We start from the raw sequence: 57497 nt of genomic DNA on the forward strand, positions 1-57497 counted from the left end.
GCGCGCGGCGTGGCGCTGGTCGCCGCGCCGGCGGCGCTTCACCTGTCCGACTATGCCGCGCTGTTGCGGGTGGCCGGTGGCCCGTCATCGGCGCTGGCGGCCTGGACGCCGATCCTCGCGATGGTCGGCGGGGGCGCAGCCTTGCTGTTGCTAGGCCTCGCCTGGCAGCGGCGGGACGGGCGGCTGGCGAGTGGGGTCGCAGCGCTCCTGATCCTGCCGCCCCTGGTCGGATTTACGCTCGGCTTCCTGATCCTGCATGCGATCCCGCAGACGGTCGATCGCCGCGACCGGCTGGGCTATCCCGACACGCCAACCTATCTGCGGGCCGTCGCCCCTGTGTTCGGTGCCGCCGTCGTGCTGGCGGCGATGGTGGCGGCGCTGCTGCTGCACTTCGAACCGAGCGGCGTGCGCGGCCTGTTCGCCGGCATTGCCGCACTGGCCGTCCCCCACCTGCTGGTGACGCCGTGGTTCGAAGGCGGCCGGGTTCGGCGTCCGGCGCTGGCAAGCCAGATCGGCTGACTTGGCCCCCTCCCTGCTCGCCATCGTTGCTACATCCTCCGCCTGAGGGGCGACGAACGGACGGGATACGACGCGAACGGGACGTAAGGCGGGCGCCGTGCTCGTCCTTTCAGAAGACGGCGCCGCCGTCGCTTGATTTAGAACAGCTTATCAGTGCGCCGCTTGAGCCGGGCGATTAACCTTTGTAAAAGCACGCTGCTGCTTTTTTGGTGAGGACAGCGGGTTCCACCCATGAGGGAGCCACGGGTGCCTGATTATCCTCTGAACCGATTCAAGGACATCGCCGCCCTCACGCCCGGCGAAATTGAGATGCTGCAGACGCTTGGCGATCCGCCGGTGCGCGTGCGCCGCTATGGGACGATCCGGCGCGAGGGCGAAGCGGTCAAGGGCATCTATCTGATGGTCGAGGGCTGGGCCGGCGCGTCGATCCTGCTGCCATCGGGCCTGCGCCAGATCGCCAAGCTGCACCTGCCCGGCGACATGCTCGGGACGCCCAGCATGTCGCTGACCCATGCCGCCGACACGTTGGTCGCGCTGACCGACTGCACCGTCGCCTTCGTCCCGATGGCGCGGTTGCGCACCCTGTTCGAAACGTCGCCGCGGCTGATGGCGCCGTTCCTGGCGGCGGTGCAATATGAACGCGTCGCGCTGATGGATATCATCGCGCTGATGGGCCGGACGTCGGCGCGCGAACGCTATGCGACGTTCCTGGTCGACGTCCACGACCGGCTGACGCGCGCCGGCCTGGCCCAGCCCGACCGGTTCGAGCTGCCGCTGACGCAGGAACAGATCGGCGACCTGCTGGGCCTGACCACCGTCCACACCAACCGGACGGTGCGCATGCTGGAACGCGAAGGCGTGATCGCGCGCCAGGGGTCGCTGCTGATCCTGCGCGATCCGACCGCCATCCGCCGCATGTCGCCGCTGCCCAAGCGCGCACCGGCGTTCGAACTCGACTGGTTTCCCTCGACGAAGGGGTGATCGCGGGTCCTCCCGCGTCGATCGCGGGAGGATGTCGGGATCAGCGCGTGATGTTGTACTTCAGCTGCTCATCGGTCAGCTGGAAACCGACCAGAGCCTCGAACGTCGCCTTGGCGACGGCGGTGCGCACCGCCGGATCGGACAGCGGATCGATCGCCGCATCGTCCTCGCCCGCCTTGCGTTCGCGGGTGATCTGGCGGCGGACGTCCTCCGGCAACGTCGCGGCGGCGCGGGTGACATAGGCGGTGCCCGTGCCGGTCGTCTGCGCCCGCGCCTGCCCGGCGGCGAAGCGCAGTGTCGCCTGGCCGACGCGCTTGGCGATGACGACGGTGCCGCCCTGCAGCACGGTGGTGAAGTACGGCAGCGTCACGTCGCGCGCGCCATCGGTGTTGGTCCGCCGACCGATCACGTCGAAGGTGATCTGGCTGACGATCGGATCGCCGCTGTCGGTGCAGGTCGCGCGGACGTTGGTGATCGCCGCGGTCACGTCGATCGCATCCTGGGTGCGATCGGTCGGCGACGTGAACAACGTGATATCGCCGGTCCCCGCCGGTACCGCGACGGTCGGGCAGGCGGTGCGCACGGCGCTGATGCCGCCCGATGCGTCGATCTCACCGCGCCGCGAACAGGCGGTGGTGCCGAGAAGAGCGAGGGTCGTGAGGACGACGAGGCTGCGGGACATCAACGCGGGGGAACCTTTCGAAACGCTGTCCCCGCGCTACCAAGCGGCTTCCGCGCACGCAAGCACACGCGTACTTCCGCGCGGGCAGGCAATCGCGTAGAGCCACGCTTGTGATGACCGATGCTCCCAAGCCCGTCCTCGACCTCCTCATCGCCGCGCCGCGCGGATTCTGTGCCGGGGTCGACCGTGCCATTCAGATCGTCGAGCTGGCGATCGAGCGTTACGGCGCGCCGGTCTATGTCCGGCACGAGATCGTCCACAACAAATTCGTCGTCGACACGCTGAAGGCCAAGGGCGCCGTCTTCGTCGAGACGCTGGACGACGTGCCCGATGGCGTGCCGGTCGTCTTTTCCGCGCACGGCGTGCCCAAGGCGGTGCCGGCCAAGGCGGAGTCGCGGGGCTTGAGCTACCTCGATGCCACCTGCCCGCTGGTCAGCAAGGTCCACCGCCAGGCCGAACGCCTGGTCGCCGCCGGCCGCCACATCCTGTTCGTCGGTCACGCCGGCCACCCCGAGGTCATCGGCACCTTCGGCCAGGTGCCCGAAGGCAACATGACGCTGATCGAGACGGAAGAGGATGCGGAAGGCTTCATGCCTGCCGATCCGGACAATCTCGCCTTCCTGACGCAGACCACGCTGTCGGTCGACGATACCGCCGCGATCATGACCATCCTTCAGCGCCGTTTCCCCGCGATCGTCGCGCCCAAGGCGGACGACATCTGCTACGCGACCTCCAACCGCCAGGCCGCGGTCAAGGCGATCGCCGGCCAGTGCGACCTGATGCTGGTCATCGGCGCGCCCAATTCGTCGAACTCGCTGCGGCTGGTCGAAGTGGCGAAGCGCGAAGGCGTTTCGGCGCACCTGATCCAGCGCGCCGCCGATCTCGACTGGGCCTGGCTCGACGGCGTCGGCACGCTGGGGCTGACCGCTGGCGCGTCGGCCCCGGAAGTGCTGATCCGCGAACTCGTGACGCTGCTCGAAACCCGCTACGAGGTCCACGAGCGCGAGGAGGAGACGACCCGTGAGTCGATCGCCTTCAAGCTGCCCAAGGAATTGCAGGCGGCCTGACCTGTCGTTCGTCATCCCCGCGGAGGGGGCTCCACAAAATATTACTTTGTGGGGTGCCCCGAAGGCGGGGATCAATTCCGGCTGAACGCAGTGAGACTCACCTCCACCAGCGACTATGGATTCCCGCCTTCACGGGAATGACGAAGGACAGGGTATGGCCGTCTACACGCACGTCTCCGCCGAAACGCTGTCGGCCTTCCTCGCCCGCTATGACGTCGGCGACCTCGTCTCGGCCAAGGGCATTGCCGAGGGGGTCGAGAATTCCAACTACCTCGTCGACACGACCCGCGACCGCTTCATCCTGACGCTCTACGAAAAGCGCGTCGCGGCCGCCGACCTGCCCTATTTCCTGGCCCTGCTCGACCATCTCGCGGCCAAGGGCCTGCCCGTCCCGCCCGCGATCCAGGACCGCTCGGGGACTGCGATCCAGCAGCTGGAGGGCCGCGCCGCCTGCCTGATCCGCTTCCTGACCGGCGTCTCCGTATCGCACCCGACGCCCGAACAGGCCCATGCCGCCGGCGCCGCGATGGCGCGGATGCACGTCGCGCTGGAGGACTTCACCGAAACCCGCGCGAACTCGATGGGTATCGCCGAATGGCGCCCGCTGCTGACACGCTGCGGCGACAGCCTCGACACGATCCAGCCGGGTCTGTTCGCGCGGATCGACGCCGCGCTGGCCGATATCGAGGCGAACTGGCCCCGCCATCTGCCGACCGGCGCGATCCATGCCGACCTGTTCCCCGACAACGTGCTGATGCTGGGCGAACGGGTCACCGGCCTGATCGACTTCTACTTCGCCGCGACCGACATCCGCGCCTATGACCTCGCCATCATGCATTCGGCCTGGGCCTTCGACGGCGAAGGCCATCCGGCCGACCCGGCGATCGGCGACGCGCTCTACGCCGGCTACGAAAGCGTCCGCCCGCTGTCGGCGGAAGAACGCGCCGCCCTGCCCCTGCTCGCCCGCGGCGCCTGTATCCGCTTCTTCCTCAGCCGCGCCTGGGACTGGCTGAATACGCCTGCCGACGCGCTGGTGACGCGGAAAGATCCGCTCGCCTATCTCCGCCGCCTGGAATGGTACGAAGCGTAAGGGTCTATACTCAATCAGGACGGGGTCGTGACGGAGCCGATTTTGGTTCAGGGCAAGAAGCGAGGAGCGGAGCGATGCTATTGCATCGTGACCCCAGGGGACTTTGGCTCGCGACGCAGCCCTGGGCCAAAATCGGCCCGCCGCATAGCGGTCGCCCTCAGGAACGCGCTGGACTGCGTCGCTTGCTTGCAGGTAGCGCCGCTACCTGCTGCGCTGCACTCCTTGCCAGCGCGTTCCTGAGGGCGATCACGATCCCCGTCCTGATTGAGTATAGACCCTGGACATGACCACCGAACTCCCCTTCGTCGAAATCGCCACCGACGGCGCGTGCAAGGGCAACCCCGGCCCCGGCGGCTGGGGCGCGCTGCTGCGGTTCGGTGCGAAGGAAAAGGAAATGTCGGGCAGCGAAAACCCGACGACCAACAACCGTATGGAATTGATGGCGGCGATCCGCGCGCTGTCGGCGTTGAAGCAGCCGTGCCGCGTGAAGCTGTCGACCGACAGCCGCTACGTCATGGATGGCCTCACCAAATGGATCCACGGCTGGCGCAGGAACGGCTGGAAGACCGCCGACCGCAAGCCGGTGAAGAACGCCGAACTGTGGCAGGCGCTGCTCGCCGCGGCCGAACCGCACCGGATCGAATGGGTCTGGGTCAAGGGCCATGCCGGCCACCCCGACAACGAACGCGTCGACAAACTCGCGAGCGACGCGGCGAAGGCGTAACTGTCGTGCTCCCGCGCAGGCGGGAGCCCGGGGTTACCTGGCGCGTCGCTTGCGGCCCTAGGCTCCCGCCTGCGCGGGAGCACGGGGGATGTGAACCACCTGCGTCGCCAGCCGTTCGGCCTCGCCGGCATCGTGCGTGACCATCACGATCGGCAGGTCGCCGGCGTCGCGCAGCCGCAGGATGACGCCCTCGATCTCCGTGCGCCGCGCGGCATCCAGGAACGACAGCGGCTCGTCGAGCAGCAACGCCCGCGGGCCGCTGAGCAGTGCGCGCCCGATCGCCACCCGCCGCGCCTCGCCGCCCGACAGCGTCCGCGGCCAGCGGTCGAGCAGATGCGCGAGCCCCAGGAAATCGCACGTCTCCGCCAGGGCGCTCTCATCCCCCGCACCGTACAACAGGTTCGCCCGCACCCGCTTGTGCGGGAACAGCCGTGCGTCCTGAAAGACATAGCCGATCCCGCGCCGTTCGGGCGGCAGGCTCACGCGGGCGGCGCTATCGAACAGCGTGCTCCCCCCGATCCGCACATGGCCGCGCGTCGGTGCCCGCAGCCCGGCGATCATGTTCAGCACGCTGGTCTTGCCCGCGCCTGAGGGGCCGAACAGCACGGTGAGCCCGGCGTCGGCGGTGAAGGCGCACGCCACGTCCGTTTCGCCCACGCGGCCCGCGACATCGACCTCAAAGCGCATGTTGCCCCCGCCCTGCGCGCCGCACGAGCACCTCGGACGCGACAAGCGCGGCGAGCGACAGCGCGACCGACACCCCCGCCAGCCGCCACACCGCGCCTTCGCTGCCCGGCACCTGCAGCGCGGCGTAGATGGCGAGCGGCAGCGTCTCGGTTTCCCCCGGCACGTTGGACACGAAGGTGATCGTCGCGCCGAACTCGCCCAGCGCGCGTGCGAAGCCCAGGATCGCGGCGGCGAGGATGCCCGGCAGGCTCAAGGGGAGCGTGATGCTGGCGAACACGCGGGCTCGCCCCGCCCCCAGCGTCCGCGCGGCATTCTCCAGCCGCCGGTCCACGCCCTCGATCGACAAGCGCATCGCCCGCACCATCAGCGGCAGCGCCATCACCGCACTCGCGATCGCCGCCCCGGTCCAGCGGAACAGCACCGCGTCGCTGAACGCGCCGAGCGGGCCGTCCGCAGCAAAGGCAAGCAGCAGCAGCCAACCGGTCACCACCGGCGGCACGACGAGGGGCAGATGGACCAGCCCGTCGAGCAGCAGCTTGCCAGGAAAGGATAGCCGCGCCAGCACCCAGGCAAGCGCAAAGGCGATCGGCAGCGACGCGACGACCGCGACGAGCGCGACCTTCAGCGACAGAAGGATGATGGCGGTCACAAAAATCCTCCCCGGCACGGGGAGGGGGACCATGCGAAGCATGGTGGAGGGGGGGCTCCGCGAGGGCAGACCTTGCGGCTCGCCCCCTCCACCAGCTTCGCTGGTCCCCCTCCCCATTCTGGGGAGGATCTGACAGCCCTCACCGCACCGAAAACCCGTAGCCCGCAAACACCGCGCGGCCAGCCCGCGACAGCAGGAACGCCCGGAACCCCGCGGCATCCGGGTGCCGCGACCGCGCCAGCACCGCCAGCGGATAGCGGATCGGCGGATGGCTTGCCGCCGGAAATACCGCGACGACCGCCGCGCCCTTCGCCGCGCGTGCGTCGGTCGCATAGACCACGCCCAGCGGCGCCGCCCCGCGTTCGACCAGCGCCAGCGCGGCACGGACGTTTTCCGCGCGTGCCACGCGCCCCTTCACCGCCGGCCAGTCGCCCAGCCGCTCGAGCGCCGCCTGCCCGTACTTGCCCGCCGGCACCGACGCGGGATCGGCCATCGCGAGCCGCCCCCGCCCCAGCACCGCGGCCAGATTGCCCCCACGCCCCAGCCGCACCGGCACAGGTCGGCGGGCGACGAGCACCAGCCGGTTGCCGAGGAAATCCGTCCGCGTACCGGCGCGCAGCAGCCGCCTGGCCGCCAGCGCGTCCATCCAATCCTCGTCCGCCGACACGAACAGGTCCGCGGGCGCCCCCGCCATCGCCTGTCGAGCCAGCGCCGACGAGCCTGCGAACGACACCACCGGCCGGGGATGCCCCAGCCGTGCCCAGCGGTCGGCGGCAGCGGTCATCGATTCCTGGAGGCTGGCCGCGGCCAGCACCATCGGCCCTTGCGGCGGTGGCGGGCTTGCGCCAACACCGGCCATGGCGATGAGGGCAAGAATGGCGAGGCGCAGGACGATCGGCATGTCGCGACCAGCCTATATCGTGCGCACCCTGCGGCGCCACCCCACGGGGGCGTTCGTACGATGACCGCCCGCCCGCTCACGCCGGGCGAGGCCGCACTGGCCGCCTCGGTCTTCGGTGACGCGATCGATTACGCCGCGGCATCGATCAGCCTGTCCAAATGGGCGTTCTTCCAGCCTCGGGCGACCGTGATGGCGCCGCGCGGCTGTATCCATTTCCATCCCAAGGGCACGCTCTACCGCGACGATTTCGCGACCGCGCCCGCCGACCTGCAGGGACTGTTCATCCACGAGATGACCCACATCTGGCAGCACCAGCGCGGGATCTTCCTGCCGCTCGCGCGCCATCCCTTCTGCCGTTATTCCTACGCGCTGAAACCCGGCTGGCAGTTGCAGCGTTATGGCATTGAACAACAAGCGGAAATCGTCCGCCATGCCTTTCTCCTCCGCCGCAATCGCATCGTCCCCGGCGCGCCCGAGCTCGCGTGCTACGAAACCATCCTGCCCTTCGTCGGCCGGGCGACGGCGACGGCCTGACGCCGCACCCGCGGGCGCGCGGGCATGACCAGCACGCTCTTCATCGGCACCTATGCCGACGCGCGGGGCGAGGGCCTCGCCGCGCTCATCCGCGATCCTTACCAGCCCGGCTGGGTCGCCGGCGTCGCCAATCCGCAGGTCGCCAACGCCTCGTTCGGCGTCGCGGCGATGGGGAGCGGCACCTTCTATTTCGTCGACGAGCGTGCGAACCGAGTCTCTGCCTGGGGCACGCGCCCCGCCTGGCATGCGCTGGGCACGATCCCGAGCGGGGGCGAGGCGCCGTGCCACCTCGCACTGTCGGGTGACGAGCGCCGTCTCGCCATCGCCAATTACGAAAGCGGCGAGGTCCGGCTGGTCGCCCTCGGCGAAGACGGGGCGTTCGGCGAGGTCCTGACCACCTACCGTCGCGATGGTCATGGCCCCAATTTCGAACGTCAGCGCGGTCCGCACGCGCATTGGGTCGGTTTCTCCGCCGATGGCCGCTGGCTCTGGTCGACCGATCTCGGCGCCGACCGCATCCTTGCGCTGCCTCTGGTCGGCGATCCGGCCGCGGCGACCCCGCGGGTCGCGTGGCAAGCGCCCCCCAGCAGCGGCCCGCGGCATCTGCTGCTCCATCCGCGCCTGCCGATCGCCTATTGCCTCACCGAACTCGCCTCGACCCTGGTGACGCTCGACATCAGGGATGGCGACTTCGACGCCCGCGCGACCATCTCGACGCTGCCCAGCGACCATGACGGGGAAAGCCTGGGCGGCGCCATCGCGATCAATGCCGATGCGACCCGCCTGTGGGTCACCAACCGCGGTCACGACAGCATCGCCACCTTCGCGCTGGACGGCGACGGCACGGCGCGGGCGCTCGGCCATGTTCCCAGCGGCGGATCGTCGCCGCGCCATCTGCTCGCGCTCGACGACGCGCTGATCTGCGCGCACGAAGACGATGGCGGCGTCACGATCTTCGCGCTGAAGGAAGGGATGCCGCAGAGCGATCCACAGCGGATCGCCCTGCCCGGCGCCGTCTTCGCCATCCCCGGCAACGCGGCCTGACCGCTCGACCGTCCCGCGAAAGAGAACCCCCCAAGACATGGCCTTGCGGGGGGCCCTTAAGGCAGTAATGACCGATCGGACCGGCTTACTCCTCCGCCTTCTTCGCGCGTTCGCTGCGCATGAATTCCGCCGCGATGGGCGCGAAATCCGGGTCCTCGACCTCGACCAACGGATCCTCCTCGCCGGTCATCGGAATGTCGTCGGGCAGCGGCGTGTGCAGCGCTTCCGGCTTTTGTCGATCGTCGCCCATCCTACTCACCCTGGGTCGGCGCGTTGGGGTTGTCGCCGGTCTTGTCCTCGCCCAGCTGGCCGGCGCCGTGATAGTCGATCTCGGTCTGGCCGCCGTGACCCATGAACTTGTCCGGCCCGTCGGGGCTGCCGTCCTTGCCGGTATGCGGGTTGGGATAGGCGCCGCCCTGGGATTCCCCCTTCTGATCGCCGCCCCGGCGCGAGGCGACTTCGCCGTTGTCGTCGGGCGGGCTTGCGCGCGTCCCCGCGCCATCGGCCTGCATCTTTTCCGTCATGTCCGTTTCTCCTGTCGTTCGATCAACGAAGCGGGCGCGGGGGAAGTTGCGGCCTTGCCCGCCTGGGCGCGTTTCAGCCGGCGGCGCACATGCGCATCGCGCAGCAGCGCGCCCGGCAGATCGGTCGCCGCGCGAAGCCCCGCCACGCTGGAGATGTTGCGGATCGTGCGTCGCGTTTCGTTCAGCACCTGCCCGACCATCTCGCGCCGCTCGATCTCGCCATGTTCGGCGACCAGCGACAGCCGGTGGATCGCGTAGAGGCCGATGAGGCCCGCCACTAGGAAGTAGAAATCCCACCGGTGCAGCACGATCGGCAGGGCAAAGACGCCGCTGGGGCTCGACCAGCGCGCGACCAGCTCGAACTGGCGCGCGGCGAAGAAATCGGCGAGCAACCCGCCCAGGATCGGCGCGCATCCGGCCGCCACTGCGGTCACGATCGCATTCGCCGCGACATAGGCGGTGGCCGATCCCTTCGGCGACAGTTTCAGCGCAATGTTGGTCGCGGTCAGTGTTACCCCGGCGATCGAGGCGCCCATTACGATATGCAGCGCGATCAGCCACAGCTTGACCACGTCGCGGCTGTCGAACTGCGACGCTCCGATCATCGCGATGATCGCCAGGATATAGGTGGGCGCGCACACCGCCAGCACCGATTTGTTGGCGAAGCGGTCGCTCAGCGTTCCCCACAGGCGCAGCGCGGCGATGTTGGCGATCTGGCTGACGACGCTCAACACCATCACGAAGCTGACGTTGAAGCCGAGCTGGCGGACGATGAACACGGTGAAGAAGGGCGTCGCGAAATTGATCGCGAACTGCCAGCTGGCGACGAAGGCCAGCAGCCGACGGAAATTGAGGTCGCCGAGCGGCTGGCGCAGCAGCTCGCCCAGGCGAAGGCGCTCGGCCGCCGGCGCCATCATCGGCTCGGGAATCGCTGCCACGACGCGGGCGCTCATCAGGCCGGTGACACACCCTGCGGCGAACATGCCGGCGAAGACCAGGTTACGCTGGAACGATCCGCGCGGCGTCAGGTCGAGCGCCAGCGCCGCCGCCAGTCCCAGCACCAGGCTGATCGCGGTCAGCCATACCGTGCGCCGCGCGAACACAGCTCCCAGCCGATCCTCGGGCGCCAGGTCGCGCATCCACGCGTTCCACGCACAGCCCCCGACCGCCGCCAGCGCGCAGAAGATGACCTGGACCAGCAGGAACAGCCAGAGCGCAGCGGTGCCCGAGAAAAACGCGAGCACCGCCATCACCGCCAGCATCGTCCGCCCGAGGATCGACGTGACGACGCAGATTCGCTTGCGCATCCGCCGCTTCTCGACCAGCACGATCGCCGGCAGCTGGAGCAACTGGGCGAGGAAGGGAATGCTCGCCAGCACCCCGACCAACAGGTTGGACGCGCCGAGGTGCAGCGCAAAGGCGGTCAGGATGACGCCCGCCGTCAGCGCCGCGGCGCCGCCCGAAAACGCCGCCTCGATCACCAGCAGCCGCAAGCCGCGCTCGCGTTCGGCTTCGGTTACAACGACTTGCGGGGACAGCGACACCATTCCCGGCCGAACGAGCGGGCGTTCGGCGGGGTTGCCGGCGAACGCCCTGCCCTAAGTTAGGCGCGCCGTGGACCATGTATCGGTTGTGGGGATCGGCGTCGCGGCAAAGGTCGCGAAGGTCCGCCTGCCCCGGTACGCCGAGCCCGCGCGGTCACCGACGCTTGTTGAAGAATCCGTCCAGAAACGCCGTCGCGGCCTTGCCCACCGCATCGGCAATCGCTCCCGGATCGACGCCGGGCGTACCCATGCCGTCGGGCGGCGGCGTGGGCGCGCTGGGCGGGACCGGCGGGACCGGCGGTTCGGGTGGCACGGGCGGCATCGGCGGCACGGGTGGCACCGGGGGTACGGGCGGGACCGGCCCTTCGCCCTGCGCCGGCCGCGGCGTCGACCGCGTCGCCAGTGCACTCGCCGCGATCGCCAGTCCCGCGGCCAGCATCCGCCGTCCTTCGGGAGTCTGCGCCTTGGCGATCAGCTTCTCGGCAGGCTTGCGCACCGCCTTGGACAGCTTCACGCCCGCGATCTTCTTCGGAATCTTTCCCTTCTTCGCCATCGCATCACCTCAAAGTGTATCGCGAATATAATACACTTGAGCGCGCTGCCAAGGGGGCGCGTCAGACGCCGAAGATCGAAAAGCCGGCGGCCGCCTCTGCCGTCACGCGGTCGTGTATTTCCATCGCCGGGTCGGCGATCCCGGTGATCGTCGTCGTCCGCAGCACGCCGTCGCTGCCGATGAAGCCGATGGTGACATTGCCCTCGGTGCCACCGAAGACATAGCGATCGGCGGCGCCCTGCAGCACGAGCGTGTCGCCGCGTGCAAAGCCCGTGACCGTCCCGCTTCCCACCGCGTCACCGCCGTGGGTGAAGCGGAAATCGCCGGCCAGCGCGCTTTGCGTGCCGCTCAGCGCAAGCGTCGTCTGCGGACCGGCTGCATCGACGGTCGCCGCGGTGGTCCCGATCGTCTGCGTTCCCAGCTTGACCGTGCCGGCCGCGCTGTCGAACGTCAGGACACGTTCGGCATCGTCGAACTTGACCGTCAGTTTCCCCAGTCCGACCGGGATCGTGACCTGTTCGGTCGCGCTGGTCAGGACGAGCGAACTGCCGAAGCGCGCTGCGGTATAGGTCGCCGCATCCCCCGGCAGCAGCACCGTGTCGCCGCCGGCATTGAACGAGCCATCCAGCAGCACCTTCGACCCCGGCAGGATCCGCACCGTTTCACGGCTGCTGTAATCGACCGTCGCGCCTTGAAAGGGATCGGCGGCCTGGCGCACGCCGAACACCGTCAGGTTGCCCGCCGCGGTCACCGTCGCCTGCGACGCTGCCACCAGGATCGACGGCAGCGACGGGTCGGCCGTGCCGGTGACCGTGGCGGCGGACGCCTCGGCCATCAGCGGGCTCGGGCTGGTGGTGACCAGCTGCCCGCCAACGCGCACAGTGCCATTGACGACGTCGGCCGTCAGCGCGCGGACACCGTCGGCGAAGACGATGTCGGTCGCCTTCGGCCCCACCGGAATGCCGATCGCGGTGTCGCCGTCGTTCAGGAATATGGTCGATCCGCTGCGGGTCACGGTATAGCTGCTTGCCGTCCCGCTCAGCCGGATGCGGTCACCACCGGCGTTGAACGACGGGTCGAACACCACTTGCCCCGGCATGTCGAGCACGGTCACATCCTGCAGGCCGGCGCGGGTGCCGAACACGGTGGCACTGCCCGACACGGTCGCCGCGCCGCTGTCGGGCACGATCAGCTGATAGCGTTCGGTCCGGTCGATCGCGCGCGTCGTGAAATCATAGTCGGTCAGCCCGCCGAAGCGGACGCCGCCCACCGTCAGCGCGCCATCGGCGATCGTCAGGCTGTAGCTCTGCCCCGCCTGCAGCATCGCGGCCGGATCGATCGTCAGCACGTTGCCGACCATCGTCACGCGGGCATCGCCGGCGCGATAGCTCTCGCTGAAGCCGTTCGGACCGGTCAGCGTGATGACGCCGCTGGCGTGCGCGACGGGCCCCGAAAAGATCAGGCGGATGTTGCCGATCGGCGACACGCCGGTCGCCCCGTCGAGCGGCAGGGTGCTGACCCGGATTCCCGAATAGCCGATGACGCGGGCGTTCGCGGCATCCAGCGACAGGTTGAACACGCCCGACAGAGTGATCTGCCCGCCGGCATAGGTCAGCGTCGTCCCGGCCCCGGTCGACGTCGCGTTGGTGAAGACACGGTTGCCGAGATCGAACCAGTCCTCGGTCGCCGAGAAATCCCGGACCTCGTCGGTATCGTTGGCGGTCTCGCGAAACACGAACGTATCGCTGCCGGCGCCACCGATCAGGATATCGTTGCCCGCCCCGCCCTCCAGCGTGTCGTTGCCTTCCAGGCCGGACAGCGTGTCGTTCCCGGCCAGGCCCTTCAGCACATTGGCGACCGCATTGCCCGTGATCTGGTCCGCCGCCGATCCGCCGGTCGCATTCTCGATCACGCTCGACAGCGCGATGCCCAGATTGTCGGTGCGGGTATACAGGTCCGCGGTCGTCAGCGTGCTGCGGATGAAGCTGGCATATTGCGGGAACAGCGCCGTCCAGTCCGCGATCTGCGCTTCGCGCGAATAGAAGCCGATCGTCGAATAGGCACCCGGCGCCAGGTCGACGATGTTCGGCCGGGTGAAGTTCGACAGATCGAGCGTGTCGCTGCCGCCCGCGTCGTAGATCGCGCACAGCGACGGGTCCGCCTGGTCGAAGGTGTAGACCGTGTCGCCCGCGCGCGTCTTCGTGTCCGCGCCGTAGATCGACTGGACCGCGGATATGTCGATGACCATCGGCGTGACCGCGACCGCACCGGTAATCGACGCTCTCAGCGAACCGCCCGCCTGGCGAAAGGTGACGATGTCGGTGCCCGCCCCGAAGGTGTAGGACATCACCGTATAGCGCGTGTTCTCGTACGGCGCCGGGATCGCCGGCGTGTCGAAACTGTGCTCCAGCCCCAGCGAATGGCCCAGTTCGTGGATCAGCAGCTCGAAATTATAGCTTCCGACGTCGAAGCTTTCGGTCCGGAACGCCGCATTGAGCCACACGTCGCCGGACTTGCCGCCCGGCGTGGTCGGCACGCCCTGATAGGCATAGCCGCCGGTGTCGGCGTCCATCTCGTAACTGGTGAAGGCGACGCGGATCTCGCCCCGCCCGAGGCCGTCGTCGGCCACTTCGGTGAAGTCGGGCGCGATCAGCTCGTCCCATGTCGCGATCGCCGCCTTGAACGCCGCGGCCTGCGCCGGCGTGACGATGCTGTAGGTCGCATAGGGCTCGGTCCCGGCGGCATAGCCCGGCCACAGGCTGGATGCGGTCGGAATGGAAAAGGTGAACTGCCCATTCCCCAACCGCAACGTCGCCCGCGTCAACGCAGCCGCGATCTCCGCCGCCGTCAGTGTGACCTTCGCCATGCCCGAAACCTTACCCGCCGCCCAGACGCACACCCTGCACTGATCGAGGTTAGCACAAGGTGAACGATCTGAAAATGTTGGACTATCTTGCGCCCGCCGCCCTGATATCCGAAGCAATTGCCGCGGGTTACCTTGCAGCCTTTGCTACCGGATCCCATCTCGCGCGTTGGCGGGCGCGGGGCGCTTGCTCCCAGCGAACAAATCTGGAACAGAACGCAGCCCATGAGCCTGACCCACATCTCCGTCCGCGGCGCGCGCGAGCACAACCTCAAGGACGTCAGCGTCGACATTCCGCGCGATACGTTGACGGTGATCACCGGCCTGTCGGGCTCGGGCAAGTCCAGCCTCGCCTTCGACACCATCTATGCCGAGGGGCAGCGCCGCTACGTCGAGTCGCTTTCGGCCTATGCCCGCCAGTTCCTCGAGCTGATGCAGAAGCCCGACGTCGACCATATCGAGGGGCTGTCGCCGGCCATCTCGATCGAGCAGAAGACGACGTCGCGCAACCCGCGCTCGACGGTCGCGACGGTGACCGAGATCTACGATTACATGCGCCTGCTGTGGGCGCGGGTCGGCGTGCCCTATTCGCCGGTGACGGGTGAGCCGATCAGCGCGCAGACGGTCAGCCAGATGGTCGACCGCGTCCTGGCGCTGCCCGAGGGCACCCGCCTCTACCTGCTCGCGCCGGTCGTCCGTGGCCGCAAGGGCGAGTATCGCAAGGAACTCGCCGAGTGGCAGAAGGCGGGGTTCAGCCGCGTGCGCATCGACGGCGAGCTCTACGCGATCGACGAAGCCCCCGCGCTCGACAAGAAGTACAAGCACGACATCGAGGTCGTCGTCGACCGCATCGTCGTGAACCCCGATCAGGCGACGCGTTTGGCCGAAAGCTTCGAAACCGCGCTCAAGCTGGCGGAAGGGTTGGCCTATGTCGACCTGGTCGACGGCGTCGTCCCGGGCCGCGAGAATGACGCGGCGAACGCCGGCGCGATGAAGAACGCCGGCGTCCCCGCCAACCGCATCGTCTTCTCCGAGAAGTTCGCCTGCCCGGTCAGCGGCTTCACCATCCCCGAGATCGAGCCGCGCCTCTTCTCGTTCAACGCCCCCCAGGGCGCCTGTCCGGCGTGCGATGGTCTGGGCGAGAAGCTGGTGTTCGACGAAGACCTCGTCGTCCCCAACCACTCGCTCAGCATCAAGAAGGGCGCGGTCGTGCCCTGGGCGAAGTCCAACCCGCCCTCGCCCTATTACATGCAGGTGCTGGGCAGCCTCGCGAAGGCGTTCGACTTCAGCCTCGACACCGCCTGGGCCGACCTGACCGCCGAGCAGCAGGCCGTCATCCTCCACGGCACCCGCGGCAAGCCCGTCACCCTTACCTTCATCGACGGCCGCAAGTCGTACGATGTGAAGAAGCCGTTCGAGGGCGTCATCGGCAACCTCACCCGCCGCATGCTCTCGACCGAGAGCGCGTGGATGCGCGAGGAGCTGTCGAAGTATCAGTCGAGCCGCCCGTGCGAGACCTGCCACGGCGCGCGCCTGAAGCCCGAGGCGCTGGCGGTGAAGATCGCCGGCGAGGACATCAGCCACGCCACCCGCCTGTCGGTCGTCGACGCACTTGCCTGGTTCACCGCGATGCCCGGCACGCTGAACCCCCAGCAGTCGGCCATCGCCGAGCGCATCCTGAAGGAAATCCTCGAGCGGCTGGGCTTCCTCAACAACGTCGGGCTCGACTATCTCAACCTCGACCGCACGTCGGGCACGCTGTCGGGCGGCGAGAGCCAGCGCATCCGCCTCGCGTCGCAAATCGGCTCCGGCCTGTCGGGCGTGCTCTACGTCCTCGACGAACCCTCGATCGGCCTGCACCAGCGCGACAACGACATGCTGCTCGCGACGCTGCGGCGCCTGCGCGACCTCGGCAACACCGTGATCGTCGTCGAACATGACGAAGACGCGATCCGCATGGCCGATTACGTGATCGACATGGGGCCGGGCGCGGGCGTCCACGGCGGCGAGATCGTCGCGCAGGGCACGCTCAAGCAGCTGCTGAAATCCAAGACCAGCGTCACCGCCGATTACCTGAACGGCACCCGCGAAGTCCCCCTGCCGGCGAAGCGCCGCAAGGGCAACGGCAAGAAACTGACCGTCCAGAACGCGACCGCCAATAATCTGAAGGGCGTCACCGCGTCGCTGCCCTTGGGAACCTTCACCTGCATCACCGGCGTCAGCGGGTCGGGCAAGTCGAGCTTCACCATCGACACGCTCTACGCCGCCGCCGCGCGCGAGCTGAACGGCGCGCGGATCCTGAGCGGCAAGCACGACAAGATCACCGGCTTGCAGCATCTCGACAAGGTCATCGACATCGACCAGTCGCCGATCGGCCGCACGCCCCGGTCGAACCCGGCGACCTACACCGGCGCCTTCACCCAGATCCGCGACTGGTTCGCCGGACTGCCAGAAGCGCAGGCGCGCGGCTACAAGCCCGGCCGCTTCAGCTTCAACGTCAAGGGCGGCCGGTGCGAAGCATGCCAGGGCGACGGCGTGCTCAAGATCGAGATGCACTTCCTCCCCGACGTCTACGTCACCTGCGACGTCTGCCACGGCGCCCGCTACAACCGCGAGACGCTGGAGGTGAAGTTCAAGGGGATGAGCATTGCCGACGTGCTCGACATGACGGTCGAGGACGCGGTCGAATTCTTCAAGGCCGTGCCCCCCATCCGTGACAAGATGGCGATGCTCGCCGAAGTGGGCCTGGGCTATGTCAAGGTCGGCCAGCAGGCGACGACCCTGTCGGGCGGCGAGGCGCAGCGCGTGAAGCTCGCCAAGGAACTCTCCCGCCGCGCCACCGGCAACACGCTCTACATCCTCGACGAGCCGACCACGGGGTTGCATTTCGAGGACGTCCGCAAGCTACTCGAAGTCCTCCACGCGCTGGTCGAGCAGGGGAATACGGTCGTGGTGATCGAGCATAACCTCGACGTCATCAAGACCGCGGACTGGATCCTCGACCTGGGGCCGGAGGGCGGCGTGAAGGGCGGGGAGATTGTGGCGGAGGGGACGCCGGAGACGGTGGTGCAGGAGCCGCGGAGTTTTACGGGGCGGTATCTGGCGCCATTGTTGAAGGGGAGCGCGGGGGCCGAAGGGCACGCGGTGGCGGCGGAGTGAGCCCTTGGCGGCCTGAGTTCGAAGCCGCGCTTCGCCTGTTCGCGAAACTCAGCGAAGCCATGCGTGAACGCGGCTTGCCCCGGCCGATCTTGGTAGGTGGCGCGGCAGCAGAATACTACTCCGGTAGTGCAGTAAGCACCGGCGATTTTGATATCTGCTCGCCGATACAGGGCGCGGTCGAAGACGAACTTCTACGACTCGGATTCAAACGACCAGCTAGTCTCGGACATACAGCGCTCGGCTGGGTACATCCCGATTTGACATTGGGGTTCGAGATCGTTGGTGACACCCCGCTAGACGGGAATGTCGCATACGATCGCATCGTTCTCGTAGAAAATGTAGCGCACAACGCATCGTTTGCGATTATCCCCGTTGAAGATCTGATTGCCGATCGTATGGGCCAATATGCTTCTGGTACGGCACAAGACCGGTTGGACCAGGCACGCATCTTGTTTCGGCTTAACCCTGACATCGATTTGGAGTATCTCGAACGTCGGGTTCGTGAAGAGAGTTCAGGCGATCATGGCATCGAAGACGTCCGAGACTGATAACGAGCCGTGGTCCGGCCGACGCGTCGATTTCAGCGAATTCGCGGCTAAGCTTGCGAAGCGCCGTCAGGATCTCGGATATCCTGAACTTCCGCGAAATAGTGGAATGCGCCGAACTGCGAGCAAGCTGTCATTGCTGGGGGCGATCGCGGAAGTAGGTGGAAAATGGTGAACTTTCTAAGCCTTGCGTGCGAAATCTGAAGTTGGAACGGGAAGATTATGTCGTCCTACTGGGAGCAGGAGCGTCTGTAGAAGCCGGACTGCTGACTAGTGCAAATCTGACCCAAGCTATATACAATAGCTTTAATGAAAGACAGCGACTCGATCGCTTCGCCCTATTGCTAGCCTATGTAATTTCTAAACTGCAAGTTAGGAATGCCAAACGAGGCACATCGCCGTATGCCCCAATCGAAGTCGAAGAGCTTTTTGACGCGCTAAATTTACTCTATCGGCGCGATTCTATTTTGATATCCGAGTTTGTAGAAAGATGGGACAGTGCTATAGATTCTTACTACACTCGGTTCGATGGAAGTGAGATTCGCAGCAATTTCAATAATATCCTCAATAAAACACTCGCACGTGCTAATCGTCGATCTGCATTCGATGCCGGGACAGCAGATTTCGAAAGACTTGCGGCATCACTACAGCCTAGAAGTTTCTTCACAAACGATGCTCGTCACATACCAGACCCACTTCAACCGTTTTTCGTTTCGCTGATAAAGTTTCTTCAGGTAGACCAATCCAGACTTGATTATCTCTATCCTCTCGTCAGAGACAAGCGGGCAAGCCTGATAGCGACTTTAAATTATGATCTTTCTATAGAAAAAGCTTGTGAATTAAATGGCCTAAAATATGACTATGGCCTTGATCGATGGGCACAACAAAAGCGTGTTGATTGGCGGCAACGCTCCGACGACAAAAGACTTTTGAAAATGCATGGCTCTATCAACTGGACAGGCTCATTTGAAGATCCAAAAATAAGATACGATGAAATCAAGCCATATGAAAAGAGGATAATGATATTTGGTGGTGTAGATAATAAGCTATCTGCAGATGGACCCTTTCTTCAGTTTTTATACAGACTCGAAAGAACTATCCTTCGCACAAATGCCCTTCTTGTGGTAGGATACTCCTTTCGCGATGCACACATCAATGCTCTCATTAATCGATGGCGGTTAACCCGTCGGAACTCAAAACTTGCTGTGATCGATCCAAGTCCGCCACCTCTTTGGCAATTGGGGTTTGCAGACGGACCTATTAAACGACAGGTTGGAGAGAGAGAAACAACGCATACGGCATCAGTGCGTATTATTCAGTCGCCTGCTGGGGAGGGGATTCAGCGCTTTATCAACGAGCCGGATCTTTTTGACCGCCCGCCGACAGTCACTCACTAATAACGACATAGCAGGGCTTATACCGCCGCGGCAAAGCCGCGTCGTCGGTCGTCGCTGTAGCGACGCCGGCCGGTTCGGCGCCCCGTGCGCTCGCGCGCAGCTTCGCTGCGCTCTCGCGGCGCCGAAAATAGGAACTTTCCTAGTTGGAAATCTTCGTATAACTGGTCTCCCCTCTTGAACAGGAGGGACTCATGCCACACCCGACCCACGACCGGCCGACCGCCGCCACCCGCCCCCACGCGCGGGAGGGCCGGGCATGACCATGATGACCCCCATCGAGGGCATCACCGCCCCGCGCATCGCGCCCTCCGCTGACGTCGCCGCCGCCTACGCCGGCACCTTCCCCGCCACCCGCGCCACCGCGCGCGAGCGCGACACGGCCACGGACGACGACGATCATCTCGCCGACCGCCCGCTCGACCCGCACGATCTGGAGGAGGATTTCGCCCGCGCCGCCGCGACCGAGGGGCCGGTGTTCGCCACCGCGCGCCGGTCCGACGGCTGGACGCCCGACCGGCAGCGCGGCTTCCTCGATTATCTGGCGCAGGGGTGCACCGTCTCGGACGCGGCGACGCTCGTCGGCATGTCGGCGACGTCCGCCTACGCCTTTCGCAAGCGCGCCGCGGGTGCGGCCTTTGCGGTCGGGTGGAGCGCCGCGCAGCTGCTCCAGCGCAATCGCCTGGCCGACGACCTGATGGGCCGCGCGCTGAAGGGCAATGTCGATCTGGTCATCAATGCGAAGGGTGAGACGGTCGAGCGCCACCGCCACGACAATCGCCTGGCGCTCGCCCTGCTGACCCGGCTCGACAAGATCGCGGCGGCCGACCTGCCCGACCGCACCGGCGACGCGCGCGCGGCGCGGCTCGCGGCACAGGACTGGGACCGCTATCTCGACCTGATCGGCCGCGACGCGTCGCCGGCACAGGCCGGGCTGTTCCTGTCGCTGCGCTCGACCCAGGGCGAGGCGGCCGCGATCGCCCCGATCGTCGCGCTCGCCCGCGCCGACCTCTACCGCCGCACCGGCGCCGGCCACGCGGGCGAAGTCGACGTCCACGACCTCGACCCCGCGCAGCGCCACACCTGGTCCGCCGCGGACTGGGCGCGCGCCGAGGCCGGGGGGCTGGTGTCGCTCGCCGCGCCGCCCGCCGAACCGGCCGCGTGGGAGGATGCCGGCACGTCTCAACTTTCTCAACTTCGACAGGAACGGACGGTGTGGTGGGCCGACCACGCCGACGACTGGCGCACCGCCTTTCCCCCGCCTGCGGACTTCTACGGCGAGGAGGATGGCGAATATGGCGGTGACTATTACAGCCGCGAACTGAGCGACGACGAACGCGACGCGATCGAGACGGTGCGCGCCCGCGAAATCGAGGCCAAGCGCGTACCCGAGGAGGCGCGGCGGGTGCGGTTCTTCGCCGATCTGCTGGCGGGGAATGTGGGGGTGGATGCCACGGCGGCCGCCAGCGAACCGTGCTCTGGCGAAGGCCGGAGCCCTGGCGAGTGGGAGGTCGACGCGGCCACCGCTCCGGCCTGCGCCGGAGCACAAGAAGGGTGCGGAGGACGCGGACGGCCCGATCCCCGTTCGTGCTGAGCTAGCCAGGCGCCCATCAAAGTCCTACTTTGATGGGACCTCGGCCGAAGCACCGCCCTTGTCTTCGGGCCGCGAGGACGAAGCGGGCGGAGAGGCTATGCCGGTCTCTCCATCCGTTCGTGCTGAGCTCGTCGAAACACTGCCCTCGTCTTCGGGCCGCGCAGGGGATGCGAGCGGAGGGGCGGTCCCGCTCCCCCAAACCGTCCGTGCTGGGCCAGCCGGGCGCCCAGCAAAGTACCACTTCGATGGGACCCTGGCCGAAGCACCGTCCTTCGTGCCGCGGGCGGTAGAGTCAGAAGAAGAGCGGCCCTTCGACAGGCTCAGGGCGAACGGGTGTGAGGCGGGCGGCGTGGGTCCCACCGGCCCCGACGCGGGAGTAAATCCCGCGTCGTCGGACGGCGCTTCAGCGCCGCCGGCCGAACGTGCCTCAAGCGCAGGCGTAGCGGGCACTACGCCCTGGCCGGCACGTCCCACCGGCCCCGACGCGAGAGTAAATCCCGCGTCGTCGGACAGCGCTTCAGCGCCGCCGGCCGAACGTGCCTCAAGCGCAGGCGTAGCGGGCGCTACGCTTTGGCCGGCACGTACTACCGGACCCGCCGCGGAAGTAAATCCCGCGTCGTCGGACGGCGCTGTGGCGCCGCCGGCCGAACGTGCCTCAAGCGCAGGCGTAGCGGGCGCTACGCCCTGGCCGGCACGTACCACCGGCCCCGACGCGGAAGTAAATCCCGCGTCGTCGGACGGCGCTGTGGCGCCGCCGGCCGTAACCGGCGCCCGAGGCCGCGTCCGTAGCTTCGCTACGGACTTGCGCGCCGGTTAGTACACCCGCTTCTTCGGTTCGATGTACGCCACGTCGTCGGTCAGCGTGTAATCATGCACCGGCCGGTAATCGATGTTCACCGAACCGCCCTTGCCGCCCCAGCCGTCGAACGTCGCAATCGTATGCTTCATCCAGTTGGCGTCGTCGCGCTCGGGGAAGTCCTCGTGCATGTGCGCGCCGCGGCTTTCCTTGCGGTTTTCGGCGCAGCGGATCGTCACGACGGCCTGGCCGATCAGATTGTCGAGCTCCAGCGTCTCAATGAGGTCGGTGTTCCAGATCAGCGACCGGTCGGTGATGCCGATGTCGGTCATGCCCTGGTAGACCTGGTCCATGTGGGCGACGCCCTCGGCCAGCAGCTTGCTGTCGCGGAACACCGCGGCGTGGCGCTGCATCGTCTTCTGCATGTCGGCGCGGATCGTCGCGGTCGGCGTGCCGCCGGTGGCATTGCGGAAGTGGTCGAGCCGGGCGAGCGCCATGTCCTCCGAGCCCTTGGGCAGCGGATTGTGCGGCGTGTTCGGCTTGATCATCTCCTTCAGCCTGAGGCCCGTGGCACGGCCGAAGACGACGAGGTCGATGAGCGAGTTGGAGCCCAGACGGTTGGCGCCGTGCACCGAAACGCACGCCGCTTCGCCGACCGCGAACAGGCCGGGCACGACGCTGTCGGGGTCGCCGTCCTTGTTGCGGACGACTTCGCCGTGATAGTTACAGGGGATGCCGCCCATGTTGTAGTGGACGGTCGGCACGACGGGCAGCGGCTTGCGGGTCAGGTCGACGCCGGCGAAGACCTTGCCGGTCTCGGTGATGCCGGGCAGCCGCTCGGCCAGCACCTTGGGGTCGATATGGTCGAGGTGAAGGAAGATATGATCCTTCTCCTTGCCCACGCCGCGGCCCTCGCGGATTTCCATGGCCATCGAGCGCGACACGACGTCGCGGCTGGCGAGGTCCTTGGCCGAGGGAGCGTAGCGCTCCATGAACCGCTCGCCTTCGGAGTTGGTCAGATACCCGCCCTCGCCGCGCGCACCCTCGGTGATGAGGACGCCGGCGCCGTAGATGCCGGTCGGGTGGAACTGGACGAACTCCATGTCCTGCAGCGGCAGGCCGGCGCGCAGCACCATGGCGTTGCCGTCGCCGGTGCAGGTGTGGGCGCTGGTCGCCGACTGGTACACACGCCCGCCGCCGCCGGTCGCCAGCACAACGGCATGGGCGCGGAAGCGGTGGATGCTGCCGTCTTCCATGCACATGGCGATGACGCCGCGGCAGGCGCCGTCCTCCATGATCAGGTCGAGCGCGAAATATTCGATGAAGAAGTCGGCGTCATACTTCAGGCTCTGCTGGTAGAGCGCGTGGAGCATGGCGTGGCCGGTACGGTCGGCCGCGGCGCAGGTGCGCTGCACGGGCGGGCCGGCGCCCATGTTCTGCATGTGCCCGCCGAACGGCCGCTGGTAGATCGTCCCGTTCTCGTTGCGGCTGAAGGGCACGCCGGCGTGCTCCAGCTCGTACACCGCCTGCGGCGCGTTGCGGACCATATATTCGATCGCGTCCTGGTCGCCGAGCCAGTCGGAGCCCTTGACGGTGTCGTACATGTGCCACGACCAATGGTCCGGCGTGTTGTTGCCAAGAGAAGCGGCGATGCCGCCCTGCGCCGCCACGGTGTGGCTGCGGGTCGGGAACACCTTGGTGATGCAGGCGGTCTTCAGCCCCGCTTCGGCCGCGCCCATCGTGGCGCGCAGGCCCGAACCGCCCGCGCCGACGACGACGGCGTCGTAGCTATGGTCGATGATCTTGTAGCTGTCGGCCATCAGTCGATGCTTCCGGTGAAGGCGATCTTGAGGATCGAGAAAATGGCGGTCGCCGCAGCGCCCACCGTGAAGAGGTTGAGCAGGATCAGCCCGGCGACGCGGCTGGCGTCATGCTGATAATCCTCGATCACCACCTGCAGCCCGAGGCGGAAGTGGTAGAAGACCGAGGTCACGAGCAGGACCAAGGGAATCGCGGTCCACGGCGTCGACAGCCACTTGGTCACATCGGCCAGCGCATAACCCGGCAGGCGGGCGATGCTGATGAAGAACCACAGCATCAGCAGCAGGTTGGTGCCCGCCGTCAGCCGCTGGTGCCACCAGTGATGCGTGCCTTCCTTGGCACTGCCCAGGCCACGAACGCGGCCGATCGAGGTTCCGTTACCCATGTCTCAGCGCCCCAGAACGATATAGGCCCAGAAGGCCGCGGTCGCGACGACCGAGAAGGCGAGCGTGGCCAGTGCCGACTGCTTGTTGCCGCGCAGTTCGAAATTCGCGCCCAGATCCATGAACAGGTGGCGGATGCCGTTGGCCATGTGCTGGAAGAACGCCCAGGTGAGGCCAACGCCCAGCACCCAGCCGACGATGTTCAGCCGACCGTCGGCCAGCGTGAACACGTCGCGGAACGTGGCATAGGCGTCTTCGCCGGCCGCCGCGGCGGCGAGCCACCAGACGAACAGGATCGTGCCGACCGTCGCCATGCCGCTGCCGGTCGCGCGGTGCAGGATCGAGACGAGCATGTGCGGACCCCAGGTATAGATCTGGAGATGCGGGGCCCGGGGGCGGGCGGGTTTGGACACGGTGGCCAAGGATTACGTCCTTCACGTCGCGAAAACGGATTGCCGCACCCCTTGGCGCGGGTGAACGCGGGATGCAAGCGCCTGAACCGTTCCTGTCACGCGGATCAAGCCCCGGTTCAAATGCGTCGGGCCATTTCGGAATCAAGGGAGCGGGGCATTTGTGACAGGAGATGTTCTGATGCGTACCAAGATCATCATGGCCACGCTGGCCGCTGCGGCAACGCTCGCCACCGTACCTGCCGCGACGGCGCAGGATCGCTGGGACTGGGCAGGCGGCCGGCCGGGAACACGCGACTATGCGCTTGCGGGACCGGGTGTCCGCCTGCTGCTGCCGGAACTACGCACTTCGCTACGCGGTCGGGCCTGGGTCGCTCGCAACTTCGACCGCAACCGCGACGGGCTGATCGGCCCGGGCGAGGCACAGCGTGCGAACGAGGTGTTCACCGAGATCGCCGGCGACGGCCGCGGCCGGTTCGACTGGGATGCCCGCGACGCCGGCTGGCGCCGCGCAGGGCCTGCGGTCGGTGCCGGCTGGGACCGCGGCGCGATGCGCGGCTATGGCTTCCGTCAGACCCCGCGCGGCGCGATGATGCGACTTCAGGACGAAGTGCTGTTCGCCACCGACAGCGCGACGCTGCGCCCCGGCGCAGTCGACACGCTGCGCGCACTCGCCGGGTACCTCCGCGCCAATCCCGGCGTCCGCGTCGCCATCGAGGGCCATACCGATTCGCGCGGCACCGATGCGCATAACGACGCTCTGTCGCTGCGCCGCGCCGACGCCGTCCGCATGGCGTTCGACCGGATGGGCGTGACTCGCGCCCGTTTCTCGGTGAAGGGCTTCGGCGAGCGCCAGCCCGTCGCCAGCAACGCGACCGCGGCAGGCATGCGCCAGAACCGCCGGGTGGAGATCACGCTGCTCGGCCGCCGCGCCAACGAGTTCTGAGCGCACGATCGCAGGGCGCCCGGCCGCGATGCCGGGCGCCCATTTCGCTTCCGTTCCGCGAGGCGACTGCCTATATGCTGGGTATGAACGACACGCCTGAAAACACCCCCAACAGCAACGATTACGGCGCCTCCTCGATCAAGGTGCTCAAGGGTCTGGACGCCGTGCGCAAGCGGCCGGGCATGTATATCGGCGATACCGACGACGGGTCGGGCCTGCACCACATGGTGTTCGAAGTCAGCGACAACGCGATCGACGAGGCGCTGGCGGGCCACTGCGACCGCATCGTCATCCAGCTGAACGCCGACGGATCGGTCAGCGTCGAGGACAATGGCCGCGGCATCCCGACCGGTATTCACCCGGAGGAAGGCGTGTCGGCGGCCGAGGTCATCATGACCCAGCTCCACGCCGGGGGTAAGTTCGAGAATACGTCGGACGACAATGCGTACAAGGTGTCGGGCGGCCTCCACGGCGTCGGCGTGTCGGTGGTGAACGCACTCAGCGAATTCCTCGACCTGACGATCTGGCGCGACGGGCAGGAGCATTACATGCGCTTCGCCCATGGCGACGCCGTTGCCCCGCTGAAGGTCGTGGGGCCAGCGCCGGAAGGCAAGAAGGGCACCAAGGTCACCTTCCTCGCCAGCCCGCAGACGTTCAAGATCACCGAATATGATTTCGACAAGCTCGAGCACCGCTACCGCGAGCTCGCCTTTTTGAATTCGGGCGTCCGCCTGTTCCTGCGCGACGCGCGGCACGAAGAGCCGAAGGAAGTCGAGCTGTTCTACGAAGGCGGCATCGCCGCGTTCGTGAAGTGGCTAGATCGCAACAAGACCCCGCTGATGCCCGATCCGGTCGCGATCGCGGGCACCCGCGACGAGGTCACCATCGACGTCGCGCTGGAGTGGAACGACAGCTACTACGAGAACGTCCTGGCGTTCACCAACAACATCCCCCAGCGCGACGGCGGCACGCATATCGCGGCGTTCCGCGCGGCGCTGACGCGCACCATCAACAACTATGCCGACAAGTCGGGGCTGTTGAAGAAGGAAAAGGTCACCCTGACCGGTGACGACATGCGCGAAGGCCTGACCGCCATCGTCAGCGTGAAGCTGCCAGATCCGAAGTTCTCGTCGCAGACCAAGGACAAGCTCGTTTCCTCCGAAGTCCGCCAGCCGCTCGAAAGCCTGATGGCCGACAAGATGGCCGAATGGCTGGAGGAGAACCCGCAGACCGCCCGCGCCATCATTCAGAAGGTGATCGACGCCGCCGCCGCGCGTGAAGCCGCGAAGAAAGCGCGCGAGCTGACCCGGCGCAAGGGCGTGATGGACATCGCCTCCCTCCCCGGCAAGCTCGCCGACTGCCAGGAACGCGATCCCGCCAAGTCCGAACTGTTCCTGGTCGAGGGCGACTCGGCCGGCGGTTCGGCCAAGCAGGGCCGCGACCGGCATTATCAGGCGATCCTGCCCCTGCGCGGCAAGATCCTGAACGTCGAGCGCGCGCGGTTCGACCGCATGCTCTCCAGCCGCGAGATCGGCACGCTCATCCAGGCGATGGGCACCGGCATCGGTCGCGACGACTTCAACCTGGAAAAGCTGCGCTACCACAAGGTCGTCATCATGACCGACGCCGACGTGGACGGCGCGCACATCCGCACGCTGTTGCTGACCTTCTTCTATCGCCAGATGCCCGAGATCATCCAGGCCGGGCACCTCTATATCGCGCAGCCGCCGCTGTATAAGGCGGCGAAGGGCCGGTCGGAGGTGTACCTCAAGGACGATGCGGCGCTCGACCAATATCTGGTCGATGCCGGCGTCGGTCTGATGGTGCTGGAGACGGCGGGCGGCACGCGGTCGGGCGACGATCTGCGCAGCCTGGTCGACCATGCGCGCCGCATGCGCACGCTGATGCGCTTCGTGCCGCGTCGCTACGACGCGAACATCGTCGAAGCGCTGGCGCTGGCCGGCGCGCTCGACCCCGAAGCGTCGCGCGAACAGCGGGCCGAACGGCTCGCCGCGGTCAGCCAGCGGCTCGACCAGACCGACAGCGACGCACGCTGGACCGCCCAGATGTCGGAGGAAGGCGGCTATCACTTCCAACGTATCTGGCGCGGGGTGACCGACCACCACATCATCGAGGTGGCGTTCCTGGGCTCGGCGGAAGGGCGCAAGCTCCATGCGCTGGCGGCCGAGGCGGCGGACAATTACACCACGCTTGCCAAGCTGGTACCGCTGAAGGGCACCACCACGACCGATGATGCGGGCGAGGACGAGGACGCGCCCGTCGCCGCCGCCAAGGGCGAGACTCTGGTGGCCCCCTCGCAGTTGCTCGACGCTGTGTTGTCGGCCGGTCGCAAGGGCCTGAGCATCCAGCGCTACAAGGGATTGGGCGAGATGAACGCCGAACAGCTGTGGGAAACCACGCTCGACCCGGCCAACCGCTCGATGCTGCAGGTGGAGATCGACCAGGCCGACGTGGCCGACGAAATCTTCACGCGCCTGATGGGCGATGTCGTCGAGCCGCGGCGCGAATTCATTCAGGAAAACGCGCTGACGGTAGCGAACCTGGACGTGTGATCGATCGCCCGCGCTCCGGTGGGGTGCGGGCAATGATCCGTCGCGGGGGGAACGGACGACGGCCTGCCGCTTGCTTTGTTGGAATTGATTTGCTCTCGTCACTTCCGGTCGCAAGGCCGTCGCTCTTTGACGCCGTGAACCCCTGTCGCGCCCTCGCCCGGATAGGCGAAAGTGACAAAAGTGACAAAAGTGACAAAAGTGACGAAGGCTGACGAATTGACCGCGGTATCGTAACTTTTGCCGCACCGGCGCCACCGTCGTCGCGGCGGCGCCGACCCGAACCGTTACACCATCCGCGCTTTCACCACGCGCTCCAGCACCGCCAGCGGCATCCCGCCCAGCAGCAGGACCGAATGGAACTGTCGCGGGTCCCACCGGGCGCCCGCCTTCGCCTTGGCCGCGTCGCGCAACTCGACCCATTTGGTGTGGCCGATCTTGTAGCTGGTCGCCTGCCCCGGCCAGACGACATAGCGGTCGATCTCGTTCTGGCTGCGGTTGCGCGCAATGCCGGTCGTCGCCATCAGATAATCGGTCGCCTTCTCCCGGCTCCAGCGCTTGGCGTGCAGCCCGGAGTCGACGACCAGACGTGTCGCGCGGAACAGCAGGGACTGAAGATAGCCGACCTGCCCCAGCGGATCGCCGTCGAACATCCCCATCTCATCGGCCAGCTGCTCCGAATAGAGCGCCCAGCCTTCGCTGTAGCCGCTGAACCCGCTGCGCCGGCGAATGAGCGGGATGTCGTTGCTCTCCAGCGCCGTCATCACCTGCAGGTGATGCCCCGGCACCGCCTCATGATGGCTGAGCGTCGCCAGACCGAACTTCGGTCGGTCGAACGTGTCCTTCAGGTTGATGAAATAGACGCCCGGCCGCGACCCATCGAGCGTGGCGGCCTGATAATAGCCGCCAGGCGCGCCTGCCTCGATCGCGGGCGGCACGCGCCGCGCGACGACCTGCGCCTTCGGAACGTAGCTGAATTGCTCGGGCAGGCGCTTGGCCATCGCCGCGATCTGCGTGTCGAGCAGCGCGACGAGCGCCGCCTTGCCTTCGTCGGTGTTGGGGAAGAGCTGGTCGGGACGCTTGTTCAGTTCGACCAGCCGCGCGCCGACCGTACCTTGCGTCATCCCTTGCGCCTTAAGGATACTGTCGATCCGTGCGCCGATCTCGGCGACCTGCGCCAGGCCCAGGCGGTGGATCTCGTCGCCCGACAGCGGGACGGTGCTCGATGCCTCGGCCAGATGTGCGTACAGCGCATCGCCGTGCGGCAGACGCCAGCAACCAGCGTCGTGCGTGGCCTTTGCGCGCAGCTCTGTCACGAGCGCACGCTGACGGTCGAGCGCCGGGAACACCTCGTTCGCCATGATCGCTTCGGCCTTTTTGCCCAGGTCGGGCGAAAGGCCGGCGGCGGCCAGCTTGGCGACGAAGCCCTTGACCGGCGTCGTGTCCGCCGCCTGCCGGTCGCGCAGCTCGGCGAGCAGCACGACCATGCGGTCGAGGACGAAGTCGGGCGGCGCGACGCCCTTTGCCGCGTCTTCCCGGGCACGGGCGACACTCTGGTCGATCGCTCGCGGGAAACGGGCCAGACGCGCGAGATAGGCGTCGGCGTCCTTCTGCGTCGCGACGCGGTGCTGGCCGTCGAGAAACTCGGGGATCGAGCGATAGGGCCCCGACAGCTGCGACAGGACATAGGGCGAATTGCCCGACCCATAGTCGAACGCTCCGCGCCGGATCGCGAGCTGCAGCTGATAATCGACCACGTCGAAATCGATCTTCGCCGTGTCGGACAGGGTCGCGCGGTCGATGCGACGCAGCGCGGCCTGTTCGGCCCGGCTGCGCGCCAGCGAGCGCGCAGCTGCGCTGCGCGTCTCGTCGCCGAGCTGCGAACGCAACCCTTCCCGCGCGCCGGTGTCGAGCCCTAGCGACGTTGCCTGCTCGGGGCGCTCGGCGAGACGATCGTAGAAGAAACGGTCGAGCAACGCGCGCAAGGCGGCGTCGCCCGAACCGATCCGTTGTGCCTGCGCCGCCACCGTGGCCGGCAGCACTGCCGCCGCGGCGACGGCAGTACCGGTTTTCAGCATCGATCGGCGGTCGATATGCGTTTCCGTCGTCATCGTCTGCGCGCGTCCGTCGATCACTTGATCGCGTCCAGACCGGCCTTCAGCTTTGCCAGCGTATCGGCCGTCAGCAGATCGGGCGCCATCGGCGCCAGCTGGTTGAAGCTCATGCCCTTGAACTGTTCATACGCAGGATGTGCGGCGACACCGGGCAGAACGGCATCGACGGCCGCCTTGGCGCGCGGATCCGCCATCAACGCCTCGACCGGCGTATCGAGCGTGAACTTCGCCGCTGCTGCAGGCGCCGCGTTCGCAGCAGGCGCCGGGGCAGGCGCAGGCGCTGTGTGGCCGGCATGATCCTGCGTCGCCACGGGCGTCGATACGGCAGCGACGGACAGCAGGAAAAGGGCAAACGTCATAGGAACATCCTCACATCGCGTCCCGCCCGGCCCGATGCCGGCAACGCAAGGCCGAACGGTAGCGTGCGGGAAGCAGGTTGCAACCGGCGGTATGTGAGCCGGGGTGCGAGGATGACGCCTCGCATGACGACGCGGGCTAGGGCCGTCGGTTAAGGCCTGCGGACGTCGCGCGCCATGTCGCAACAGTCAGAGCTTGGCCGAACGACCGCCTGGCGCCGGGCGAAATCGGCTGGTCCGCAGTATCGCCGTCGCAACAGACGACTATCCTCGCCGGGTCGGAGGGAGACAATCTCGATCACATAAGTTGGTTGATGAGAGGCGTGGCGCTCGCCGCGCTCGAACCATCAATTGCGGGAGACATCGCATGTCCGACATCGAAGACCAGCAGACAATCGCCGCACGCGCGCTCGACACGAAAATGGCCAACGCCGAGCGACACCATCCCGACACCGACGATCATGCGAACGAAGGTATCGTTTCGACGCCGCACGCCGATCAGGCCCCATCGGGGGCTTTCGATGCCGAAGGGCATCGTCCGGTTCTCGAACGTAGCCGGAAGGTGCGCTGATGCTGGTTCAGATCAACACCGATAATCGGGTCGATGGCCCGCAGGACGTCGCCGACGGCTTCGAGGAACGGGTACGCACCCGACTGTCACGTTTCGGCGATCGACTGACTCGCGTCGAGGTGCATATTCGCGATGCCGATGGACACCGCAATGGGCCGGACGGGATCACGGTCAGCGTCGAAGCCCGTCCCGCCGGCGGCCAGCCGATTACCGTCACCGACACCGGCAACGACCCCGGATCGACGCTCAACGGTGCGCTTCGCAAGGCGGTCGACGCCCTCGAAAGCAGCTTTGGCAAGCTCGACGCGGTCCGCTGATCCGCAACCGGCGCGGCGGCTCGATCGCCGCGCCGGTCACGCGATCAGCAGACGGATCGCGCAACATGTCGCAGCCCCCACCATCAGGTTCATCGGAATGCCGATCTTCAGGAAATCGGCGAACCGATAATCGGCCGCGGCATAGACCATCGTATTCGTCTGATAGCCGATCGGCGTCGCGAAGCTGGCGGACGCAGCGAACATGACAGCGACGATCAGCGGCCGGGGATCGGTGCCCGTGGCGCTGGCGATACCGATCGCGACGGGTGTCATGATGACGGCGACGGCGTTGTTCGTCACCGTTTCGGTCAGGATCGACGTCAGCAGATAGAGCACGGCGATGAGCATCAGCGGCGACAGCGTACGCAGCCACGGCGCCACCCAGGCAACCACCATGTCCACCGTTCCGATCGCCTGCAGGCCGCTGCCGATCGCGAGCATCGCGAAGATCAGGACGAGCACACTGCCGTCGATCGCACTCCACGCCTCCTCCGGATCGATACAGCGCGTAATCAGGACGATGGCGACACCGATGATGGCAAGCGTCGCGACCGGCAGGACGCCAAGCGCGGCCAGCAGCACGACGATCGCCAGCGTCCCGATCGCGATCGGCGCGCGATGACGGCGGAAGCGTCGGACGTGGCTGGTGTCCTGCGCGATCAGATTGGGGTTCTCATGCAGCTCGAGGATCGCCGATTCGCGCGCGGCCACCAGCAACTGGTCCGCTGCGCGAAGTCGCACGCTCCCCAGGTCGGGCCCCGGCAGGTGGCGTGCCCGTCCGATGCCGAGCACGCGCGCGGGCAGGTTGTTGAGGAAGGGAATGTCGCGCAGCGCCCGCCCGAGTGCGGGGTGCGTCGGCGCGATCGTCAGGCCAACCAGCCGCACGTCGGACGCGCGTTCGTCGTCGGCGAGGCGGATGGGATGGCCGACATTCTGCAGACCGACGATCAGTCCATCGCTGCGCGCTAGGTCGTCGATCTCGTTCGCCGAACTCGAAACGATCAGCCGGTCTCCGGTTCGCGGGATAAAATCGGTATCGATCCGACGGATCAGCTCGGTGCCTCGGCGAACGGCGATCAGCTTAATGGTCGCGCGCCTGAGTAGGGGCAGTTCGGACAGCCGCGTGATCGGCCGCACCAGTTCGAGTTCGGTCAGATAAGTTAGATGATGCCGGTCCTCTGCCGGATGATCGGGCCGATCGGGAAGCAGCCGGGGCCCGAGGACGACCATCGTCGCGATGCCGGCCAGCATCGCGGCCAGCCCGACACCGGTAATCTCGAAGATCCCGAAACCCGGCTGTCCGTTCGCCCGCGCGACACCGTCGACCAGCAGGTTCGTCGAGGTGCCGACCAACGTCAGCGTCCCGCCAAGGATCGATAGATAGGACAGCGGGACCAGCAGACGCGTCGCGGCGATCCCCACCGCCTGCCCCAGCCTGCGGACCAGCGGGATCAGGACCATCACGACCGGCGTGTTGTTGATGAAGGCGGGGGCGACCGCAGCTCCGGTGAACATCTCGACGACGGTCTGCCGCGGCTTTCGCGCTGCCCGTCGGACGATCGTGCTCGCCAGCGCCTCGATCGTGCCGGTCCGCACCAAGGCCCCTGACAGGATGAAGAACGCGCCGATCGCGATCGGCGCGGGATTGGCGAAGGCCGCGGTGATCTGGGCAGGCCCGATCCACCCCAGTGCGATCATGAGCGCGGCACCAGCGACCGCGACGGTGACCGGGGGAAACCGCTCCGTCGCAAAGGCGATCAGCAGAAGGACGACGAAGACGAGACCGGCCACGGCGCCGTGCGTCGACAGGAACGATGTCATCGCATCTATACGCATGGGCGTCGCATTCGTACCCGCGGGCGTCCGTACGTCCGCCCGGTCTGCGACTGCACGCGCGATCGCGAACCGCCCTGCCTCTGTACCGCATGCCCTCTGCAACGGGTGCATCGGCGCCGCGTGGGAGAATGGGCACAACCGGCCCGGTACCGGCAAATGGTCCTGATCGGGAACCAGTGCGGCGGTGCAAACACTGTCATTTGGACGCGGCCTGGTCTGCGCTCGTCGGATCGCGAGCTCGGCCAGCGCGAACTTAATTTTGATCAGTGTGGACCCGCCCGGATGAAAATGAGTTTGGAATCGTAAAGGGGACGAAATGATCGACGTGTTCGGCAGCTATTGCGGGACCGCACCCACTGCGTCGACCTGGGCGGCGCGGTGGAACGGCGATCCCGTGCTCGTGGTCGCGTTGCTGGTCTCGGCGGGCGTGATGACAAGGCTTCCGCATGGGCGGCGCACGGCCGGGCTGTCGGCCATCGGCGTTCTGGCCGTGGTGTTCCTGTCGCCGCTGTGCAGTCTGTCGGTTGCCCTGTTCACCGCGCGGACTGTGCATCACCTGCTGTTGATCGGTCTGGCCGCGCCGCTGCTGGCAATCGCCCTGCCCCCACGTGCGTCGATATCGGCCCCGATCGCGCTGGCGCTTGCGACGGTCGTGCTCTGGGTGTGGCATATCCCCGCAGCCTATGACGCCGCGTTGTCGAACAAGGCGGTGTACTGGGTCATGCAGACCACCCTGCTCGCCAGCGCATGGGCCTATTGGGCTGCAGTGCGCCGGGCGGAGCCGCCACTGGCACTGGCGGTCATCGCGGCCGGAGCAGCGCAGATGGGGCTGCTGGGCGCGATCCTGACGTTTGTTTCGCGCCCGCTCTACACCGCGCATTCCTCCACGACGGTCGCCTTCGGCATCGGGCCCGTCGCCGATCAGCAAATGGCCGGCCTGTCGATGTGGGTGCTCGGCCTGATCCCCTACGCCGTCATCGGGGCAACCCTCGCGCGCAACTCCTGGCGACGGATGGCGGCGGCATGATCCTGAGCATCGTGAAGGGGCTGCATATCGCTGCCCTGATCCTGTGGTGCGCAGGGCTGATCGCGCTGCCGCTTGTGCTTGCCAAGCACCGTCGCGGCGAAGCGCAGACGACCTATGCGCGGCTGCGCCTGCTGACCCATGACAGCTACACGATGATCGTCACCCCGGCCGCGGTGATCGCGATCGCGGCGGGCACGGCGCTGATCTACCTGCGCGGGGCGTTCGCGCCGTGGATGTTCGCCAAGCTGGTCGCGGTCGGCCTGCTCGTGTGCCTTCACGCCCTTGTCGGCCACACCGTGGTGCTGATGAGCGAGCGCCGCGGCGACTATGCGCCTCCGCCGGCCGCACCGCTGGTCGTTGGCAGCATCGCCACGATGGTCGTCGTGCTGCTGTTGGTGCTTGCCAAGCCGATCGTCCCCGACATCGCGCCGGCCTGGCTCAAGGCGCCGCAGAACCGTCAGCTTCCGGTCGAAGAGACACCGATTTGATATTCGAACACCAGCTTGCCGCCGTGCCATCCGGTGAACCCGGTGAAGCCGACCGCGAACAGCGAGAGGAGCAGCCCGTAGGGCAGCACCGCTTGCTCATAGCCGGTCAGTCGATACCCCCAGCTGGCGCCCAGGATCGACAACAGCATGACCGCGATCACGAAATGCGTCCAGCTGGCGGAGCGGGCGCGGATGCCTGGGACCAGCAGCAGCTCGACGGTGCCGGCGATTCCGGCGAGCACGCCGAACAGGAAGCCGGCGCCGGCTGCCCACAGCGCGGCGCGCGCCCAGAAGACGTCGCCCGTCCACCAGTAGAGCAGATCGGCACCCAGCGTGCAGGTGGTCAATGCGATAGGGAAGGCCACCAGCATCGCGTGGACAGGGTGGCCCGCGACCGCGATCATCGACTCCGTGCGGTGAAATGCCGGATCCTGCACGACGGGATCGACGAGCCGGGTTTCGGCGGCACCTTCGCGAGCGGCATCGGTCTTCATGGGTACATGCGTCTCCCAGCCGGGGCAGGCCGCGCCGGCGTGTGCGCGACAACGCTCGTCCTGCTGTCGGGTTGCAGCGGCGAACTCTCGACGATCGATCCGGCCGGTCCCTATGCCCGCTCGGTCGCGACGATGTGGTGGGTGATGCTTGGCGGGGCGACGCTCCTCGCCGGGCTGGTCTTTGTGCTGCTCGCACTCGCGTTCCGGCGGCGTGGCGGTGAGCGGCGCAGCGCCTCGCCGCGATTATGGGTCGGCGCGCTGGGCCTGACGATGCCCGCGGTCGTGCTGCTCGCGCTGGTCGCCTATGCGCTTACGGTCGGCATCGGCACCTTGCCGACGGCGGACGCACGTGCCGTGGAAATTGGCGTGACCGCGCGGCAATATGCCTGGGACGTCGTCCATCCCGGCGGCGTCCGCACCGAAAACGTACTGCACATTCCGGCCCGCCGCCCCGTCGACCTGGTCATCACATCGACGGACGTGATCCACAGCGTCTGGATCCCGCGGCTGGCGGGCAAGATGGATGCGATCCCCGGCCATACCAACCGGTTGCGCGTGATCGCCGACAGGCCCGGCACCTATCGCGGGGAGTGCGCCGAATATTGTGGTGTCGGTCACAAGGATCACGGCTTCATCGTCGTCGCGCACGACGCCGCCGGCTGGACGGCGTTCACAGGGGGCCGGCAATGAGCGCGCTGAAACTCCACTACCAGTTGCACGCGATCTGGCGAACCGAGCCCGGCTGGCGCGGCCATCTGCGATCGGTCAATCACAGCGACATGGGCAAGCGCTTCATCGTCGCGGCCTTCGTGTTCTTTGCGATCGGCGGCGTGCTGGCGATGCTGATCCGCGCCCAGCTGGCGACGCCGCGCAGCGCCTTCGTCGGCCCTGAAGTCTACAACCAGCTCTTCACGATGCACGGCAGCATCATGATGTTCCTATTCGCCATCCCCATGTTCGAGGGGCTGACGATGTACCTGTTGCCCAAGATGCTGGGCAGCCGGGATCTCGCCCTTCCGCGGCTGTCGGCGCTCGGCTGGTGGTGCTATCTGTTCGGCGGCACCATCATCATCGTCGCGATGCTTGCCGGTGTCGCGCCAGATGCGGGCTGGTTCCTGTACCCGCCGTTGTCCGGGAAGACCTATACCCCCGGCATCAATTCCGACGTCTGGCTGCTGGGCATTACGTTCGTCGAAATCTCGGCCATGTGCGCCGCGATCGAGATCACGGTGACGATCCTGAAGTTGCGCGCGGCGGGCATGTCGCTGGACAAGATGCCCATCTTCGCCTGGTATATGCTCGCGACCGCAGGAATGATGGTATTCGGCTTTCCGCCGCTCATCCTCGGCTCGATCCTGCTGGAGGTGGAACGCGCATTCGGCTGGCCGTTCTACACGCCCGAACTCGGCGGGTCCCCGCTCCTGTGGCAGCATCTGTTCTGGCTGTTCGGCCATCCGGAAGTGTACATCATCTTCCTGCCCGCCGCGGGCGCGGTTTCGACGATCCTGCCGGTGATGGCGCGCACGCGGCTGCTCGCCCACGGCGCGATCGTGGCGGCGATTATGGCGCTAGCGTTTCTGAGCTTCGGCCTGTGGGTCCACCACATGTTCACGACCGGCATTCCGCACATGGCGCTGGGCTTTTTCTCCGCCGCCTCCGCGCTCGTCGCGGTGCCGACCGCCGTGCAGGTCTTCGCCTGGATCGGCACGCTGTGGCAGGGGCGGCCGGACCTGAAGCTCCCGATGCTGTACCTGATCGGCTTCTTCATCGTGTTCGTCATCGGCGGGCTGACCGGTGTGATGCTGGCGATGGTCCCGTTCGACGCGCAGGCGCACGATACTGCCTTCGTGACGGCGCACCTCCACTATGTCCTGGTCGGCGGGTTCGTCTTTCCGATGCTTGCCGCCGCCTATTACTGGCTGCCGCACATCACCGGGCGCGAGCGGGTCCTGCAGGTGGGCGAAGCGGCGTTCTGGCTGATCTTCATCGGCTTCAACATGACGTTCTTCCTGATGCACCTGACCGGCCTGCTCGGCATGCCGCGACGCATCGACACCTATCCGGAGGAGATGGGATGGACCTGGCTCAACCTGCTGTCGTCGGTCGGCGCCTTCCTGCAGGCGTTCGGCTTCGCGCTGGTGGTGATCGACGTGCTGCTGCAAATCCGGCTCGGTCGCATGCATCGTCGCAATCCCTGGCGCGCGACCACGCTCGAATGGGCGATGCCGATCCCCTCCCCGACCTATAATTTCGCCAGCCTGCCCGTCGTCGCCAGCCGCGATCCGTTGGCCGACGACCCCGACCTGGGCGTCGCGCTCGCGCGTGGCGATGGCCTGCTGGCGAACGGACGTTCCGGATGGCGAGAGACCATCGCTGTCGACATGACCAGCGGCACGCCCGAACATGTCGCGATCCTGCCGGGAAATAGCTGGTGGCCGATTCTGACGGCGGCGATGCTCGGCGGCTTTTTCCTGGCGATGCTCGCCGGACTATATGTCGTCGCGCCGGTGTTCGTCGTCGCCGTCGTCGGGCTTGGCTGGTGCTGGGCGTGGAGCAACGGCATCCGCATCGACGTCGGCCCGGTTCCTATCGGCAACGGCCTGTCGCTGCCGACGAGTTTCGAAGCGGTCAGGACCACCGGCTGGTGGGGCAGTGTGTTCGCGCTGTGCGCCAGCGCGACGCTCTTTACCGCACTGATCTTCGGCTATGTGTTCCTATGGACGATCGCGCCGAACTGGCCGCCACCGGCGCTGATCGCGCCATCGCTAGCAGGGCCGCTGCTAGGCGTTGCCGGCGCCGCAGCGGCGGTCGTCGGTAGCCGCAGCGGGCGAAGAACCTTGGGTCTCGCCGGACAGTTGGCGATCGTCGCGGCGATGGTGTGGCTGCTCGCCGCTGCTCCCAGCCCGTCGAGTCACGCCTATGGCGCGACGAGTGCAATGCTCGCCGCCTACGCGATCTTTCACGCCGCGCTCGCCGCGATCATGTATGCGTTTCTGATTGCGCGCGCCCGCGCCGGCTTCCACTCGCAGGCGCGCGATGGCGAAACGCGGATCGTCCGGTTGTGGAGCGATCACGCCGCGGGTGCCGGCATCGCCGTCATCGCGCTCCTCGCGCTGCCCGGATGGCTGGCATGAGGGTGCTGCTGCGCCTTTCGGCCGGCCTGATCGGCTGGACGGTCGCCTTCTGCCTGATCTACGCGTTGCACGGCCTGGGGTGCGCAGGCGCCTGGGACGCGAGCCGCTTTCGCTGGGCGATGCTGGTGGCGTGGGGCATCTCGATCGCCGCGACGCTGGGCGTTGCCCTCTGGCTGACTCGCCGCCGCCGGACGGGCCTCGACCGGGCCGCCGCGGCGCTGGGCTGGGTCGGCCTCGCTGCGACCATCATCACCTTTATCCCCATCGCGATCGTGCCCGCCTGCGCCTGAACCCGGAGGAGACCATCATGCCATCGTCATCGACCGAGCAGGACAGCACGGCACCGCGGATCGGCCTGGCACTCCAGGGCGGGGGTGCCCATGGCGCCTATGGCTGGGGCGTCATCGACCAGTTGCTGGAAAGCGGCGCCCGCATCGCGGCCGTCAGCGGTGCGAGCGCCGGCGCCTTGAACGGCGCCGCGCTCGTCACCGGCTTGTCGGAGGGCGGGCCCGACGGCGCCCGCGCCGCGTTGGAGCGGCTCTGGCGTACGATCGCAGATCGGTCGCCCCTGCGCGCGCTCGACTGGAGTCCCCTGGACACCTCCTGGTTGGAGCCCTGGCTCGGTCGAAGCTTCGACACGGCGAAGCTTGCAGGCCGGTATTTCCTGCCGTTCACGCCCGGCATCGCTGATATGCGCACGCTGCGGACGGTCGTGGCCGATGCGATCGACCTGGATCGGCTGCGCGATGCCGACGCTGTCCCTCTCCACGTATCGGCGACCCGTGTGACGACCGGAGCCGCAACGATCTTCGAGGGCGCCGCGATCACCCTCGATGCGCTGATGGCCTCGGCCTGCCTGCCCGACATCTTCGCGGCGGTCGAAATCGATGGGGACCTCTATTGGGACGGTGGTTTCTCGGCCAATCCGCCGCTCGAACCGCTCGTGCTCGATAATCACGTGACCGACCTGATCGTCGCGCAGATCACGCCGTTCGAAGGTGCCGCGCCCGGGCGCGATCCCGCGTCCATCGCTCGTCGTACGAGCGACATTGCGTTCAACGCCGCGCTGGTGCGCGATCTCGCCGCCTTGACCGCGGTTCAAAAGATCGCGCGCGATGTCGTCGGCGTCGATCCGCGCCTCGACGCGCTCGCGGCGATGCGGCTGCACCTGATCGCGCCGCCCGGCTCGTTGCTTTCGTCGAGCAAGCTCGACACGCGATGGTCGCAGATCGAGCGCCTGCGCGATCTCGGTCGCCACCACGCCGCGGCGTGGCTCGCGACGAACGGTCCGAGCATCGGCTGTCGCTCGACGCTCGATGCACTTCCACCGGAGCTTGCAGCATGACCCGTTTGCGACGCAGCATCTTCCTGACGCTCCAGAGTCTCGCCGGACTGCTCGGCGCCGCGATGATCGCCCTGGGCGCGTGGCTCGTGGTCCTCGGCGGCAGCGCCTATTATCTGTCTGCCGGCGCCCTGCTTCTGTTCGGAGCGGTCACCGCCTGGCGCGGGCGAGCTAAGCTCGCGGTCGGCGCAGGTGTCGCCGCGCTTGGCCTCACCCTGATCTGGTCGCTCATCGAGATCGCCGGCAAGGGCTGGATGTCGTCATGGGGGTTCGATCTCGCGGGCCGCGTGGGGCTGCTCGGCGCACTGGTGGGGGCAGCGGCGATTGCCGGCGTTGCGCCGCTTGGTCCGCGCCCGGGAAGACGGCTCGCAATCGGCGGCGCCGGGGTCCTAGCCCTCGTCGCCTGCGTGTTGGTCGCGGTCTGGGAGCGCCCGGTGGCTCCACGGGGCACGGCCCTTGTCGGCTCCGGCCCGAGCGATACCGACTGGACGGCGTTTGGAGGGACCAATGCCGGCACGCGCTTCTCCCCGGCAACGCAGATCACGCCCGCGAATGTCGCAGGATTGCGCGAGGCCTGGCGCTTCCGCACCGGCGATATGTCGGCAGGAGACGGGCGCGTCTTCTTTTCCGCCCAGAATACGCCGTTGAAGGTCGGCGACACGCTCTATGTCTGCTCGGCCCGCAACCGCGTCTTCGCACTCGATCCGGCGACGGGACGGGAGAAGTGGCGCTTCGTCCCGACGATCGCATCCCGGACGCTCGAATCGGCCTTCTCGGTCGCCTGCCGCACGGTGGGCTATCATGCCGCAGCCGGTGCCGATCCAACCGCGTCGTGCAGCCGCCGCGTCTTCGTCGCCGTCGCCGATGGCCGACTGATCGCACTCGACGCTGCAACCGGGCGTCGTTGTAGCGGCTTCGGCCGCGACGGCACCGTGGATCTGACGATGGGCATGGGTCTGAGCGAACCCGGCCACGCATCGAGCAATTCCGGGCCGGCCGTCATTGGCGATATGGTCGTCGTCGGCCAGCAGGTTAGCGACAATCAACGCCGCGACGCACCGTCCGGCGTGGTGCGCGCCTATGACGCGACTACAGGCGCGTTGCGCTGGGCGTGGGATGCCAAGCGCCCCGATGCGCGCGCGCCGCTCGCCAGAGGCGCGACGTGGCCCAAGGGTACGCCCAATGTGTGGAACGTGATTTCGGGCGACGCGACGCTTGGCCTGGTGCTTCTGGCGACGGGGAACGCCGGCAACGACCATTGGGCCGGCAACCGCGATCCGGAGGATGACCGCTACAGCAGTGCCGTCGTCGCCGTCGACCTCCAGACCGGCGCGACGCGTTGGGCATTCCGGACGGTCGAACACGACCGGTTCGACTATGATCTGGGCGCACAGCCGGTGCTGCTGACGATGCCGATCGATGGCGAACGGCGCAGCGTCGTGGTTCAGGCGACGAAAACGGGGTCGATCTTCCTTCTCGATGCAAGGACGGGGCAGCCGCTCGCGCCGGTGGCATATCGCCCCGCCCCGGGCGGTGGCATGCCGGGCGAACAATTGTCGCCGGTGCAACCACAGTCCGTAGCGTTTCCCAACCTGTCCGGTCGCCCCGGCTCCGACCCCGAACGGCTCGATGCACGTCATAGTTGGGGGCTTACGCCTCTCGATGCGGCGCTGTGCCGGATCCAGTTCCACCGCATGCGGTACGACGGCATCTACACGCCGCCGACCGACAAGGGCCTGGGCACGCTTTTGTTTCCCGGCACTGTCGGCGGAATGAATTGGGGCGGGATTGCCATCGACTTGAATCGGGGCGTGATCATCAGCAACCACAGCCGCTTGCCAAATCGCGTCCAGCTTATCCCGCGCGCGCAGGTTTCCGACCCGCCGATCGGCGATGGCGGACGGCGCCCCGACCAGGCGGTCGCTCCGCAAAAGGGCGCGCCTTATGGCGTCGACCGACCGATGTGGCTGTCGCCGCTCGGCGTTCCCTGCATCGCCCCGCCCTGGGGTTATATCGCCGCGACCGATCTGAGAACGCGACAGCTGCTGTGGTCGCAACCGCTCGGAACCGGACGCGACACCGGCCCCTTGGGTGTGCCGTCTGGCCTGCGCATCGTCATCGGCACGCCCAACCTGGGCGGGGCCGTAACGACGGCGAGCGGTCTGGCGTTCATCGCAGCCGCACAGGACAATTATCTGCGCGCCTTCGAAACGAGCAGCGGGCGCCTCCTGTGGTCGGCGCGCCTTCCCGCAGGCGGCCAATCCTCCGCCATGACGTACATGCATCGCGGGCGGCAATATGTGGCGATCAGCGCAACCGGCCACGCCCGCTTCGAAACAACGGTAGGAGATACACTAATGGTCTTCGCCCTCCCCCAATCTTGACCTTTTCAGGCGCTGATCATCCCTGGATTAGCGGCGAAAGATCCGAAGAAAGCCGGTGCGACGCGCTCAACGTACAGTTCTTCCAGCGGTGCCGATCACGACGGTTTGACGGCGCGGTGCAGGGATTCGGAAGATGGGGTGCGTTTGGGCCTCCGATTGAATCGGACTGGGGACGATTGAATTCTTATGCTCGGATCACGCCAGTCGTAAATTGCTTCAAACGCTTCGTCAGCCAACGCCGCTTATTGCAATGCTGAATGCCGATTAGATCACCAGCGGGCAGCATGGCATCGAGAAGGGCGTCCAGCACCTCGGTGCCGGTAACGTTACGCTGAGTCGCGAAAACGAAGACGATCTGCTGCCCGTTTGCCAAGTCACGCACGCTTGCGAGAAGCCACTTCACACCAGCGATACCGGCCGTCAATCGGATTAACTCATCCTGCTTCTCGGCTTCGAGTGCACGAAGTGCGGTAGACTCCTCAATGGTCGAGGATATCCGCCGCACCTCCTGTTCGGCTGCAATAGCCGCATCTAGCTGGGGCTCGAATGTCTCAATAAGCTGTTCCCGTCCCGTAGCGTACCCGTAGCGAACGATGCGTTCGAGTGCCGCGGTCAATAATCCAGGCTCGCCGCGTGCCGCCTCGAGCAAGGATGCAACACCTGCTTCGTTGCCTGAATCGAGCAACGCGTCACCATGTCGGAAGCGCGAGCCATGTGCGTCGGGAAATCTTTCCAGGATTGTAGCAAAGGCATCGGCGCCCTGTTGAGGACCATCGATTACTTCCACCAACTGTGCGAGCCGGTGCTGTCCTTCATAATCGAGTCCCTCGCCCCCGGCATGGTCCTCCAGCGCCTGCCGTTCCGCCCCCAAGCTCTGACGGCCATCAAATTCTTCGGTCCAGCTTTCGTCGGCGCTGTCGTGCCATTCAGCGTCAAGTCGATCGGTGACAACAGGCAAAGCCGGGCCGAGCAGCACGGCGGCGGCGGATTCCGCAAATGGCGGCGGCAACTGCGGCACCACATTCAGTGCGGAAAGCCGCTGGGACAGAGACGGATGCGTATCGTCGAGATCTCGTTGCCGGGTAAGAGCTCGTGCCAGCACATCGGAGGCAGTCTCATCCGGTGGAGTGAACACGATCTCACCAAGCAGCCGATACGGCGACGAGGGCGGGTCGGGCCGCTCCACTGCCTGCGTCCAGATTAATGACCAGCCTTCTTGCCAGCGCGCGCTTTGATACGCGATCCTGATCAAGGCGTTGCCCATGCTGGCAGCCCCAACGATCCTTGCAGCAAGCGCATCCGCCTCATACTCTTGCCGACGCGCGAGCACGAAGCTGTAGGCAGCAAACCAAGGGCCGTACCAGCGGAAAAAGCGCCGCAGCCCGCCAGCCACGATGCCGCGGGAAAGCCGCTCACCTAACTGGGACCACCGCATACGGATATGGTAGATGAAAGATGCTGTCCGACCATGAGCGCCAGCGAAATGGCCTATTTCATGCGCAATGACGGCCTCGACTTCTTCAGGCGCCAGAGCCTGAAGCAAGGGTAAACCGAGGAAGAGAATGTTGCGGGATGGCAGAAACAAGAACCGAGGATATTGCGTAATCGCCGCGTTCATTTCGCCGGTGATACGGACTTCGTGGATGCGAGGCCCCTCGGTCGCGGACCGCAAGGCGTGGATGGATTGGTGCAAGCGCGGCGCCTCCGTTCCATCAATTGCGATGCCGTCCGGCCGTGGCCATTCGACACGCAGCGCCAGGATCAAACTCAACGCAACGGTACCGATGGGGATCAACAACTTGATCCCGCCGGCCGCTGCGCCGGGATGCGCCGCCAGAAACACGATGATCCCGAGAATAAGGCCGAAGAACAGGACCAGGATGGCAGCAAGCACGACATAGCCGAGCATTCCCGCTGCCAGCACACGGAAGCCATGAGTGCGCGGGCTGTCCGCAGCCAGAAGCTCAAGTCGCTCAATCATCGGCGCAAAGCGCTGCTCCAGCACCACGGCTCGGCCCCATTCGTTCGAATCAACATCCTCTACCCGAATTGACCGCATACCTGCCGCCCCACTGCACCATCGAACCTGAATTGCAGGACAATGTCGCTTGCTTTCGTGCTCGTCTAGCGCTCGGCCAAGGTTGTCCACCAAGGAACAATTTCGCGCGTTAGCTGCGTCCGATCCGATGCCGCGGGGCAGAAATATGACCGACGTCCGGGTGTCGGGGCGAGCCTGCCTTATCCCAAAGACACTCGTTCGTTGCAGCCAACGAGGATGCCCCTTGTCCGGCCGAGACGCCGGATAAGGGCATAAGCCGTAGCGGACCTGCGGATGGTCTGTCGCGGCGTATCGAGAGCGTGGCGGTGTACGCGTGCCGATAGGTGTTGCCCCAAGCGGCTGCGACGCCGGTGGGGGCGCTGGGAAGCGGACAAATGACGAAAACAGGCACAAAAACAGCCCCGGGAATTCTCGGGACGGTTTGGTTGCTGAATATGTTGGTTGCGGGGACAGGATTTGACCGCTGTCGAACCCGCATTTCGCTTAGAGGAACAACGACAGCGAGAGTCGTAAGGGCCGCCATCGCCAACCACAATAGGGAGGTAAAGTGATGGACGACGAAGAATACAACGTGCCCAGCTATTCGGATTTCTTCCAGAAAGAATACGATCGGCATCTTGAGGAGATAGAGGCCGAGGAGCGCAAGCTTCGCATCGCCATGACCGAGGCTGATCAGCATGCCGGAATTCGCGCGCGCTCGCTCAACGGAACGACCACCTCACCGACGGTCAAGGTGCGCAATCTCAAACGTCGGATCATTGAGAAGCTTGAACGGCTCACCAAGCTCAGCAAGGAAATGTCGCCGATCGTCCTCGGCCTACGTCTCGACGAAATCGAACTGGCGCTGCTCATGCACGGTCAGCGCCGGATGGCAGCCGAGGACTGGCGACGGATCGCCGACGGCAAGGTATATGAAGGCGCGAAGTTCTTCCTCGATATGCTCTACAAGAATCATCACATTGACGCCTATGCGCTCGGCTCGTTCAACCAGGCCGAGGTCAACGCCGTCGCGAAAGAGCTCCGCAAGATCGTTGAAAAACGAAAGCGCTGAGGCCTTTGCCGTTTTGGGCACCATCTCCCCTTCGAAATAGGCGTGACTACCTACTTCTCGCCCCACAGCGCCAAGCGCTGTTCGGACACCCCGCGCGCAACCCCAGTTGCGCGTTCGGTAGCGTCGCGAAACGGCATTGCATCGCTCGGGATCAGCGTGGTCTTGCCGATGATCGCGGCGGGCGCGCCGCGTGCCATCGGGACCAGTGCCGGCATCCGGTCCGGCAAGGTCCAGAACAGCAGGTCGGACACGTGTTCTGTGCGGTCCTGCTCAACGAACAACACGTCATAGCGCATTGCCCGGGTCGCATGATTAGGGCGGATGCTGACGACCAGCACGTCGGCATCCATCGCGCGCGCGACTGCCTCCGCCGCGCCAAGCGCGGGCACGACTGGCCCTGCCGCACCGGTCACGACGAGCCGCATTGACGGCAGGTGCAGGCAGCCGCGCGGCAACGGCGAATTGGGCGCCGGTTCGAGTACGACAGGCGGAGTGAGATGCGGCAGCAGCCCGAGCATTGCGCGGACGACGGGCGAGGCGATGTGGAGCTGCTCGATGAGGGCGGTCATGGCCAGGCCTCACTGCGGCAGCTTGGTGACGACGATCTGGCCGCGGACGTCGACGTCATCGCACACCAACCGCGCGAGCCGGCGCGCGGCATAGGCAACGCCTTCACCGACCAGCGCGGCAGGCTTGGTGTGGACATGAATAATCTCGTCACGCGCGACCCTGAAGTGTCCCCGCGCCAGCGGGTTCGGCAGGAGCACCGCAAACCTGTCGTCCGGGCGCTGCGCGAGCCGGCATCCGCGATGCACATGGCACCCGTCAGCACGCGGTGCGGCGATGATGATATCTCGCAGCACCGGTATCTCGCGATCCAATGAGAAGTCGAGATGGATGAGGTCGTTGCCGCTGGCATGCGCGAGCTCGGCAATGCGCAGCACGCCGGCGTCATTCAGCACCTCGCCTGCGGTCATCGCCAGCCCGCGACCCATGATCGTCTTGCCTAGGATCATGCGGGTGACCGCGGTGACGTGACGGCGCATATGGTCGGTGGCGGCAGCAGTGATATCGGTCATTTGGCAGGTTCCTTTTTCATCCCCGTCATCGGGGACACCCACCTCTTTCCACTCACCCTCCGGCCTTGAGGGCGTGGCCCGGCCAGCCGGCCGGGCCACCGGTCCCTACCCCCGCCCAGGCGCGACGATCTCGCGCCATTCGGCAGCTAGCGTGGCCTTGTCGAGCATCACGAACGGGCCGAACTCCTGGTGCAGTTCGCGCACCGGAGCGAGGAGGTGCACATGCGGCTTATGCTTGCGCGCGGCCAAGGCCGGCACATGGTGCACCATCACTACCGCGAGGTTTCGCGCGTTGAAGCTGCCGCGTGCGAAACACCTTGCCAGCTCCCATGCGGAATGATGGGTCAGGCCGCGGTTGAACCGCACCGTGGTGATGCTCAGCAGGTCCTGCTGCCGCGGCAGATGTTGCGCTTCGTAAGTCCGCACCAGCGCCACCAGCTTGCGAAGCGACGTCGGGGCATGGTCGGGCAACAGCACCTCGTGGTCATAGGCATCGATTACGCCAGAGCGGTGCGGCGACAGCCGCCGCACGATCGCGCGCTCAACCGTGTTGGCGCGGCCGGCATGCTCGCTACGGATGATGCCGTGGCTGAGGTCGATACCTTCGCCGACCGGACCCGACGCCGGGCTATAGTCGAGGCTCACGAGCGAAGCTCCCGGACCTGTCCGGCACCATCGGCGAAGCCCGCGATGGTGGTCCGGGCCTGTTCCGTGGCGGCCGCGACTGCAATGGCATCGGCGGTCGGCAGACGCTTGGCCAAGCGCAGGCCACGAGCACCGAGCGAGAGCCAAACATGGTTGTCGTCGGACCGCAGCCAGAGCGTGTTGCCGAACTGCAGCGGCGCCAAGCCGCGCAGCGTCCGGAAACCGTTGACGATCCGCATTGCGACATCCACGCAGACACCGCCGTCACGGCGCCAGGTGACCAACGCAACCTCAGCGTTGTGATGCGCGGCGAGCGTGGTCAGCTGGCCGCTCTCGAGCCGCATCGTGTGCGGGGCGGCAAGCATTACCAGCGGCGGATTGGCATAGCGCACACCCGACAGGGGCAAGCGGTGAATGAGCGGAATCGGTGCGGCACCGGCCAGCGGCGCGGACAGGTATCGCAGGCATGCCGCGGTCATGGGATCGACGATCATCAAAGTCTTTCAGGCTCGAGAATGGGCGACGACCTGCCGCCCATGAGCCTTTCCTTTTCTGGGCAGGCTCGACCCTGCCCTTCCCTGCTCAGCGACTGTGTCGCATCCGGCGACTCGAGGGCACTTACCCGAGCGCGGTCCTGCCTTCCGGAGCCATGCCACAGCCATGGTGGAGGACCCGTCGGCGCTCTGCGCCGACGCCCCCTCGCGCCCGAGCGTCAGCCGAGACGCGAGCGCGAAATAGTAAAGTTCGGGGGCTCCCCAACTTTACGGTATTGCGCCTTTTCAGAACGGTATGCCAAAGTTCAATCTTTGGCACACCCCTTGGGGCCAATCCGACGGGGATTGGGAAAACTCGGACATAGCTGGCTGCCTCGGCAGGCGCATGCTACATACTATGCCAGAGTTTTGTAGAACACTGCCTTTCTCGTCGGCTAGCGCGCCCACCGGAGCGCTTCCCGGCGGAGGCCGATCGCCGGTTGCGGGCCTGCCGGTTCAGGTTCGGCCAGCCCGAAACACAGAGGAGATGGACGCGGTGACAAAGGGGTCAACGGGGTCGGAAGACCGGGCAGCCGGCGGTGGCGAAACCATCGAGATCGATGCGGCCGGCAAGGTGCTTCAGGACATCATCGCGCTGGCGCTCGACGCTCGCGGCGACGTCGCGCCGGACGCCGCTAGCCTGCTCGGACTGCGCCGCGAGGCCAGCCGCGATACCGAGCTGCGCAAGCTGGTCGCGGCGGTCGCGCCGCGTCACATCAACCCAAAGCTCTGGCTGCGCTGGATGGCCGGTGGGGAGGAGCCGTACGCGCCCGCCCGGCTCGGCCGCGCGGGGTCCGACAGGCACGCCTCGGGGCGCATCATGGACCGCGCCAGCGACCGCATCGAGACGCAGCGCGACCGCCGCGACAAGGCGCGAGCCAAGCTCGAACAGGCACAGCGCGAACTGGACATTGAGGAGCGTGCGCTGGTCACCGCACAGGCCATGGACAACGCCATCGTGCAATGGGTGGTGAGCGAGCATTTGGCCAGAATTATCGGACCGGTCTTTGCGATGGGTCCGGCGTGGACGCTTATGCGGATCTGCAGCGCGCATGTGTCCGATAAGGACGTCGCCGACGAGCTCGCCGAGGTCGATCCGGAGAACCACGATGCGCTGACCAAGATGCTGTTCAACGACCGCGCCGAGATGTCGACACGCATCCTCGACGCGCTCGACCTGTGGTCCGGTCATGCCGAGTTCGAGCACGCCGTCCGGCTCGCGCTCGACGACGTCGTCAAGCAGTTCGCCGACCGCACCGACGAGCGCATCATGCAGCGGGAGTTTGTGCGCTCGGCCGACCGCATGGCGGACAGCGCACGGCCCTCTGCCGCGATGGATCGCGACGGTGTACTGGACGGGTTTGGCAGGGACTAGCCGCATTAGAATAGCGCCAGAACTGCGGTCCCCGATGTCAGGAATTGGGCCGTCAGCAGACTGGCGGGTATCGGGCAGTGCCGGAGCAAAGCGGACCTTCGTTCAGCAGGCTGCCAAGCCGCAAAGACCCAATCCCGGTCGTTCAGACCGCCATCTCCGCTCCCCAACTTCCGCCATTTATTTATGTTTTGGAGCGGGTTCGAGGCTCAGGCGGCTCCCGGTGTTAAACGGCGAGATTTGGGACAAACCCGTCGTTCCGATGCCGCAGTTTAAGCGTCGGCTCTTGTTGGAACCCGACGTTCAGCGCCTGTCGTGCGGCGCGGCGTAACGACTTAATTTGGGCCGGTTGCCGACTGGCAGCTTTCGGTCGACCGACGCACTGTAGCTGCCACTGCCAATCAATATCTTCGGTCGGCCGCTTCGCGACCAATATGCGCCGTTTGATGATTAAGCGTTCGAAGGTTGCCTCTGTCGAAACCTGCCGCCCGCACGATCCTCCGCGCGCCGACTGCAACGCGACCCAAACCCGGCCAGTGGAAGTAATGCAGTTCAATCTAAAGCGGTCGAGGGGCAACGTTTGTTCGTGGATCAGATGGCGACCCGGTCGCTATTCACGATTGCGCAAGAGGTTCGAACGCAGCTGTCTAGCCCACCAATGCGGTCCGCAATGAGTCCGCAGTCTAGATATCCAAGACCAGCCGAGCGGATTGCGAGCCCGAGCAGCACACCATCATGCGATCGTTGGCTGCTTGCTCGTCGGGCGTCAGCACGGAATCGCGATGATCGGGAATGCCTTCCAGCACCCTGCATTCGCAGGTTCCACAGATACCTTCGCTGCATGAATAGGCGATGTCGATATTCGCGGCGAGCATGGCGTCGAGAATACGCTGGCCCTGCTCGACCCTGAATTCGACACCCGACCTGACGCACACCACATTATAGCCGCCTGCCAGAGCTGCTGCCTCCTTCGCGGCGAAATATTCGACATGGACGTGGTTGCCCGGGCGTCCGACCTCCGCCGCGGCGATTTCAAACGCCCGCAACATTGGATTGGGTCCGCAACAATAAAGATGCGCGTGCTGGGGGGTGCTCGTTATGACTTGTGCAAGGTCGAGCATCCGGCCGCCCGGTTCTTGGTCGAAATTGAAGTGGACGCGCCCTGACCGCGCCGATTCGAGCGCCTCCAGCCGCTCACGAAACGCGCATTTGCTCCGTTCGCGGCAGCTATACCAAAGTTCCCACGACCGTCCGAGGCTTTCGAGCCTTTGAATCATGCAGAAGATCGGCGTGATGCCGATACCGCCGGCGAAGAACGCGACATGCCCGGCATCCTCGACCAACGGAAAGTGGTTGCGCGGCGCGGAGATGGCGATGCGATCGCCCGGCTTCAGCGTGCCGTGGATCAGTTTCGACCCCCCGCGACTGGCGGGATCGCGGTTGATCGCGACGACGTAGCGGTCGCGATCGTCTTGCGAATTACAAAGCGAATAGCTGCGCGACACTCCGTTGCCAAGGTGCAGGTCGATATGCGCGCCGGCGGTGAACGGCGGCAGCGCCCGGCCATCGGCGCTGCGAAACTCCCAGGAGCAGATCCCATCCGCCAAGCGTTCGACGGCGACGACCAACGCGTCGATATGATCGACCTCGTACCTCACGGCCGTACCCAGCGCAGCTGTATGTTGCAGAACTCGCGCAACCCGAAATGCGAGAGTTCGCGGCCGTAGCCGCTGTGCTTCACGCCGCCAATCGGCACTCGCGGGTCCGACGCTGACATGCCGTTCACGAAGACCGCGCCGGTCTCGATCCGCCGCGCCAGCCGGTCAGCGGTTTCGATATCCGCAGTCCACAACGACGCCGACAGGCCAAAATCGCTGTCGTTGGCAATGCGTACGGCGTCCTCGGCATCTTTGGCGGCGATGATCGCGGCGACGGGTCCGAACGTCTCTTCGCAGCAGACAGGCATGTCGCGGGTCACATCGACAAGGACGGTGGGCGGGTAATAGGCGCCCGGCCCTTCCGGGATCTCGCCGCCGAGCAGCCGCCGCGCACCCATTGCCACGCTGCGGCTCACCTGGCCGTGCAGATCGGAACGGGCGCCCACTCGCGCCATCGGGCCCATCTGCGTGTCGGGATCCAGGGGATCGCCGCACCGGATCCCGCGCACCGCCTCGACGAACCTGGTGACGAACGCTTCCATGATCGGGGCGGCGACGATGATCCGCTTCGCCGCGATGCAAACCTGCCCGCAATTGTCGAACCGCGCTTTCACAGCCGCGGCGACGGCGAGGTCGAGATCGGCATCGGCGAGGACGATGAAAGGATCGGATCCGCCCAGTTCGAGCAGAGACTTCTTGATGTGGCGCCCGGCCTCCGCAGCCAGCGAAGCGCCCGCTGCGACACCCGCGGTGACGGTGACGCCGACGATGCGCGGGTTGGCGAGGAGGCCGGTGACCATAGCGCGATCGGCGTGGACAACGCCGAACAGGCCCTCGGGAAAGGCAGCCGCTCGGAAACATTCGTCGAGCGCACGGGCGCTGCCCTGAACATTGTCAGCGTGCTTGAGCAGAAAGCCGTTGCCTGCGCACATGATCGGCACGGCGGCGCGCAGCACCTGCCAGATCGGGAAATTCCAGGGCATCACGCCCAGCACCACGCCGAGCGGGAGATAGCTGGTGATCGCCGTGCCATCGCCTCCGACGTCGGGCGTCTCGTCGGCGAGTAACCTTGACAAGTTGTCGGCGTACCAGCGCGCTAGCCGCGCGCATTTTTCGATCTCTGCGCCCGCAGCGGTTATCGGCTTGCCCATTTCGAGCGTGATCAGCCGGGCGAGAGACTCGCGCCGCGCCTCCAGCATATCAGCCAGGCGGCGAAAGGCCTGCGCGCGCCGATCGACGCTGGTGGTCCGCCAATCGGCGAAGGCCGCGTCTGCCGCTGCCACCACTCTCTCCAGCGAAGGCCCGTCGAGCGCGGGGTGACGCGCGATTTCCTCGCCGGTGGCGGGATTGATCGAGATTGCCTCGGTCCGCATGTCGATCGGCTTCCTGACTTTCAATAGACGCTGGGAGGGCACGTGCTCGCGGCCTGCGCGGGCGTCTCGCGGAAGCGTGCGGCCAGCGCCTCCGCCCCCCGCGCGAGCAACGTGACATCGGTGCCGACCGCGACGAAGCTGGCGCCGAGCGCGAAATAGCGACGCGCCGCCTGTTCGTTGGCGATCAGCATGCCCACCGGCTTGCCGACAGTGCGCACGGCGGCGATGCCTGCTTCGATCATCGCCTGCACCTCGGGATGCATCGGATCCCCGAGATGGCCGAGATCGGCGGCGAGATCCGACGGACCGATGAAGACGCCGTCGACGCCCTCGACACGCGCGATCGCGTCGATATCGGCGAGCGCCGCGCGGCTCTCAACCTGGACGAGCAGGCAGATTTCGGCCGCGGCCACCTGCAGATAATTGTCATGTCGGTTCCAGCGGCTAGCGCGCCCGATCGCGGAGCCCACGCCGCGAATGCCGTTGGGAGGATAACGGGTGGCACGAACCATCGCCGCCGCGGCACCAGCGTTCTCGATCATCGGCACCAGCAGCGTCCGCGCACCGAGATCGAGATATTGCTTGACCAAGACGGCGTCGCCGGCTGGCAGGCGTACTACCGGCTCGACCGGATAGGCGGCCGCCGCCTGCAACTGCGCCAGCACCGATCGCAGGTCGTTCGGTGCGTGTTCGCCGTCGATCAGCAACCAGTCGAAGCCGGCACCGGCACAGATCTCACAGCAATATGAGGAAGCCAGAGCCTGCCAGAGGCCGATCTGCGCGCGACCTTCGCCGATCGCCTGCTTGAAGGAATTGTGCATGACCTCCCGATCCTGCGCCGGTCTCATAGGAATCGGCAGGAAACGCTGCCGAAGCCGCCGAAATCCCCCAGGAAGCGGCTACCCGGCGGAGCCTCAACGGGACGGATGAACGACCCCGACAGCACGATCTGGCCCGCCTCGATGCAATCGCCACGGGTCGCCAACCGCTCCACCAGCCAGGTGAGCGAAGTCAGGGGATCGCCGAGCACGCCGGCGCCAAGGCCGGTCTCTTCGACCTCGCCATTGCGCGACACCACGGCGCCAACGAAACGCAGATCGATGCCGGTGAGATCGCGGACCGGCTCTCCCATTACGATGCCGCCGTTGGCTGCGTTGTCCGCGATCGTGTCGCATATGGTGCGCGGCCGACCGTTGTGCGGATCTAGCCGGGTAATGCGCGTATCCAGAATCTCCAGCGCGGGTGCGATATAATCGGTCGCGGCGAGGATGGCTTCGGGCGACGCGCGGGCTGGGTCGATCGTCTCCTTCATCACAAAGGCGATCTCGGCCTCGACCCGCGGTTGGATGAAGCGCCCGGCCGGAATATCGGCACCGTTGGCAAAAGCCATGCTGCGCAGCAGCACGCCCGAATCGGGTATGTCGATCGACAGCGCGGCCTGCATTGCCTTTGAGGTAAGCCCGATCTTCCAGCCGATCGCCGGATCACCCGCCGCACGCTTCATCCGCACCCACGCCGCCTGAACGGCATAGGCGTCGTCCATCGTCATCCCCGGATAGGTCTCGCTGAGCAGGCGGATCTGGCTTCGGTCGCGCTCGGCCGCCGCCAGAGCGTTGGCCGCATCGGCGATCGCCGCATCGTCGAGCGTGACGCCGCCGAAATCGTCGATGCGGCGCGTCTGCGCCATCAGCCCGCCACCGTGGCGCGATTGGTGGCAAAGCCCTCCTCAGCCCCCAGCAGCGCCGGCGGCTCCTTCAGACTTTCCTGCCACAGCAGCGATTCCATCGCGATGTTGAGCGGCTGATCCTGAATGGTCAGCTCATATACCGGCTCGTCGTAGCTGGCATGGTTATGGACCGACCAGCCGGGCGCGGAAAGCATCAGATCGCCGGCCTTCCACTCATAGGTCTTGCCCTCGACGGTCGAGCGGCCCGAACCGGAGAAATAATAGTTCACTGCCGCGGACGAATGGCGGTGCGGGCGATCGACGATCTTGGGCGGACGCACGGTCATCGTCGCGAAAAAGTTCGGCGTCGTGCCGTTGGTGCGCCCAGTCATCGGATTGTAGAGCAGGTACAAGCGGCGGCCGATATAGTCCTTGCCGAGCGCCTCAAGCTTGTCGAGATGCTCCTTCACCTGCTCCCAAGGCCAATATAGCGCGGGGCTGGTGACCGAAGGTGGATTGATCAGCCGCTCATATGGCATCAGCCAGGCGCCTTCCTCGGTGAGCTGGAAAGTGCCATATGGGCTGGTGCGGCGATTGTCCTCGGCCTCGCCCTCGCCACCTTCCTCGCGGTCGATGGACTTCAACATCGGCAGGGGGTTTTCCTCGACGACATGAATGTTGAGCATGTCGAGCAGCGCGCCGTTGGAATAAGTGAGCCGCGCATAAACTTGTTCGCTGTTATTCTTGTGACGATAGATCCGCATCGACGGCGTGTTCCATACGTCGTGGAGCGCGGTAACACGGCGCTGACCGCTGATCTCGGTCTCGCCCTCACCGCGGATGACGAAATTCACCTGCGTTGAATTCTGCCGGAAGGTCGCCGTCTCCTCACCCGGCAGCAGGACGTCGAGTGCGACTTCGATGCCAGGTGCAAGGCCGTTGGAACGGCGATTCATCGGATGACGGAAATAGGATCGGCGGCGGCCATTGGCCGGTTGCGGAAGCGCGGCGAGGCGCGAGATCTCGGCATCGATCTCCGCCTTGGAGATGACGATCGGCTCCCAGGGTGCGTCCTTTTCCGGAATCGAGCCGGTGGCATCGACGAATACGCTGCTGCTCATGCGAAAATCCTTCTATTGGTCCAGCGTCAGGCGCGGCGCGTGGCGGATGGCCGTGGGAATGGGGCGGCCGAGCCCGGCCTCACGCGAGCGTCGGAAAATCTCGATGCCGAGCGCGAGATCGGAAATGCCCATGCCCATCGCCTTGAAGACGGTCAGATCGGTATCGGCCGGCCGCGCGCTGTCGTGCGCGACCAGCGCGGACAGCGGATGAAGCCGCGCCCACTGCCTTTCGTCGTCACCGAACGCGGTCATGAATTCCTGGCTGAGCTTGCGCACTTGGGGAACGGAGTCCGCGCCGACGATGGTCGCGCGTTCAAGCAGGGAGGGCTCGAACTCCACCCGCTCGGGCGTGATCGCACCGACAGCGTTCAAGTGCACGCCGCGCGCCAGCATGCCCCGCGTAATGACCGGCGCGCGCGCTCGCGTCACCAGAGTGACGATGTCCGAGGCGTCCAGCGCCTCGTCGAGCGCCTGGGTGGCGATCGCCTCGATACCTAGCCTCTGCTCGATCCTGGCGGCAAGCGCCTCGCGATTGGCCGCCGTCGGGCTCCACACCGTCACACGGTCGAGCCGCCGCACTGCCGCGACTGCGGCGACCTGAGTGATGCTTTGCTTGCCGGCACCGATTATCGCCAAGCGCGATGCGTCGGGCCGGGCCATCACGTCGGTGCCCACGCCGCTGATCCCGCCCGTGCGCATCTGACCGAGCGCAAACGCCTCGATCAGCGCGACGATCGCTCCGGTGCCCGCGTCGAGCAACATCAACAGGGGCATCGCACCTCCCGCCGTATGGGCCCAGGTCTTCGCGCCGACAATGTTCCAGCCTTCGAACACAGCGCCGATCGCGTGCAGCGTAGAGCCGTTCGCCCAGGTGGCGTGGGTCTTCACCATGTTGCTCGCGCGGCCAGCAGCCTCTTCGCGAAGCCCGGCGCGCAGGGCGTCGATCGCCTCGGGTAGCGCCATGACCGAGACGACCTCGGCCTCGGAGATCCAAATTCCCTGGGTCAAGCGCTGCGCTCCGCGAATATCGACGGCACCGGCGGCGTCAGTTCCAAACCGTTCACAATCATTGCGTGGGTGATGTAGCGACCGACCAGGAACATGACGGCGATCGTCTGTTCCGGCCCGATCGCATCGATTAACGCCTCCCGCTCGGCCGAGACGCCCCTGCCGCCGCGCTCAACCATCGCCATGACGAAGCGCTGAACGGCGCGCTCCGCGTCCGAAAGGGAGGGGGCGTCCTGCGGCGACAGCAACTCGACGGCCGCCACCCATTCCTCGCCAAAGCCCAGTTTTCTTGCCAGCCGCTCGTGCTGATGAAGTTCGTACCGGTTGTCGAACAGCTTCGCGACGGTCAGCGCGCCGGTTTCGGTCAGCCGGTCGGGCAAAGCCTTTTTCAGCGCCTCGGTCATCTCCATGAACGGAGCCAGCACGCCAGGCTGCACACCGGTGCATTTGAAGAACTCGCCCAGATAGCCGAGTCGATCGACCCGCGCCCGCAGCACATCTTGCACGCGCGGCGCCAGAGCGTCGAATTCCATCCGTGCGATGCGACTGTTCACGTCCCGCGATCTCCTCGTCCGCGACACATAATCTGAGCTTTGGCGCTTCAGCTGAAATACATTATGAGACCGATCGTCATACCTGAGAGATATCACCGTGGACCTTCGTCAAATGCGATATTTGATTGCTGTCGCTGAGGAGCTGAACTTCACCCGGGCCGCGCAACGATGCCACGTTTCGCAGCCTCCGCTCAGTCGGGCGATCCGCGAGCTGGAAAGTGAAATCGGTGCGCGCCTGTTCGATCGCGACAAGCACCATGTCGCGCTGACCCCTGCCGGCACGGTATTCGTGGCCGACGCACGCAAGGCTTTGGAGCTTTTGGACGACGGATCGGAGCGCGCGCGCCGCGCCGCGCAGGGGCTGAGCGGAATACTTAATATCGGATTCGGCGGATCGACAGTCTACGCGCTGGTCCCCGCGCTGGTACGACGCTTCCGCGAGACCACTCCCGAAGTCGAGATCGTCTTCCACGCCATGTCGGTACTTCACCAGATCGAGGCGCTGCGCTCAGGCGAGATCGATGTCGGTATCGTCAGGCTGCCGATTTTCGACGAGTTGATCGAGACGCGCTTCGTCTACAGCGAGCCCCTGATCGTTGCGCTTCCACTTGGCCATCCGCTGCTCGACCACAGCGGCGCGATCGGAATTGACGCCCTCGATTCGAGTGGCTTCGTCGCCTATGAGCCGACGCGCGGTTTCAATGTCCATGCGGATCTGCACGCGCTTTGCCGGCTCGCGGGCTTCGATCCGACGATCGAACACGAAGCGCCCACGACCGAGGCCGTGATCGGCATCGTCGCATGTGGCGAGGGCGTCGCGATCGTCCCGGCCTCGGCCGAGCGGCTGCGGATGCGGGGCGTGGCCTTTCGTCCGCTACAGCCGCCGCCGCAGGCGCCGGGCCTTGCCGACGTCCGTTTCGGCCTCGCCTGGCGGCACAAGCAGGCGAGCGCGACGACGATGCAATTCGTGGAAACGGTGACCGCCGCGCTTCCCGCGATGGGGAAAGGCGGCGGTCAAGACTTCTGAAATGCTGCTGGAGCCCGCCTCGGGCGGGCGCCACCGCCGTCCGAGAGCGCCTGCGCACCGGATCAAAAGTTGAAGCGGATCGTCCCCTTCACTTCGCGCGGCTTTTCAAGAATGCCGTCGGTTCCGCTCGCGCTGACGCGAAGCGATTGATAGACGATCGCATTGGTGATGTTGGTCACGGCCAGGCTCAGGTTGAAGCTCTCATCGGGTGGCGTGAACGACACCTGGCCATTGAGTAGCGAATAGGGCTTCTGCGAAAAATTGTTGGTGAAATCGTAGTAGATCCGGTCGCTGTGGTAGAAGTTCAG

At 66.2% G+C, this 57497-nt stretch carries 54 protein-coding genes (2 of these 54 only partly in view); 25 read left to right on the plus strand and 29 right to left on the minus strand.

The features are described 5' to 3' along the window. Window positions 1–519, plus strand: partial view of a hypothetical protein gene (locus JW805_13755; protein MBN2973085.1) — the 3' portion only. It extends 294 nt beyond the left edge of the window; 519 of the gene's 813 nt are visible here — the last part of the coding sequence; the start codon falls outside the window, past its left edge; its stop codon occupies window positions 517–519. A gap of 246 nt (window positions 520–765) precedes the next feature. Further along, window positions 766–1500 carry a Crp/Fnr family transcriptional regulator gene (locus JW805_13760; GenBank protein ID MBN2973086.1) on the plus strand — a complete coding sequence of 245 codons (735 nt, stop codon included), beginning with the start codon at window positions 766–768 and terminating at the stop codon, window positions 1498–1500. Window positions 1501–1540: 40 nt separating this feature from the next. Here JW805_13760 and JW805_13765 read toward each other — a convergent pair whose 3' ends face one another. Next, window positions 1541–2182: a hypothetical protein gene (locus tag JW805_13765; GenBank protein MBN2973087.1), complete on the minus strand. Its 642-nt coding sequence runs from the start codon at window positions 2180–2182 to the stop codon at window positions 1541–1543. A 113-nt stretch (window positions 2183–2295) separates the two neighbouring features. On the opposite strand from JW805_13765, the gene ispH reads away from it, so the two are divergent. The 3 genes from ispH (at window position 2296) to rnhA (ending at window position 5063) form a co-directional block, all read left to right on the plus strand. Next, window positions 2296–3249 carry a 4-hydroxy-3-methylbut-2-enyl diphosphate reductase gene (ispH, locus tag JW805_13770; GenBank protein MBN2973088.1) on the plus strand — a complete coding sequence of 318 codons (954 nt, stop codon included), beginning with the start codon at window positions 2296–2298 and terminating at the stop codon, window positions 3247–3249. 154 nt (window positions 3250–3403) lie between these two features. Continuing rightward, complete coding sequence (thrB, locus tag JW805_13775) at window positions 3404–4339, plus strand: homoserine kinase (GenBank protein ID MBN2973089.1); 936 nt, start codon at window positions 3404–3406, stop codon at window positions 4337–4339. Between the two features lie 283 nt (window positions 4340–4622). Further along, a complete protein-coding gene (gene rnhA, locus JW805_13780) occupies window positions 4623–5063 on the plus strand; it encodes a ribonuclease HI (protein MBN2973090.1) in 441 nt (146 codons plus the stop codon). A gap of 57 nt (window positions 5064–5120) precedes the next feature. Here rnhA and JW805_13785 read toward each other — a convergent pair whose 3' ends face one another. The 3 genes from JW805_13785 to modA all read right to left on the minus strand — a co-directional run bounded on the left by JW805_13785 (window position 5121) and on the right by modA (window position 7300). After that, window positions 5121–5750: an ATP-binding cassette domain-containing protein gene (locus JW805_13785; protein ID MBN2973091.1), complete on the minus strand. Its 630-nt coding sequence runs from the start codon at window positions 5748–5750 to the stop codon at window positions 5121–5123. Next, on the minus strand, window positions 5740–6432 hold the full coding sequence (gene modB / locus JW805_13790; protein ID MBN2973092.1) for a molybdate ABC transporter permease subunit: 693 nt from the start codon (window positions 6430–6432) through the stop codon (window positions 5740–5742). The genes JW805_13785 and modB overlap by 11 nt, the downstream gene beginning before the upstream one ends. 106 nt (window positions 6433–6538) lie before the next feature. After that, window positions 6539–7300 (minus strand): molybdate ABC transporter substrate-binding protein, encoded by a 762-nt coding sequence (gene modA, locus JW805_13795; protein ID MBN2973093.1) that lies wholly within the window; start codon window positions 7298–7300, stop codon window positions 6539–6541. A gap of 60 nt (window positions 7301–7360) precedes the next feature. On the opposite strand from modA, the gene JW805_13800 reads away from it, so the two are divergent. Both JW805_13800 and JW805_13805 read left to right on the plus strand, forming a co-directional pair. Then, window positions 7361–7834, plus strand: a complete 474-nt coding sequence (locus tag JW805_13800) for a hypothetical protein (protein ID MBN2973094.1) — start codon at window positions 7361–7363, stop codon at window positions 7832–7834. Between the two features lie 24 nt (window positions 7835–7858). Then, a complete protein-coding gene (locus tag JW805_13805; protein MBN2973095.1) occupies window positions 7859–8878 on the plus strand; it encodes a lactonase family protein in 1020 nt (339 codons plus the stop codon). An 85-nt stretch (window positions 8879–8963) separates the two neighbouring features. On the opposite strand, the gene JW805_13810 is transcribed toward JW805_13805, so the two are convergent. From JW805_13810 to JW805_13830, 5 genes are all read right to left on the minus strand, one after another. Then, window positions 8964–9128: a hypothetical protein gene (locus tag JW805_13810; protein ID MBN2973096.1), complete on the minus strand. Its 165-nt coding sequence runs from the start codon at window positions 9126–9128 to the stop codon at window positions 8964–8966. A gap of 1 nt (window position 9129) precedes the next feature. Next, window positions 9130–9402: a hypothetical protein gene (locus tag JW805_13815; GenBank protein ID MBN2973097.1), complete on the minus strand. Its 273-nt coding sequence runs from the start codon at window positions 9400–9402 to the stop codon at window positions 9130–9132. Further along, a complete protein-coding gene (locus tag JW805_13820) occupies window positions 9399–10949 on the minus strand; it encodes an MFS transporter (GenBank protein ID MBN2973098.1) in 1551 nt (516 codons plus the stop codon). The genes JW805_13815 and JW805_13820 overlap by 4 nt, the downstream gene beginning before the upstream one ends. A 151-nt stretch (window positions 10950–11100) precedes the next feature. Beyond that, the gene (locus tag JW805_13825) at window positions 11101–11499 is read right to left on the minus strand and encodes a hypothetical protein (GenBank protein ID MBN2973099.1); all 399 of its coding nucleotides are present in this window, start codon (window positions 11497–11499) and stop codon (window positions 11101–11103) included. 61 nt (window positions 11500–11560) lie between these two features. Further along, the gene (locus tag JW805_13830; GenBank protein MBN2973100.1) at window positions 11561–14365 is read right to left on the minus strand and encodes a M10 family metallopeptidase C-terminal domain-containing protein; all 2805 of its coding nucleotides are present in this window, start codon (window positions 14363–14365) and stop codon (window positions 11561–11563) included. 222 nt (window positions 14366–14587) lie between these two features. Here JW805_13830 and uvrA point away from each other — a divergent pair, with 222 nt between their 5' ends. From uvrA to JW805_13850, 4 genes are all read left to right on the plus strand, one after another. Next, a complete protein-coding gene (uvrA, locus tag JW805_13835) occupies window positions 14588–17521 on the plus strand; it encodes an excinuclease ABC subunit UvrA (GenBank protein MBN2973101.1) in 2934 nt (977 codons plus the stop codon). Continuing rightward, entirely contained in the window at window positions 17518–18069 is a 552-nt protein-coding gene (locus JW805_13840; protein MBN2973102.1) for a hypothetical protein, read from the plus strand. Before uvrA ends, JW805_13840 begins: the two co-directional genes overlap by 4 nt. A 158-nt stretch (window positions 18070–18227) precedes the next feature. Then, entirely contained in the window at window positions 18228–19463 is a 1236-nt protein-coding gene (locus JW805_13845) for an SIR2 family protein (protein MBN2973103.1), read from the plus strand. A gap of 256 nt (window positions 19464–19719) precedes the next feature. Next, window positions 19720–21054 carry a hypothetical protein gene (locus JW805_13850; protein MBN2973104.1) on the plus strand — a complete coding sequence of 445 codons (1335 nt, stop codon included), beginning with the start codon at window positions 19720–19722 and terminating at the stop codon, window positions 21052–21054. Window positions 21055–21867: 813 nt separating this feature from the next. Here JW805_13850 and JW805_13855 read toward each other — a convergent pair. Genes JW805_13855 through sdhC form a run of 3 tightly spaced genes read right to left on the minus strand, consistent with a single transcriptional unit; the run spans window position 21868 to window position 24467 of the window. After that, window positions 21868–23670: a succinate dehydrogenase flavoprotein subunit gene (locus JW805_13855; protein MBN2973105.1), complete on the minus strand. Its 1803-nt coding sequence runs from the start codon at window positions 23668–23670 to the stop codon at window positions 21868–21870. Continuing rightward, entirely contained in the window at window positions 23670–24056 is a 387-nt protein-coding gene (gene sdhD / locus JW805_13860; GenBank protein MBN2973106.1) for a succinate dehydrogenase, hydrophobic membrane anchor protein, read from the minus strand. The genes JW805_13855 and sdhD overlap by 1 nt, the downstream gene beginning before the upstream one ends. 3 nt (window positions 24057–24059) lie before the next feature. Then, a complete protein-coding gene (gene sdhC, locus JW805_13865; GenBank protein MBN2973107.1) occupies window positions 24060–24467 on the minus strand; it encodes a succinate dehydrogenase, cytochrome b556 subunit in 408 nt (135 codons plus the stop codon). 178 nt (window positions 24468–24645) lie between these two features. Between sdhC and JW805_13870 the strand changes: the two genes are divergently transcribed. Together JW805_13870 and gyrB are read left to right on the plus strand one after the other, a co-directional pair. Next, complete coding sequence (locus JW805_13870; GenBank protein ID MBN2973108.1) at window positions 24646–25410, plus strand: OmpA family protein; 765 nt, start codon at window positions 24646–24648, stop codon at window positions 25408–25410. 83 nt (window positions 25411–25493) lie between these two features. Next, complete coding sequence (gene gyrB, locus JW805_13875; protein ID MBN2973109.1) at window positions 25494–27983, plus strand: DNA topoisomerase (ATP-hydrolyzing) subunit B; 2490 nt, start codon at window positions 25494–25496, stop codon at window positions 27981–27983. Between the two features lie 284 nt (window positions 27984–28267). Here the strand turns inward: gyrB and JW805_13880 are convergent, their stop codons facing one another. Together JW805_13880 and JW805_13885 are read right to left on the minus strand one after the other, a co-directional pair. Continuing rightward, window positions 28268–30115 carry a DUF885 family protein gene (locus tag JW805_13880; protein MBN2973110.1) on the minus strand — a complete coding sequence of 616 codons (1848 nt, stop codon included), beginning with the start codon at window positions 30113–30115 and terminating at the stop codon, window positions 28268–28270. Beyond that, window positions 30112–30453, minus strand: coding sequence for a hypothetical protein (locus JW805_13885; protein MBN2973111.1), 342 nt, complete (start codon window positions 30451–30453; stop codon window positions 30112–30114). Before JW805_13885 ends, JW805_13880 begins: the two co-directional genes overlap by 4 nt. A 364-nt stretch (window positions 30454–30817) precedes the next feature. Here JW805_13885 and JW805_13890 point away from each other — a divergent pair, with 364 nt between their 5' ends. Then, window positions 30818–31021, plus strand: a complete 204-nt coding sequence (locus JW805_13890) for a hypothetical protein (GenBank protein ID MBN2973112.1) — start codon at window positions 30818–30820, stop codon at window positions 31019–31021. Further along, window positions 31021–31338, plus strand: coding sequence for an HPF/RaiA family ribosome-associated protein (locus JW805_13895; protein ID MBN2973113.1), 318 nt, complete (start codon window positions 31021–31023; stop codon window positions 31336–31338). Before JW805_13890 ends, JW805_13895 begins: the two co-directional genes overlap by 1 nt. Window positions 31339–31374: 36 nt before the next feature. Here JW805_13895 and JW805_13900 read toward each other — a convergent pair whose 3' ends face one another. After that, on the minus strand, window positions 31375–33174 hold the full coding sequence (locus JW805_13900) for an SLC13 family permease (protein MBN2973114.1): 1800 nt from the start codon (window positions 33172–33174) through the stop codon (window positions 31375–31377). A gap of 316 nt (window positions 33175–33490) precedes the next feature. On the opposite strand from JW805_13900, the gene JW805_13905 reads away from it, so the two are divergent. Together JW805_13905 and JW805_13910 are read left to right on the plus strand one after the other, a co-directional pair. Further along, complete coding sequence (locus JW805_13905; GenBank protein ID MBN2973115.1) at window positions 33491–34201, plus strand: cytochrome c oxidase assembly protein; 711 nt, start codon at window positions 33491–33493, stop codon at window positions 34199–34201. Further along, on the plus strand, window positions 34198–34689 hold the full coding sequence (locus tag JW805_13910; protein ID MBN2973116.1) for a CopD family protein: 492 nt from the start codon (window positions 34198–34200) through the stop codon (window positions 34687–34689). Before JW805_13905 ends, JW805_13910 begins: the two co-directional genes overlap by 4 nt. On the opposite strand, the gene JW805_13915 is transcribed toward JW805_13910, so the two are convergent. Next, the gene (locus JW805_13915; GenBank protein ID MBN2973117.1) at window positions 34659–35183 is read right to left on the minus strand and encodes a DUF2231 domain-containing protein; all 525 of its coding nucleotides are present in this window, start codon (window positions 35181–35183) and stop codon (window positions 34659–34661) included. The genes JW805_13910 and JW805_13915 overlap by 31 nt on opposite strands. A gap of 6 nt (window positions 35184–35189) precedes the next feature. Here JW805_13915 and JW805_13920 point away from each other — a divergent pair, with 6 nt between their 5' ends. From JW805_13920 to JW805_13940, 5 genes are read left to right on the plus strand one after another with little or no spacing between them, the layout of a single operon-like run. Continuing rightward, the gene (locus JW805_13920; protein ID MBN2973118.1) at window positions 35190–35873 is read left to right on the plus strand and encodes a hypothetical protein; all 684 of its coding nucleotides are present in this window, start codon (window positions 35190–35192) and stop codon (window positions 35871–35873) included. Beyond that, window positions 35870–38317 (plus strand): cytochrome c oxidase subunit I, encoded by a 2448-nt coding sequence (gene ctaD / locus JW805_13925; protein MBN2973119.1) that lies wholly within the window; start codon window positions 35870–35872, stop codon window positions 38315–38317. Before JW805_13920 ends, ctaD begins: the two co-directional genes overlap by 4 nt. Next, window positions 38314–38607, plus strand: a complete 294-nt coding sequence (locus JW805_13930; protein MBN2973120.1) for a hypothetical protein — start codon at window positions 38314–38316, stop codon at window positions 38605–38607. Before ctaD ends, JW805_13930 begins: the two co-directional genes overlap by 4 nt. A gap of 17 nt (window positions 38608–38624) precedes the next feature. Further along, a complete protein-coding gene (locus JW805_13935; protein MBN2973121.1) occupies window positions 38625–39662 on the plus strand; it encodes a patatin-like phospholipase family protein in 1038 nt (345 codons plus the stop codon). Then, a complete protein-coding gene (locus tag JW805_13940; GenBank protein ID MBN2973122.1) occupies window positions 39659–42043 on the plus strand; it encodes a membrane-bound PQQ-dependent dehydrogenase, glucose/quinate/shikimate family in 2385 nt (794 codons plus the stop codon). Before JW805_13935 ends, JW805_13940 begins: the two co-directional genes overlap by 4 nt. Before the next feature lie 184 nt (window positions 42044–42227). Here JW805_13940 and JW805_13945 read toward each other — a convergent pair whose 3' ends face one another. Next, complete coding sequence (locus JW805_13945) at window positions 42228–44051, minus strand: M48 family metallopeptidase (GenBank protein MBN2973123.1); 1824 nt, start codon at window positions 44049–44051, stop codon at window positions 42228–42230. A gap of 598 nt (window positions 44052–44649) precedes the next feature. On the opposite strand from JW805_13945, the gene JW805_13950 reads away from it, so the two are divergent. Further along, complete coding sequence (locus JW805_13950) at window positions 44650–45153, plus strand: hypothetical protein (GenBank protein MBN2973124.1); 504 nt, start codon at window positions 44650–44652, stop codon at window positions 45151–45153. A gap of 50 nt (window positions 45154–45203) precedes the next feature. Here JW805_13950 and JW805_13955 read toward each other — a convergent pair whose 3' ends face one another. The 4 genes from JW805_13955 to JW805_13970 form a co-directional block, all read right to left on the minus strand. Then, window positions 45204–45722, minus strand: a complete 519-nt coding sequence (locus tag JW805_13955) for a hypothetical protein (GenBank protein ID MBN2973125.1) — start codon at window positions 45720–45722, stop codon at window positions 45204–45206. A gap of 9 nt (window positions 45723–45731) precedes the next feature. Continuing rightward, entirely contained in the window at window positions 45732–46232 is a 501-nt protein-coding gene (locus tag JW805_13960; GenBank protein MBN2973126.1) for a hypothetical protein, read from the minus strand. A 105-nt stretch (window positions 46233–46337) separates the two neighbouring features. After that, entirely contained in the window at window positions 46338–46877 is a 540-nt protein-coding gene (locus JW805_13965; protein ID MBN2973127.1) for a hypothetical protein, read from the minus strand. Beyond that, a complete protein-coding gene (locus tag JW805_13970) occupies window positions 46874–47371 on the minus strand; it encodes a hypothetical protein (GenBank protein MBN2973128.1) in 498 nt (165 codons plus the stop codon). The genes JW805_13965 and JW805_13970 overlap by 4 nt, the downstream gene beginning before the upstream one ends. Window positions 47372–47897: 526 nt before the next feature. On the opposite strand from JW805_13970, the gene JW805_13975 reads away from it, so the two are divergent. Continuing rightward, window positions 47898–48785, plus strand: a complete 888-nt coding sequence (locus tag JW805_13975; protein ID MBN2973129.1) for a hypothetical protein — start codon at window positions 47898–47900, stop codon at window positions 48783–48785. A gap of 680 nt (window positions 48786–49465) precedes the next feature. Here JW805_13975 and JW805_13980 read toward each other — a convergent pair. From JW805_13980 to JW805_14010, 7 genes are read right to left on the minus strand one after another with little or no spacing between them, the layout of a single operon-like run. Beyond that, complete coding sequence (locus JW805_13980; protein MBN2973130.1) at window positions 49466–50440, minus strand: oxidoreductase; 975 nt, start codon at window positions 50438–50440, stop codon at window positions 49466–49468. Next, window positions 50437–51813 (minus strand): NAD-dependent succinate-semialdehyde dehydrogenase, encoded by a 1377-nt coding sequence (locus JW805_13985; protein MBN2973131.1) that lies wholly within the window; start codon window positions 51811–51813, stop codon window positions 50437–50439. The genes JW805_13980 and JW805_13985 overlap by 4 nt, the downstream gene beginning before the upstream one ends. A 20-nt stretch (window positions 51814–51833) precedes the next feature. Beyond that, window positions 51834–52634 (minus strand): 4-hydroxy-2-oxoheptanedioate aldolase, encoded by an 801-nt coding sequence (gene hpaI / locus JW805_13990; GenBank protein MBN2973132.1) that lies wholly within the window; start codon window positions 52632–52634, stop codon window positions 51834–51836. 23 nt (window positions 52635–52657) lie between these two features. Then, entirely contained in the window at window positions 52658–53443 is a 786-nt protein-coding gene (locus tag JW805_13995; protein ID MBN2973133.1) for a 2-oxo-hepta-3-ene-1,7-dioic acid hydratase, read from the minus strand. 56 nt (window positions 53444–53499) lie between these two features. Then, window positions 53500–54600: an AraC family ligand binding domain-containing protein gene (locus JW805_14000; GenBank protein ID MBN2973134.1), complete on the minus strand. Its 1101-nt coding sequence runs from the start codon at window positions 54598–54600 to the stop codon at window positions 53500–53502. A gap of 12 nt (window positions 54601–54612) precedes the next feature. Then, a complete protein-coding gene (locus JW805_14005; protein ID MBN2973135.1) occupies window positions 54613–55563 on the minus strand; it encodes an ornithine cyclodeaminase family protein in 951 nt (316 codons plus the stop codon). 41 nt (window positions 55564–55604) lie between these two features. Next, complete coding sequence (locus JW805_14010) at window positions 55605–56162, minus strand: hypothetical protein (GenBank protein ID MBN2973136.1); 558 nt, start codon at window positions 56160–56162, stop codon at window positions 55605–55607. 112 nt (window positions 56163–56274) lie between these two features. Between JW805_14010 and JW805_14015 the strand changes: the two genes are divergently transcribed. Further along, window positions 56275–57189, plus strand: a complete 915-nt coding sequence (locus tag JW805_14015; protein MBN2973137.1) for a LysR family transcriptional regulator — start codon at window positions 56275–56277, stop codon at window positions 57187–57189. Between the two features lie 62 nt (window positions 57190–57251). On the opposite strand, the gene JW805_14020 is transcribed toward JW805_14015, so the two are convergent. Beyond that, on the minus strand, window positions 57252–57497 hold the final stretch of the coding sequence (locus JW805_14020; protein MBN2973138.1) for a TonB-dependent receptor. The gene runs 1920 nt beyond the window's last position; the window shows 246 of its 2166 coding nt (coding positions 1921–2166); the start codon falls outside the window, past its right edge — the gene reads right to left on this strand; it ends in the stop codon at window positions 57252–57254.

It is taken from the genome of Roseomonas aeriglobus, assembly GCA_016937575.1.
Lineage (GTDB): Bacteria > Pseudomonadota > Alphaproteobacteria > Sphingomonadales > Sphingomonadaceae > Sphingomonas > Sphingomonas aerigloba.

Coding starts and splice junctions, on each gene's coding strand:
- JW805_13765 (MBN2973087.1), bottom strand. CDS start 2,182: ATGTCCCGCAGCCTCGTCGTCCTCACGACCCTCGCTCTTCTCGGCACC.
- ispH (MBN2973088.1), top strand. CDS start 2,296: ATGACCGATGCTCCCAAGCCCGTCCTCGACCTCCTCATCGCCGCGCCG.
- thrB (MBN2973089.1), top strand. CDS start 3,404: ATGGCCGTCTACACGCACGTCTCCGCCGAAACGCTGTCGGCCTTCCTC.
- rnhA (MBN2973090.1), top strand. CDS start 4,623: ATGACCACCGAACTCCCCTTCGTCGAAATCGCCACCGACGGCGCGTGC.
- JW805_13785 (MBN2973091.1), bottom strand. CDS start 5,750: ATGCGCTTTGAGGTCGATGTCGCGGGCCGCGTGGGCGAAACGGACGTG.
- modB (MBN2973092.1), bottom strand. CDS start 6,432: ATGGTCCCCCTCCCCGTGCCGGGGAGGATTTTTGTGACCGCCATCATC.
- modA (MBN2973093.1), bottom strand. CDS start 7,300: ATGCCGATCGTCCTGCGCCTCGCCATTCTTGCCCTCATCGCCATGGCC.
- JW805_13800 (MBN2973094.1), top strand. CDS start 7,361: ATGACCGCCCGCCCGCTCACGCCGGGCGAGGCCGCACTGGCCGCCTCG.
- JW805_13805 (MBN2973095.1), top strand. CDS start 7,859: ATGACCAGCACGCTCTTCATCGGCACCTATGCCGACGCGCGGGGCGAG.
- JW805_13810 (MBN2973096.1), bottom strand. CDS start 9,128: ATGGGCGACGATCGACAAAAGCCGGAAGCGCTGCACACGCCGCTGCCC.
- JW805_13815 (MBN2973097.1), bottom strand. CDS start 9,402: ATGACGGAAAAGATGCAGGCCGATGGCGCGGGGACGCGCGCAAGCCCG.
- JW805_13820 (MBN2973098.1), bottom strand. CDS start 10,949: ATGGTGTCGCTGTCCCCGCAAGTCGTTGTAACCGAAGCCGAACGCGAG.
- JW805_13825 (MBN2973099.1), bottom strand. CDS start 11,499: ATGGCGAAGAAGGGAAAGATTCCGAAGAAGATCGCGGGCGTGAAGCTG.
- JW805_13830 (MBN2973100.1), bottom strand. CDS start 14,365: ATGGCGAAGGTCACACTGACGGCGGCGGAGATCGCGGCTGCGTTGACG.
- uvrA (MBN2973101.1), top strand. CDS start 14,588: ATGAGCCTGACCCACATCTCCGTCCGCGGCGCGCGCGAGCACAACCTC.
- JW805_13850 (MBN2973104.1), top strand. CDS start 19,720: ATGACCATGATGACCCCCATCGAGGGCATCACCGCCCCGCGCATCGCG.
- JW805_13855 (MBN2973105.1), bottom strand. CDS start 23,670: ATGGCCGACAGCTACAAGATCATCGACCATAGCTACGACGCCGTCGTC.
- sdhD (MBN2973106.1), bottom strand. CDS start 24,056: ATGGGTAACGGAACCTCGATCGGCCGCGTTCGTGGCCTGGGCAGTGCC.
- JW805_13870 (MBN2973108.1), top strand. CDS start 24,646: ATGCGTACCAAGATCATCATGGCCACGCTGGCCGCTGCGGCAACGCTC.
- gyrB (MBN2973109.1), top strand. CDS start 25,494: ATGAACGACACGCCTGAAAACACCCCCAACAGCAACGATTACGGCGCC.
- JW805_13885 (MBN2973111.1), bottom strand. CDS start 30,453: ATGACGTTTGCCCTTTTCCTGCTGTCCGTCGCTGCCGTATCGACGCCC.
- JW805_13890 (MBN2973112.1), top strand. CDS start 30,818: ATGTCCGACATCGAAGACCAGCAGACAATCGCCGCACGCGCGCTCGAC.
- JW805_13895 (MBN2973113.1), top strand. CDS start 31,021: ATGCTGGTTCAGATCAACACCGATAATCGGGTCGATGGCCCGCAGGAC.
- JW805_13900 (MBN2973114.1), bottom strand. CDS start 33,174: ATGCGTATAGATGCGATGACATCGTTCCTGTCGACGCACGGCGCCGTG.
- JW805_13905 (MBN2973115.1), top strand. CDS start 33,491: ATGATCGACGTGTTCGGCAGCTATTGCGGGACCGCACCCACTGCGTCG.
- JW805_13910 (MBN2973116.1), top strand. CDS start 34,198: ATGATCCTGAGCATCGTGAAGGGGCTGCATATCGCTGCCCTGATCCTG.
- JW805_13915 (MBN2973117.1), bottom strand. CDS start 35,183: ATGAAGACCGATGCCGCTCGCGAAGGTGCCGCCGAAACCCGGCTCGTC.
- JW805_13920 (MBN2973118.1), top strand. CDS start 35,190: ATGCGTCTCCCAGCCGGGGCAGGCCGCGCCGGCGTGTGCGCGACAACG.
- ctaD (MBN2973119.1), top strand. CDS start 35,870: ATGAGCGCGCTGAAACTCCACTACCAGTTGCACGCGATCTGGCGAACC.
- JW805_13930 (MBN2973120.1), top strand. CDS start 38,314: ATGAGGGTGCTGCTGCGCCTTTCGGCCGGCCTGATCGGCTGGACGGTC.
- JW805_13935 (MBN2973121.1), top strand. CDS start 38,625: ATGCCATCGTCATCGACCGAGCAGGACAGCACGGCACCGCGGATCGGC.
- JW805_13940 (MBN2973122.1), top strand. CDS start 39,659: ATGACCCGTTTGCGACGCAGCATCTTCCTGACGCTCCAGAGTCTCGCC.
- JW805_13955 (MBN2973125.1), bottom strand. CDS start 45,722: ATGACCGCCCTCATCGAGCAGCTCCACATCGCCTCGCCCGTCGTCCGC.
- JW805_13960 (MBN2973126.1), bottom strand. CDS start 46,232: ATGACCGATATCACTGCTGCCGCCACCGACCATATGCGCCGTCACGTC.
- JW805_13970 (MBN2973128.1), bottom strand. CDS start 47,371: ATGATCGTCGATCCCATGACCGCGGCATGCCTGCGATACCTGTCCGCG.
- JW805_13975 (MBN2973129.1), top strand. CDS start 47,898: ATGGACGCGGTGACAAAGGGGTCAACGGGGTCGGAAGACCGGGCAGCC.
- JW805_13985 (MBN2973131.1), bottom strand. CDS start 51,813: ATGCGGACCGAGGCAATCTCGATCAATCCCGCCACCGGCGAGGAAATC.
- hpaI (MBN2973132.1), bottom strand. CDS start 52,634: ATGCACAATTCCTTCAAGCAGGCGATCGGCGAAGGTCGCGCGCAGATC.
- JW805_14000 (MBN2973134.1), bottom strand. CDS start 54,600: ATGAGCAGCAGCGTATTCGTCGATGCCACCGGCTCGATTCCGGAAAAG.
- JW805_14005 (MBN2973135.1), bottom strand. CDS start 55,563: ATGGCGCTACCCGAGGCGATCGACGCCCTGCGCGCCGGGCTTCGCGAA.
- JW805_14015 (MBN2973137.1), top strand. CDS start 56,275: ATGCGATATTTGATTGCTGTCGCTGAGGAGCTGAACTTCACCCGGGCC.